The organism is Thermoanaerobaculia bacterium, from assembly GCA_035717485.1.
In the GTDB taxonomy this organism is placed as follows: Bacteria; Acidobacteriota; Thermoanaerobaculia; order UBA5066; family DATFVB01; genus DATFVB01.
Genome location: DASTIQ010000087.1, coordinates 1 through 45,552 on the forward strand (window position 1 = coordinate 1; position 45,552 = coordinate 45,552).

Annotated in this window: 37 protein-coding genes and 1 pseudogene; 13 read left to right on the forward strand and 25 right to left on the reverse strand. The window is 69.5% G+C overall.

Going from position 1 to position 45,552, the window contains the following annotated elements:
* Window positions 1-368: 368 nt before the first annotated feature.
* Window positions 369-887: pseudogene (locus tag VFS34_04505) on the forward strand (glycosyltransferase family 39 protein).
* A 1,444-nt stretch (window positions 888-2,331) separates the two neighbouring features.
* Here VFS34_04505 and VFS34_04510 read toward each other — a convergent pair.
* The 6 genes from VFS34_04510 to VFS34_04535 form a co-directional block, all read right to left on the reverse strand.
* Complete coding sequence (locus VFS34_04510; GenBank protein ID HET9793702.1) at window positions 2,332-2,883, reverse strand: DUF2062 domain-containing protein; 552 nt, start codon at window positions 2,881-2,883, stop codon at window positions 2,332-2,334.
* On the reverse strand, window positions 2,880-3,818 hold the full coding sequence (thiL, locus tag VFS34_04515; GenBank protein ID HET9793703.1) for a thiamine-phosphate kinase: 939 nt from the start codon (window positions 3,816-3,818) through the stop codon (window positions 2,880-2,882). Before thiL ends, VFS34_04510 begins: the two co-directional genes overlap by 4 nt.
* Window positions 3,815-6,262, reverse strand: a complete 2,448-nt coding sequence (gene lon / locus VFS34_04520) for an endopeptidase La (protein ID HET9793704.1) — start codon at window positions 6,260-6,262, stop codon at window positions 3,815-3,817. The genes thiL and lon overlap by 4 nt, the downstream gene beginning before the upstream one ends.
* The gene (locus VFS34_04525) at window positions 6,262-6,729 is read right to left on the reverse strand and encodes an Hsp20/alpha crystallin family protein (GenBank protein ID HET9793705.1); all 468 of its coding nucleotides are present in this window, start codon (window positions 6,727-6,729) and stop codon (window positions 6,262-6,264) included. The genes lon and VFS34_04525 overlap by 1 nt, the downstream gene beginning before the upstream one ends.
* Window positions 6,730-6,892: 163 nt before the next feature.
* Window positions 6,893-7,369: a transcriptional regulator NrdR gene (nrdR, locus tag VFS34_04530; protein HET9793706.1), complete on the reverse strand. Its 477-nt coding sequence runs from the start codon at window positions 7,367-7,369 to the stop codon at window positions 6,893-6,895.
* A 92-nt stretch (window positions 7,370-7,461) separates the two neighbouring features.
* Complete coding sequence (locus VFS34_04535) at window positions 7,462-8,502, reverse strand: lysylphosphatidylglycerol synthase transmembrane domain-containing protein (protein ID HET9793707.1); 1,041 nt, start codon at window positions 8,500-8,502, stop codon at window positions 7,462-7,464.
* A 109-nt stretch (window positions 8,503-8,611) separates the two neighbouring features.
* Here VFS34_04535 and VFS34_04540 point away from each other — a divergent pair, with 109 nt between their 5' ends.
* Window positions 8,612-10,246 (forward strand): hypothetical protein, encoded by a 1,635-nt coding sequence (locus VFS34_04540; protein HET9793708.1) that lies wholly within the window; start codon window positions 8,612-8,614, stop codon window positions 10,244-10,246.
* A gap of 324 nt (window positions 10,247-10,570) precedes the next feature.
* Here the strand turns inward: VFS34_04540 and tatC are convergent, their stop codons facing one another.
* Together tatC and VFS34_04550 are read right to left on the reverse strand one after the other, a co-directional pair.
* On the reverse strand, window positions 10,571-11,329 hold the full coding sequence (tatC, locus tag VFS34_04545; protein HET9793709.1) for a twin-arginine translocase subunit TatC: 759 nt from the start codon (window positions 11,327-11,329) through the stop codon (window positions 10,571-10,573).
* 21 nt (window positions 11,330-11,350) lie between these two features.
* Entirely contained in the window at window positions 11,351-11,605 is a 255-nt protein-coding gene (locus tag VFS34_04550; GenBank protein ID HET9793710.1) for a TatA/E family twin arginine-targeting protein translocase, read from the reverse strand.
* Between the two features lie 148 nt (window positions 11,606-11,753).
* On the opposite strand from VFS34_04550, the gene VFS34_04555 reads away from it, so the two are divergent.
* On the forward strand, window positions 11,754-13,367 hold the full coding sequence (locus VFS34_04555) for a S41 family peptidase (protein ID HET9793711.1): 1,614 nt from the start codon (window positions 11,754-11,756) through the stop codon (window positions 13,365-13,367).
* Window positions 13,368-13,491: 124 nt separating this feature from the next.
* Here the strand turns inward: VFS34_04555 and VFS34_04560 are convergent, their stop codons facing one another.
* The 8 genes from VFS34_04560 to VFS34_04595 form a co-directional block, all read right to left on the reverse strand.
* Window positions 13,492-14,481, reverse strand: coding sequence for a potassium channel protein (locus tag VFS34_04560; protein ID HET9793712.1), 990 nt, complete (start codon window positions 14,479-14,481; stop codon window positions 13,492-13,494).
* Window positions 14,482-14,547: 66 nt separating this feature from the next.
* Window positions 14,548-15,801 carry a dipeptidase gene (locus VFS34_04565; protein HET9793713.1) on the reverse strand — a complete coding sequence of 418 codons (1,254 nt, stop codon included), beginning with the start codon at window positions 15,799-15,801 and terminating at the stop codon, window positions 14,548-14,550.
* A gap of 24 nt (window positions 15,802-15,825) precedes the next feature.
* Window positions 15,826-16,305 (reverse strand): HAD hydrolase family protein, encoded by a 480-nt coding sequence (locus VFS34_04570; protein HET9793714.1) that lies wholly within the window; start codon window positions 16,303-16,305, stop codon window positions 15,826-15,828.
* The gene (locus VFS34_04575; GenBank protein ID HET9793715.1) at window positions 16,302-17,258 is read right to left on the reverse strand and encodes a KpsF/GutQ family sugar-phosphate isomerase; all 957 of its coding nucleotides are present in this window, start codon (window positions 17,256-17,258) and stop codon (window positions 16,302-16,304) included. The genes VFS34_04570 and VFS34_04575 overlap by 4 nt, the downstream gene beginning before the upstream one ends.
* 166 nt (window positions 17,259-17,424) lie before the next feature.
* On the reverse strand, window positions 17,425-17,607 hold the full coding sequence (locus tag VFS34_04580) for a hypothetical protein (GenBank protein HET9793716.1): 183 nt from the start codon (window positions 17,605-17,607) through the stop codon (window positions 17,425-17,427).
* Window positions 17,608-17,742: 135 nt separating this feature from the next.
* Complete coding sequence (locus VFS34_04585; protein HET9793717.1) at window positions 17,743-19,641, reverse strand: M12 family metallo-peptidase; 1,899 nt, start codon at window positions 19,639-19,641, stop codon at window positions 17,743-17,745.
* Window positions 19,642-19,698: 57 nt separating this feature from the next.
* Window positions 19,699-20,523 (reverse strand): 3-deoxy-8-phosphooctulonate synthase, encoded by an 825-nt coding sequence (kdsA, locus tag VFS34_04590; GenBank protein ID HET9793718.1) that lies wholly within the window; start codon window positions 20,521-20,523, stop codon window positions 19,699-19,701.
* A gap of 52 nt (window positions 20,524-20,575) precedes the next feature.
* The gene (locus tag VFS34_04595) at window positions 20,576-22,240 is read right to left on the reverse strand and encodes a CTP synthase (GenBank protein ID HET9793719.1); all 1,665 of its coding nucleotides are present in this window, start codon (window positions 22,238-22,240) and stop codon (window positions 20,576-20,578) included.
* A gap of 129 nt (window positions 22,241-22,369) precedes the next feature.
* On the opposite strand from VFS34_04595, the gene VFS34_04600 reads away from it, so the two are divergent.
* From VFS34_04600 to VFS34_04615, 4 genes are all read left to right on the forward strand, one after another.
* Complete coding sequence (locus tag VFS34_04600; protein HET9793720.1) at window positions 22,370-22,909, forward strand: hypothetical protein; 540 nt, start codon at window positions 22,370-22,372, stop codon at window positions 22,907-22,909.
* Between the two features lie 82 nt (window positions 22,910-22,991).
* A complete protein-coding gene (locus VFS34_04605; protein HET9793721.1) occupies window positions 22,992-24,104 on the forward strand; it encodes a membrane dipeptidase in 1,113 nt (370 codons plus the stop codon).
* Window positions 24,101-26,086 (forward strand): amidohydrolase family protein, encoded by a 1,986-nt coding sequence (locus tag VFS34_04610; protein HET9793722.1) that lies wholly within the window; start codon window positions 24,101-24,103, stop codon window positions 26,084-26,086. Before VFS34_04605 ends, VFS34_04610 begins: the two co-directional genes overlap by 4 nt.
* A gap of 47 nt (window positions 26,087-26,133) precedes the next feature.
* On the forward strand, window positions 26,134-28,596 hold the full coding sequence (locus VFS34_04615; protein HET9793723.1) for an ADOP family duplicated permease: 2,463 nt from the start codon (window positions 26,134-26,136) through the stop codon (window positions 28,594-28,596).
* Window positions 28,597-28,615: 19 nt separating this feature from the next.
* Here the strand turns inward: VFS34_04615 and VFS34_04620 are convergent, their stop codons facing one another.
* From VFS34_04620 to recA, 9 genes are all read right to left on the reverse strand, one after another.
* A complete protein-coding gene (locus tag VFS34_04620) occupies window positions 28,616-28,969 on the reverse strand; it encodes a hypothetical protein (GenBank protein ID HET9793724.1) in 354 nt (117 codons plus the stop codon).
* Between the two features lie 173 nt (window positions 28,970-29,142).
* Window positions 29,143-30,150, reverse strand: a complete 1,008-nt coding sequence (locus tag VFS34_04625) for a polyprenyl synthetase family protein (protein ID HET9793725.1) — start codon at window positions 30,148-30,150, stop codon at window positions 29,143-29,145.
* Between the two features lie 104 nt (window positions 30,151-30,254).
* A complete protein-coding gene (locus tag VFS34_04630; GenBank protein HET9793726.1) occupies window positions 30,255-30,752 on the reverse strand; it encodes a YajQ family cyclic di-GMP-binding protein in 498 nt (165 codons plus the stop codon).
* 37 nt (window positions 30,753-30,789) lie between these two features.
* The gene (locus tag VFS34_04635; protein ID HET9793727.1) at window positions 30,790-31,500 is read right to left on the reverse strand and encodes an outer membrane lipoprotein carrier protein LolA; all 711 of its coding nucleotides are present in this window, start codon (window positions 31,498-31,500) and stop codon (window positions 30,790-30,792) included.
* The gene (purH, locus tag VFS34_04640; protein HET9793728.1) at window positions 31,497-33,071 is read right to left on the reverse strand and encodes a bifunctional phosphoribosylaminoimidazolecarboxamide formyltransferase/IMP cyclohydrolase; all 1,575 of its coding nucleotides are present in this window, start codon (window positions 33,069-33,071) and stop codon (window positions 31,497-31,499) included. The genes VFS34_04635 and purH overlap by 4 nt, the downstream gene beginning before the upstream one ends.
* Complete coding sequence (locus VFS34_04645) at window positions 33,046-33,636, reverse strand: hypothetical protein (protein HET9793729.1); 591 nt, start codon at window positions 33,634-33,636, stop codon at window positions 33,046-33,048. Before VFS34_04645 ends, purH begins: the two co-directional genes overlap by 26 nt.
* Before the next feature lie 39 nt (window positions 33,637-33,675).
* Window positions 33,676-34,818, reverse strand: coding sequence for a saccharopine dehydrogenase C-terminal domain-containing protein (locus VFS34_04650; GenBank protein HET9793730.1), 1,143 nt, complete (start codon window positions 34,816-34,818; stop codon window positions 33,676-33,678).
* Window positions 34,819-34,891: 73 nt separating this feature from the next.
* Window positions 34,892-37,681 carry a hypothetical protein gene (locus VFS34_04655; protein HET9793731.1) on the reverse strand — a complete coding sequence of 930 codons (2,790 nt, stop codon included), beginning with the start codon at window positions 37,679-37,681 and terminating at the stop codon, window positions 34,892-34,894.
* Between the two features lie 218 nt (window positions 37,682-37,899).
* The gene (gene recA, locus VFS34_04660; GenBank protein HET9793732.1) at window positions 37,900-38,991 is read right to left on the reverse strand and encodes a recombinase RecA; all 1,092 of its coding nucleotides are present in this window, start codon (window positions 38,989-38,991) and stop codon (window positions 37,900-37,902) included.
* Between the two features lie 136 nt (window positions 38,992-39,127).
* Between recA and VFS34_04665 the strand changes: the two genes are divergently transcribed.
* The 6 genes from VFS34_04665 to VFS34_04690 form a co-directional block, all read left to right on the forward strand.
* Window positions 39,128-39,667 (forward strand): phosphatidylglycerophosphatase A, encoded by a 540-nt coding sequence (locus VFS34_04665; GenBank protein HET9793733.1) that lies wholly within the window; start codon window positions 39,128-39,130, stop codon window positions 39,665-39,667.
* Entirely contained in the window at window positions 39,664-40,560 is an 897-nt protein-coding gene (gene murB, locus VFS34_04670) for a UDP-N-acetylmuramate dehydrogenase (protein HET9793734.1), read from the forward strand. Before VFS34_04665 ends, murB begins: the two co-directional genes overlap by 4 nt.
* Window positions 40,557-41,525 carry a sugar phosphate nucleotidyltransferase gene (locus VFS34_04675; GenBank protein HET9793735.1) on the forward strand — a complete coding sequence of 323 codons (969 nt, stop codon included), beginning with the start codon at window positions 40,557-40,559 and terminating at the stop codon, window positions 41,523-41,525. The genes murB and VFS34_04675 overlap by 4 nt, the downstream gene beginning before the upstream one ends.
* The gene (locus VFS34_04680) at window positions 41,522-42,451 is read left to right on the forward strand and encodes a MoxR family ATPase (protein ID HET9793736.1); all 930 of its coding nucleotides are present in this window, start codon (window positions 41,522-41,524) and stop codon (window positions 42,449-42,451) included. The genes VFS34_04675 and VFS34_04680 overlap by 4 nt, the downstream gene beginning before the upstream one ends.
* Before the next feature lie 6 nt (window positions 42,452-42,457).
* Window positions 42,458-43,510, forward strand: coding sequence for a DUF58 domain-containing protein (locus VFS34_04685; protein ID HET9793737.1), 1,053 nt, complete (start codon window positions 42,458-42,460; stop codon window positions 43,508-43,510).
* Window positions 43,507-45,552 (forward strand): DUF3488 and transglutaminase-like domain-containing protein (locus VFS34_04690; protein ID HET9793738.1); only part of this gene is annotated, 2,046 nt, incomplete at its 3' end. The genes VFS34_04685 and VFS34_04690, both read left to right, overlap by 4 nt.

Genomic DNA, 45,552 nt, shown 5'->3' on the forward strand with positions numbered 1-45,552 from the left:
CCGGGGACGCCGTGAACCCGGGAGGAAGGTACAGGGCGTAGCTCTCGGAAGGAGAGTCGGCGCACGGGACGCGGTCGACGACGACTCCCACGGGGAAGGGAGCGGCGGCGGCGGCCGCCGCCGCGAGAACGAGGGCCGCCACGCTCCCACGCATCCGCGGATTCTACGCGGCCGCCGGGAGGGCCCGCCCGGTGCCCGGCCTCCTCGACGTATCGCCGCGCCGGCGAAGGTTGATATCGTCCGCGCGTGCTCTTCCCGCCGAAATGACGACCGTTCTCTCGCGCATCGAAAACGTCCTGCGCGCGTGGGAGAGGCGTCCGTGGCCGGGGCTCCTCCTGGCCGCCTGCCTCCTCGCGTTCGCCAACGGAATGACCGGCGACTTCACGTACGACGACAAGGCGATCGTCCGCGACGACCCGCGCATCCAGGAATGGGGGAACCTCCCGCAGATCTTCACGACGCACTATTTCGGGGGATCTCTGGCGACGGGCACGTCGTACCGGCCGGTCGATCTGCTGTCGTTCGCGGCGAACTATCTCGTTCACGGCCGGTATCTCTTCGGTTACCACGCGGTGAACGTGGCCCTCCACGTCGCGAACACCTGGCTGCTCTTCTTCCTCTTCCGCCGCCGCTTCGGCGAAACGACGGCGGGGATCGCCGCCCTCCTCTTCGCCGTCCTCCCCGTCCACGTCGAGGCGGTCACCTCGATCGTCGGCCGCGCCGAAGTGCTCGCCGCGTTCTTCCTCCTGCTCGCGTTCTTCGCGGCGGCCCGCGCGCGCCGCCGGGGCCGCCGATTCCCCGTCGCGGCCTGGACTCTGTATTTCCTCGCGATCCTGACGAAGGAGAGCGCCGTCGTCTTCCCGGGGCTGATCTTCCTCTACGATCTCGCGGCCGACGAGGGATCGTTCGCGCGCCGCTTCGCCGCGCGGCTTCGCCGGCACGCGCTGTTCTACGCGGGGTTCGCGGCGCCGCTCGCGGCGACGTTCGCGATCCGCATCGCGGTCCTCCACGGCTTCCTGATCTCGAAGCAGGCGGGATTCTTCGAGCTGGAGAACCCTCTCGTCTCTCTCCCGACGCTTTCGCGCCTCGCCAACGCCGGCGCGGTCATGCTGCGGAACCTCGGCAGGATCGTCTTCCCGGCGCACCTCTCGGCCGACGAATCGGCATGGCAGCTGCCGATCGCGAAGCCGGGAGACGCGCTCTTCTGGGCGGCGCTCCTCGCGGTCGGCCTCCTCGCCGGATCCGGAATCGCGCTCTTCCGGAGGCGTCCCGCCGCGGGATTCGGGATCCTCTTCTTCTTCGTGGCGGCGCTCCCGACCTCGAATTTCCTCTTCGCGACCGGAACGATCATGGCCGAGCGGCTGATGTATCTCCCTTCGGCCGGAATCGCGGTCGCGCTGGCGGCATTCCTGCCGGGCGACGCCGCGGCGCTTTCGCGCCGGCCGGTGCGGGCGGCGGCCCTGGCGGCCGCGATTCTCCTCCTCCTCTTCCGGACGATTTCGCGGAACCCGGTCTGGGAGAGCGACGAGACGCTCTTTCGGAACCTGATTCTCACGTCGCCGAACAGCGCGAAGGCTCACTACGACTTCGCCTATGCGGAGGCGGACCGGCGCCGGCATCGCACCGCCTACGATCAGTACGCGGTCGCGACGGCGATCTACGCCCGCTACTACGACGCGTGGGCGGGCCGCGGGAGGATGGCGGGGGAGCTCGGCGACCTCGCGGAGTCGGTCGAAGACGGACGGAGATCGGTCGCGATCTTCCCCCCGTACGAGAACGGGTGGTTCACGATCGGCGATTCCGCGGAGCGGCGGGGCGATTTCGCGGCGGCCGACGCCGCGTACGCCGAGGGTCTCCGGAAGTGCCCGACCTCGTTTCCCCTCGCGTACCACCGCGCCGCATTCCTTTTCCGCCGAGGCCGGCTCGACGAGGCGGTGGAGGCCTACCGGCTGGCGATCTTTCTCAGCCCCGACATGGCGCTGAATCACGAGGACCTCGGGCGCGTCTTCTTCGCGAAGGGGTGGACCGAGAAGGCGGAGGTCGAGTGGGAAGCGGCGCTGGACGATTTCCCGACCGACGGCGTGGCGCTCTCGGGGCTCGCGCGGATCGCCGAGGAGCGGGAGGACTTCGACGAAGCCGCCGAACTGCGGGTGACGCTCTTCGACGCGAGCCGCGACCGGTCGGACCTGCTGGCGCTCCTCGTCGATCTGCCGCGCGCGCCCGAGACGTCGCGCGACGTCTCCCGGCGATGGGCGGCGTGGAGCCGGCGGCAGCCCTCGCTCTTCGCGGAACCGGCGATCGCCTCCCGGCGGCCGCCCTCCTCGTCCGCGCTCAGCGCGGTTCCGGGCCGGGCGGGGGCGGCTCCTCCGGCGCGATCGGCGTATCGGCGGAGCATCGCCGCTGGGCCGCGAGGTGAGGATGCGTCCGCTGATAGCGCAGGATCAGGCCGTGGACGAGGAAGTACGTCACGGTCGCGGCGAGCGCCGACGCGACGACGGAGCCGACGGTGAGCGCCGCGAGGTAATTCCACCCGCTCCCCCGCAGCGTGTGCCAGAACTTCTTGTGGAGGATCTCCCGCCACGGGAGGCGGGGAGCGAGCGACGGGGAGAGGCGGAGAATCTTCTTTCCGAGGAACTCCTCGAACGTGATCACCGGCACGACCGTCCACGGATTGACGACGAAGGTCCCCATCACGACGTCCACCTTCGAGAGGCCGAGCAGGAAGGCGAGACCGAGGGCGATCAGCGTGTGGAATCCGGTCAGCGGCGTGAAGAAGCTGATGGCGACGCCGAGGGCGAAGGCCGCGGCGATCCGCTCGGGCGGGTCCTCCTTCCCCATCAGATGGAGGATGAAGCGCTGCCATCGCCCCGAGAAGATGCTCATGCGAGGTGGTCGTATCCGCGCTCCGGCACCGGGCGGCGGCGGCCGCGCTCCTCGGCGAACACTCCCCGCCCCCGCTCGACGCGCCCGACTTCGGAGACCGGAGTCGCGAGACGGCGGCCGAGCGCGACGATCGCCGGGGCGCGGCGCGGGGACGCCGTGAAGAGGAGCTCGAAATCGTCGCTCGCCGCCGTGAGGACCCCCGAAGGGATCCCGGAGAAGACGAGCTTCACCCGGGACGCGCGCGCGAGCCGGTGCGCGTCCTTTCCGAGCCCGTCGGAGACGTCGATCATGGCGGTCGCCCAGCGCCGCCGCGCGAGGTCCCGCGCGAACGCGATCCGCGGTTCCGGATCGAGGTGGGGCTTCTCGCGCCGCGCCGGGGCTTTCCCCGCCCTTCGTTTCCGGAAGCCGAGCGCTTCGGCCGCCGCGCCCGCCGTCCCGGTCGTGAACAGGCGGTCGCCGGGAACGGCGCCCGAGCGGAGGACCGGCCGCTTCGCCCTTCCGACGAGGCAGATCGTGACGAACGTCGCCGGGGCGCGGGAGAGATCGCCTCCCCACAGGGCGGCCCCGAACGGGCGCATCTTCGCGAGAACGCCTTCCGCGATGCGTTCGGCGTACGAGGCGACCCGGCCCGGCCCGAGGCCGATCGTGAGGAGGTATCCCTCGGGGTCCGCTCCCATCGCCGCGAGATCGGAGAGGTTGGCCGCCGCGGCCCGGCGGCCGATCGCGCGCGGACGCTCGCCCCGCAGGAAATCGATCTCCTCGACGAGGGTGTCGGTCGTGATCGCGTAGCGGCCGCGCGCCGCGTCGATCACCGCGGCGTCGTCGCCGATTCCGACGGCGAGCCGGATTCCCTTTTCGCGCCGCCGCGGAGCCAGGCGCCGCGCGGCCGCGGCGAGCCGGGCCGTGAGCGCATCCTCCCCGCGAAGGGGGCTCATGCGGAGGGACGCGGGGGCTCGGGCGGAAGCGGGCCGCTCCGTTTCCTCGGGACGGGCGGTTCGGCCGGCGGAGCCGGCGCGGCCGGCAGGAGCGCCGCCGCGAGAACCTCGTCCACGCTCGAAACGTAGCGGATCTCGAGCCCCGCGAGAACGTGCGGCGAGATCTGCTCGACGTCGCGGCGATTGAATTTCGGCAGCAGGACGTGGCGGATCTTCGCTCGCTTGGCGGCCAGGACCTTCTCCTGGACGCCGCCGATCGGCAGCACCTCGCCGCGGAGCGTGATCTCGCCCGTCATCGCGAGGTCCTTGGAAACCGGGCGCCCCGTGAAAGCGGAGATCATCGCCGTCGCCATCGTGATGCCGGCGGAAGGTCCGTCCTTCGGGATCGAGCCCTCCGGAACGTGGACGTGGAGGTCGTGGTTCTCGAAGTACTCGTCGGGAATCGAGAGCTCCTGCGCGTGCGCCTTGGCGTAGGTCAGGGCCGCCTGGGCGGATTCCTTCATCACGGCGCCGAGCATTCCGGTCAGCAGGATGCCTCCCTTCCCCTTGACGACGCTCGCCTCGATGAAGAGCACGTCGCCGCCGACGGGGGTCCACGCCAGCCCCGTCGCGACGCCGACCTCGTCCTTCTTCAGGCGCTCCTCGGAGAAGAACTTCGTCGGTCCGAGCATCCGCGCGGCGACCGCGGGCGTGATCCGGAACTTCGTCTTCTTCCCGCGGGCGACCGCGACGGCGACCTTCCGGGCGACGGACCCGATCTCGCGCTCCAGGTTCCGCAGCCCCGCTTCGCGCGTGTACCCCTCGATGATGTGCCGCAGGCCGGCGGTCGTGAACTCGATCGCGTGCTCGGTCACCCCGTTCTCGTCGAGCTGCTTCGGGATGAGGTGCTGGCGCGCGATCTGGAGCTTTTCCCCTTCCGTGTATCCCGACAGCGAGATCACTTCCATCCGGTCGAGGAACGCCGGCTGGATCGGGTCGAGCATGTTGGCGGTCGCGACGAAGAGGACGCGAGACAGATCGTACGGGACGCCCAGATAGTGGTCGCGGAAGGTCGAGTTCTGCTCGGGATCGAGCACCTCGAGGAGGGCCGAGGAAGGATCGCCGCGGTAGTCGGCCCCGAGCTTGTCGATCTCGTCGAGCATGAAGACGGGGTTCGAGGTTCCGGCCTGCGAGATTCCCTGGATGATCCTTCCCGGCAGCGCGCCGACGTAGGTGCGGCGGTGCCCGCGGATCTCCGCCTCGTCCCGCACGCCCCCGAGCGACAACCGGATGAACTTGCGGTCGAGAGCGCGCGCGATCGAGCGGCCGAGCGACGTCTTGCCGACCCCCGGCGGTCCGACGAAGCAGAGGATCGGCCCCTTCATCGTCTTTTTCAGCGTCTTGACCGCCAGGAACTCGATGATGCGCGCCTTGATCTTCTCGAGGTCGTAATGATCCTCGTCCAGGATCCGGCGCGCGCGGTCGAGGTCCGACGCGTCCGTCGAGTAGGTTCCCCACGGGAGGCCGGTCATCCAGTCGAGGTACGTCCGGATGATCGCCGTCTCGGCGGAGTCGGGATGGCTTCGTTCGAGGCGCTTGATCTGCTTGCCGACTTCCGCGGCCGCCTCCTCGGAGAGCTTCTTCTCGCCGACGAGACGGCGGTAATGCTCGATCTCCTCCGAGAGCTCTTCTCCTTCGCCCAGCTCCTGCTGGATCGCCTTGAGCTGCTGGCGCAGGAAGTACTCGCGCTGCGACTTGTCCATCTCGCCGCGCGCCTGCGACGTGATCTCCTGCTGCATCGTGAGGACGTTGATCTCCTTGAGGATCTCTTCGTTGACGAGGCGCAGGCGCGGGATCGCGTCGACGGTCTCGAGGACGCGCTGGGATTGCTCGGCCTTGAGCTCCATGTTGGAAGCCGCGAGATCGGCGAGACGAGCGGTGTCCTCGAGGTTGGCGGCGATGAGCATGACCTCGGGCGAGATGTTCTTGCCGAGCGTGACGCTCCGCTCGAGGTTCTGCTTCACCCCGCGGACGAGGGCTTCCTCCTCCGGAGCCAGACGCTTCGACGGCTCCGGCTCCGGAACGCGCGTCACCTTCGCGCGGAAGTAGGGATCCTGCTGGAGGAACGAGTTGACGCGCGCCCGGGAGACTCCCTGGACGAGGAGGCGGATCCGGCCGTCGGGGAGCTTCAGCATGCGCATGATGGCGGCGAGCGTGCCGACGTCGTGGAGGTCGCCGGGAGCGGGGTTCTCGTTTTCGCTGTTCTTCTGGAGGGCCAGCATGATCACCCGCTGCTCCGCGAGGGCCGCGTCGACGGCGTTGATCGACTTCTCGCGGGAGACGGAGAGCGGCACGATGATGTAGGGGAAGACGACCATGTCCTTCAGGGGCAGAACGGGAACGATGTCGGGGATCGGGATCTCTCCGACGGACTCCGCCGGTTTTTCGAATTCCCTGTCGGGCATCACGAGTTTCCTTCCGAGATCCGGATCTGGATCTCGACGAACCGCCGGCGCTCCGTGGCCACTCTCGGAAGAGCGACCGTCAGGAGACCGTCGCGGAGCGTCGCGGAGGCCTGTTTGAGATTCACGGGGTAGGGGATCGGGACGATCTTTTCGAAGTCGCCGAAGAAGCGCTCCATGCAGAGGAACTTCGCGCCCTCCCCCTCCTGGGGTTCGGCGCGCTTGACGCCGCGGATCCGCACGCGGTTGCCCTGGGCCGCGACGGAGAGGTCCTCGGCGGAGAGTCCGGGAACCTCCACGATGATGCGGACCTCGTCGGCGTCTTCGAGGACGTCCGCGTTGGGGTCCCACGCCGCGGCCGTGGCGAGCGCCGCACGCTGGTTCTCGAGGATCCCGGAGAAGAGGCGGTTGAGCTCCGACTGGAGGCGCGTGATTTCCATGAGCGGCCCGAACAGGCCGGCGCGTCTCAAGAAGGGCTCTCCGTCGCCCGGGTGTTCCCGGCTCCCGCGTCGGGCTCCAGGCGCGGGGAGACGCGAGCGAGACGGGATGCGGGCCCGGCTGCCGCGTCCCGAGGCGTACCGGCGGCGCACGTCGGACGCGCGCCCGTATTCACTCGATGGATCGCCGCGCCCACTATCTTGCTCCCTTGGGCTGGCGGCGGCCGCTCAGCAGCGTCTTCAGCTCGTCCAGGAACTCTCCGACGTCCTCGAACTGCCGGTAGACGGACGCGAAGCGTACGTAGGCGACTTCGTCGAGTTCCTTGAGGCGTTCCATGACCAGAGAGCCGATCTCGCGCGTCGTCATTTCGCGATCGGCGCTCTCGTGGAGCCGGTTCTCGGCCTCGTCGGCGATCGCGTCGAGGCGGGCCGAGGGGATGGGCCGTTTCTCGCAGGCGCGTGAAAGGCCCGCCCGGAGCTTCTTGCGGTCGAACGGCTCGCGCCGCCCGTCGTTCTTCACGACCATGTAAGGGATGTCCTCGATCGTCTCGTAGGAGGTGAATCGGCGGTTGCAGACGGTGCACTCGCGGCGGCGGCGGATGAATTCGCCGTCACGCCCTTCGCGGGAATCGACCACCCGGTCTTCCAGCCCTCCGCAAAAAGGGCACTTCATCCGGCTAATCTATCCGATTCGCAGTTTCCCGCCGCGGTCGGCCGGCGGGAGCGCAGAAATCCGCCCGTTCGCGGGAGCGGGCCGTTTCGGGATCAGCGCGGCTCGTCGGCGGCGGTTTCGGCGAGGGCCGCGAGAGACTCGCGTTTCCGGCGCGGTCCCGCCGCGAAGAGCCAGAATCCCAGGACCGTCACCGGCGTGAAAGCGATGAACCAGTAGACGATCGCCAGCCCGGTCGCGGCGTCGACGTCGATTCCGTAGAAGAGCGTGAGCGCGACCTGGCAGAGCTTGTGGAAGCCTCCCACCCCTCCGGGCGTGGGGATCGCGAGACCGATCAGCGTCGCGACGACGATCAGGATCGACGCCGCGGGCGCGAGCGGCAGCCGGAACGCCCGGAAGAGGAACGCGACCTGTCCGCACACGATCGTCCAGAGCAGAACGGAGAGGAGCGCGGTCGCGGCGAGCGTCGGCCCGTGACGAACCGGGCGCATGCCGTCGAGAAACGACGAGAACGCGTCTTCGGCCGGCTTGCGGAGCCGGGCGGGAAGCCACCGGGTCATCCGCGACACGAGCTTTCGGGCGCCCTGCCGGCGTCCCGTCGCGACGAACGCGATCGCGAAGAAGACGGCCGCGCCGGCGCCCGAGACCAGAGCGAGCGCCCGCATGCTCGAAAAAACGGCGGCCGCGTGGCCCGAGAACGCCGGGTGGAGGCCGGGCCAGAGACCGTAGACGAGAAAGAGGGCGAGGACGGTCGTGAGGTCGAAGACCCGCTCGAAGAGGACCGACGCCACGCAGGCCGAGAGCGGCACTCGGGTCCGCCGGGCGAGAACGACCGGACGGACGACCTCGCCCGCCCGGGCCGGGAGGACGGTCGAAGCCGCGAACCCGATGCACGTGGCGGCGAAGGTCGGCCCGAAATCGACCTCGCCGACCGGCCGGAGCAGCACCTGCCAGCGCCAGGCCCGCAGCGGAATCGCCGTGAGAGCGCACGCCAGGGAGAGGAAGAAGGGAATCGGGGCGACCTGGGCGATCCGGCGGGCGACGTCGTGGAGATCGACCCGGGCGAGGAAGAAAACGAGCAGCGCGACCGCGAGCGCGACCGAGGCGACGACCTTCCCCCGGTGCGCGTTCCCCATGCCGCCTTCTACCATGAACGACCGTGTTTTCCCTTGACTTTCTTGGACTTCGCCCCGAAAATGACTCCAGCTTTATCGGTCGAAACGAGCTCAACTGCGGAGGGTGAAAATGCGTCGATTGGCTCTCGGGCTCCTCGTTGCTGTTTGCCTCGCGGCGTCTTCCGCGCCTTCGAGGGCGGCGACGCTGTTCGGAAATATCGACAACCCGCCGTCCGGGCCTTCGATCGTCGACGGGGCCAACTCCGCCTTCCTCGTGCAGGGGTGGGTGGTCGGAAGCGACGGAGTCGGTCGCGTGGACGTGCTCGTCGACGGCCAGATCGTGACGAGCACCAACGCGTTCGGCCAGAGGCCGGACGTCAACGCGGCGTATCCGGCGCTCCCGAACTCGCTCAACTCCGGCTGGTCCGTCTACATCGACTCGACCGCGCTCCTCAACGGGATGCACACGATTTCCGCCGTCGCCGTCGGGCTCTCCGACGGCAGCTCGGCGCCCGACACGGCCGACCTCGGCAGCCGGCAGGTGCAGGTCGACAACGCCAGCCTGAACCTCCATCCGTTCGGCGAGCTCCAGTATCCGGTCGACGAGTCCACGATGCGATCCATCTGCGGGAGCGCCGCCCCGTCGGGACCGACCGGCTGCGAGTTCTCGCCGTGTCCCCCGGGCGGGGGACCTCCCCCCACGGGAACGATCAAACGCGCCGATCTGAACATCGTGACCGGCTGGGTCCTCGACACCGGCGCCCGCTCCGATGCCGGCCAGACCGGTTACGTGCAGCTCCTGATCGACGGCGTGATCATCGCCGACACGCGCCAGGACTGCGTCGAGCTCTCCGGCGCCTTCACGAACTGCTACGGCCTCAACCGGCCGGACGTCGAGAGACTGTTCCCCGGGTTCGTCAACTCCGACAATGCCGGATACGTCTTCAGCTTCGCGGCCGTGGACGACGGCACGGGACATCTCGTGCTCTACACTCCGTTCGGCAGCGGGCTCGATGACCAGGACGTCAACGTCAGGAGCATCACGACGATCGTCCCCGGCAAGCACGACATTTCGATCCGCGCGGGCGACGTCGCCGAGACGGTTTCGCTGATCGGCACGCCGATCTCCGTCAATTTCACGACGGGTTGCAACGGCGTCACGTCGATCGATCAGTCGGCGTTCGGAAACATCGAGACGCCGGTGAACCAGCAGGTCCTGACCGGCACCGCCGAGATCTCCGGCTGGGCCTTCGATCCGGACGGGTACTCGTGCCACTCGACCAACTCGCTGTCCCACATCGACGTCGACGTCGACGGACGCTACACCGACATCGTCACGAAGCAGCCCTGCGGGATTCCGTGTCCGCCGGACACCAACTGTCTGGTCGTCAACCCGGACTGCCAGCCGTCGGCGCCCGGCAGCAACGACGACAACGCGCCCGCCGACTGGTGCCTCATCCGCGCCGACGTCCCGGTCCACGACATCCGGGTGCCCGCGTCGTTCCTCAGCAAGAATCCGCCGTGCAACGACACGGCGGCGTCGTGGACGGCGGGCGACGCGAAGGTGGGCTGGTCGTTCGCGCTCGACACCACCCAGCTCGCCAACACGGCGCACGACCTGAACGTCTACGCGTCGGATTGCCGCGGCTACCGGACGCTGATCGGCCGGCGGAAGTTCGTGGTCTTCAACGACCCGAGCCGCCAGAAGGTCACCGCCGCCGCGCATCCCGCGCCGGCCCCCGCGACCGTGCAGCGCCACCCGTAAACGTCGCGGGAGACGCATCGAGCCGGTCGGCGCGCGGTCTGGCCGGAGGCTGGGCGGACGTTCATCGGTAAGGTTTCGCCGATGGACGTCGACCGGCATTACGGCCGGCTCGCGCCCGGCTTCGGCGTCGACGGCCAGCCGACATTCGGCCGATCCCGGGTAGGAGCTTTTCCGTCCGGGAGCAGCGAGCGGTCGGCGCAGGGCATTGCGATTCCCATCGTCCGCTCCGCTGGGAGCATGGCGTTGCGGATCGCGGGGGCTCTCGCATCGTGAGAGCGATCGCCGAAGTCGCCGAGGCTATGACTCCGCGACGGTCGCGCCGCGCTAGCGCTTCTTGAAAGCCCAGGCGATCGCGATCCCCAGCAGATACAGCACCACCATCGGCACCGCGAAGACGCACTGGGTCATCATGTCCGGGGTCGGCGTGATGACGGCCGCGACGATGAAGATGATCAGCACGGCGTACTTGAACTTCGCGAGCAGGAACCTTTCCGTGACCAGGCCGAGGCGGGCGAGAAAGAAGACGAGGATCGGGAGCTCGAAACAGAGGCCGAGCCCGAAGATCGTCTTCGACGCGATCGACAGGTATTCGTTGATGGTGATGACCGGCATGAACCCGGTGCTCGTTCCCATCCCGACGAGGAACTCGCACACCCGCGGAAACGCCACGAAATAGCCGAACGCGCATCCCGTCAGGAAGAAGACCAGCGTGACGAGCAGGAACGGGATCGCGTACCGGCGCTCGCGGCGGTAGAGAGCCGGGGAGATGAAGAGCCAGACCTGCCAGAGGAGGAAGGGGGACGCGATGATGATCCCGCCGTAGAGCGCCACCCGGAAATACAGGATGAACGGCTCCGGCATCGTCGTGAACGCGAGATGGGTTCCCTTGGGGAGGTAGGGCTGGATCGGCCGCTCGATCCAGCGAAACAGCGTCGGCGAATAGGTCCAGGCGCCGATGAACGCGACCGCGATCGCGAGGATCGACCAGATGAGCCGGCGGCGGAGCTCTTCGAGGTGGTCGAAGAACCCCATCCGGGGGAGCTCTTCGTTCGGCTCCCGGTCGCGATTGTCGACGATCGGCAAGGACGTGGAGGCCGCGCCCGTTTATCCCGGCTTGACGGTCGGATCGACCGCCGGCGGGGGGGGAGCCGGAGCGGGGGGAGGCTCGATCTTCGCCTCTTCCTTGAGGCCGTCCACCTCCCGCTGGATGCTCTGCTTGAAGTCGTCGGAAGCTTTCTTGAACTCGGCGAGGCCTTTTCCGAGCGACTTGCCGATCTCCGGGAGCTTCTTCGGACCGAACACGATCAGCGCGACGATGAAGATCAGGATGAGCTCCGGCATTCCGATGGACCCGAGCATGGGCACCTCTTTTCGGGGGTATTCTGTCCCGGGGGGCGACGACGCGTCAATGAGGCGAATCGATCTGAACGAGCGCCTGGCGACCCCGGCCTCCGCGTGCGAGAATGAACGGACCCCTTCGCGCGTTGCGGGGGGTTGGAGGACCCGGGTGAAGCGGAAAACGTTGCTTTTCTTCGTCGGAATCGTGGCCGGAGCGACCCTGCTCGGGGGAGCGGGAGGCAGGAGAACGAGCGCCGCCGATGCGGGCGCGTCGCCGTCCCTTTCGGAGTACGCCGAGGTCGTCACGGCGGCCGGCGACTGGAGCGCCGAGAAAACCGCTCCGGACAAGCTCGTCTACGCCTCGATCCGCGGGATGCTCTCCCGGCTCGACCCCCACACGAACTTCCTCGATCCCAACGAGTTCTCGTCGATGGAAGAGAAGCAGCGCGGCTCGTTCTACGGCCTCGGGATCTCGATCCAGAAGCGGCAGGGGCACGTCACGGTGATCTCTCCGATCGAGGGAACCCCTGCCTGGAAGAAGGGCCTTCGCGCGGGCGACATCATCACGCGGATCAACGGCGAGCCGATCGACGACTGGACCTCGGACGAGGTCGTCCGCCACCTGAAGGGTCCGAAGGGAACCCAGGTGACGATCACGATCCGGCGGGCGGGTTTCCACGAGCCGATCGAAATGACGATCACCCGCGCCGAAATCCCGACGAACTCGGTCCGCTACGCGTTCATGCTCACCCCGGAAGTCGGGTACGTCCATCTGGCCGAATTCACGCACACGTCCAGCCACGAGGTGATCGCGGCGATCGACAAGCTCAAGCAGCAGGGAATGAAGAAGCTGATCTTCGACCTGCGGGGCAATCCCGGCGGCGTCCTCGACCAGGCCGTCGACATCGCGGACATCTTCCTGAAGAAGAAGGACAAGATCGTCTACACGCGCGGCCGGACGTCGTCTTCGGACCAGGATTTCTACGCTCCGGGAAACGGTCCCCACTACGAAGGTCCGCTCGTCCTGCTCGTCAATCGCGGTTCCGCGTCGGCGTCCGAGATCGTCTCCGGGGCGATCCAGGATCACGACCGCGGCCTGATCGTCGGCACGACGACGTGGGGCAAGGGGCTCGTGCAGGGCGTCTACCCGCTTCCGTATGGGGCGGGGCTCGCGCTGACGACCGCGAAGTACTACACGCCGTCCGGACGGTGGATCCAGCGCGATTACTCGAATTTCTACGACTACATCAATCCCGACGACGACGCCTCGGACAACCGGGACGCCGAGGCGAAGAAGAGCGGGAAGGTGTTCTACACGGACGCCGGGCGGCCGGTGTACGCGGCGGGCGGGATCACGCCGGACAGCATCGTGCGGTACGACAAGGCCTCCAAGTTCGTCCAGCGGCTGCAGGCGCACGGCGTCTTCTTCAACTTCGCCGTCGACTACCTCGCCGGCCACCCGAACGTGCCCGAGAACCTGCCGGTCGACGAGACGCTCCGGAACGCGTTCTTCCGGTTCGTGCAGGACCAGGGAGTCGAGGATGCGGCCTCGGTGCGGAAGGACTACGAGGCGGATCCTTCGAAGGACCTGATCGACGCGAGCATCCGCACCGAGATCCTGAATTCGAAGTACGGCCTCTCCGAGGGATGGAAGAGCGCGCTGAAGACCGACCGGCAGGCCCAGGCCGCGCTCGCGTCCTTCCCGGAGGCGCAGCGGATCGCGTCGCTGCCGAAGAAATCTCCGTCGGGGAACGAGACGCCGACGACACGCGCCTCGCGATAAAGAGTCGCCAGCGGCGCGCCGCCGCCTGGAAGCGATCGCCGGGCGTCGCTCAACGCGGCGCGGGAGACGGGACGTCGCCGGCGGGCACGCACTCCGGGTAGCCCGAGCGAGCTTCCGCCACGGTCTATCGCCGCGCCAGATCCTGCATGGCGGCGAGCCGGTCGGGATGCCCCAGACAGATCATCGTGTCTCCCTGGGCGACGACGTAGCTCGAGTCCGGGTTGAAGATCGACTCGCCGGTCGTCTTGTTGACCGCGACGACGATCACGCCGTGCTCGCGGCGGATCGGGCTGTCCGAGAAGGGGACGCCGCAGAGACTCGACGAGGGCTGCACGTGGATTTCCTGCATCTCGAGCTCGACGTTCTGCTTGCCGGTCGCGAGGTGGATGAAATCGACGACGGCGGGCATCAGCAGGTGCTGGACCATCTCCCGTCCGCCGATCTGGGTGGGCGCGATGGTCCGGTCCGCTCCGGCGCGCTTGAGCCGGGCCGAGGCGGCGTCGTCGCTCGTCCGCGCGACGATGCGGACTCCGGGGTTGGATTCGCGCGCCGTCAACGTCACGTAGAGGTTGTCGGCGTCCGACTCGAGCGCCGCGACGAGCCCCCGGGCCCGCTCGATTCCCGCCTGGGAGAGAACGCCCTCGGTCGTGGCGTCGCCGAGGATGACGTCCTCGCCCCGCTCGATCCGGTCGCGGACGGCCTCCTCGTTGCGTTCGATGACGACGAACGGGACGCCGTGCCGCCCGAGCTCCTCCGCGACGGTGCGGCCGACGCGGCCGTGGCCGCAGACGACGTAGTGTCCTTCCATCCGCGCCACGCGACGTTCCACCTTACGCCTCCAGAAGACCCGTCCCATCTCGCCTTCGAAGACGAAACGGGTCGCGATCGAAGCGGCGTAACCGACGACGCCCACGCCGCAGACGAGCAGGAACGCGTTCAGCTCGCGTCCCGCCCGGGAGAGGGGAGGCATCAGGCCGTGGCCGAGCGGCGTCACCGACAGGAGCGCCGTGTAGAAGGCGTCGAACCAGTCGAGCCGCTCGATCGAGCGGAAGAGGATCCCGCCCAGGAGGAGGACCGCGGCGAAGAGCGCGAGGGCGCGGTAGAGACGTTGCATGGGGCATGGATCTCGGAACGATTGTACCGCCGGGCGGGGAGTTCGGCGCGTTTCCTCCGCTCCCGGTCATTCGTGTATTGTTCGACCTGCCGGCGGGATCGTCGCCGCCGACGGCGGCTCCGCCGCGAGGGACCGCGACACCTCCTCGACCCTGGCGAAGAAGCGGAGGAAGTTCTCCCCGAGCACTCCGCGGACGTCCTCCTCCGGGTGCCCGCGCCGCAGGAGCTCTTCCGTGATCCGGGGCAGCTTCGAGACGTCCTCGAGGCCGTCGGGCGGATCGGGGATGCCGTCGAAGTCGCTGCCGATGCCGGCCGCGCCCGGTCCCGCGATCCGCATCACGCGTTCGATGTGGTCGACGACCTTCTCCCAGCCGGCCCGGCCCGGCGGCACGGCGTCGAAGAGCGCGTTGGACTCCTTCTCCAGCCGCAGGGGATCGGAGGCGTGTTTCGCCTTCAGGGCCTCGTACCGGGGAGCCAGGGCGGCGATCCGCGCGCGGTAGTCCGCGGCGGCGCCCGCGTCGACGAACATCGCGCTGACGTTGACCATGACGACGCCGCCGCCGGCGCCGATGCGGAGGATCTGGTCGTCCGTGAGATTCCGGGGAATCGGGGAGAGCGCGCGGCAGGAGGAATGGGACGCGAAGACGGGCGCGCGGGATGCCGCGAGCACGGCGTCGAGCGTTTCGTCCGAGACGTGCGAGACGTCGACCATCATTCCGAGGCGGTTCATCTCCCGCACGACCGCGCGTCCGAAATCCGTCAATCCGCCGTGGACGCGAGCCTTCTTCGGATCGAAGTCGGGAGAGGTGAACGACCCCGAGGAGTCGGCCCAATGGTTCGTGTTCGTGTGCGTGAGCGTCATGTAGCGGACGCCGAGCCGGTGGAAATCGCGCAGGGCGCCGAGCGAATCCTCGATCGCGTGGCCGCCTTCGATCCCCGTCAGGATCGCGATCTTCCCCTCGGTCTTGATCCGCCGGACGTCCCTCGCAGACGCGGCGAAGGCGAGCTCGGCGGGATGCGCGTCGACGACCCGGTGGACGAGATCGACGAGCTCGAGCGCTTTCTTCGCCGCGCCCCCCGCTTCCGCGTAAACCGCCGGGACGTAGGCGGCGAAGAACGCCGCGGACAGGCCCCCGGCCTTCGCGCGCGGGATGTCGAAGTGGCGCGTCGCGCCGGGGACGGCGATGTCGGCCCATTTTTCGTCGAGCTCCCACGGGACGTCTTCGTGCGTGTCCACGACGATCGCCTCGCGGTGGAGGCGGGCGGCCCGGAGGGCGGTGTCGTCGGCGTCGGCCGGAACCGGGGAAACGGCCGCGATCACCGCCGCCGAGATCCTTTCCGCACGTCATCCTCCCGCGGCATCGTTCCTCCGAAGGATTTCCTCGACGAACTCGCGAACGGCGCCGTGTCCGCCGGGCCGTTCGAGCACGAGGTCGACCCGGCCGCGGACCTCCGCCGGAGCGTCCGCGGGGCAGGCGGAGAACCCGCAGGCGTCGAAGAGGGGGAGGTCGGGGAGATCGTCACCGCAGGCGGCCGCTTCCGCCCGCTCGATCTTCCACCGCGCGAGGTAGTCGCGGACCGCGGCGCCCTTGTCGCGGACTCCCTGCTTCAGGGCGCGCACGCCGAGGTCCCGGGCCCGGACGACCGTCGCTCCCGAGACGCGGCCGGAGATCCACGCGACCTTCAGACCCGCTTCGATCGCCATCTTGATCCCGTGTCCGTCCTTCGTGTCGAAGACCTTCATTTCGCGGGCGCGATCGTCGATGTACAGGCGCCCGTCGGTCAGGACGCCGTCCACGTCGAAGAAGAGGGCGCGGATCTTCAAAACAGGCCGACGCCCCACAGGTCGTGCAGGTGGAGCGCGCCGATCAGGCGCCCGGCGCCGTCCACGACGAAGAGCGAGGTGATCTTCGCCTCTTCCATCCGGCGGAGGGCCGCCGAAGCGAATTCCTCCTCCGCGATGGTCCTGGGATTCGGATGCGCGCATTCCCCGGCCGTCTTCGCCAGGAGCCGGTCGTCGGACTGGAGGAGCCGGCGGAGGTCGCCGTCGGAAATCGCGCCGCAGAGCGTGCCGTCGTTTCGGACCACCGCCGTGATTCCCATCAACTTCGCCGACATCTCGTGGACCGCGTCGGTCATCCGCGTTTCGGGCGCGACGCGCGGGATGCGGTCGCCGCGCCGCATCAGGTCGCGCACCCGCAGGAACTTCTTTCCGAGCTTCCCTCCGGGATGGAGGGCGGCGAAGTCCTCCTCGCGGAACCCGCGCTTCTCGGAAAGCGCCATCGCGAGCGCGTCCCCCATCGCCAGCATCGCCGTCGTCGAGGCGGTCGGCGCGAGGTTCAGGGGGCAGGCTTCTCGGGAGATCGCGACCGAGATCGCATGATCCGCCGCGCGCGCGAGCGTCGATTCCGGGGTTCCGGTCATCGTGATGAGCGGGATCGCGAGGCGTTTGAGGAATTCGAGCAATCGGCAGATCTCCTCGGTCTCCCCGGAGTAGGAGAGCGCGAGAACGACGTCTCCGCGGATCACCATCCCCAGATCGCCGTGGATCGCCTCCGCCGGATGGAGGAAGAAGGCGGGTGTTCCCGTCGAGGCGAGCGTCGCCGCGATCTTCTGTCCCACGATCCCGGATTTCCCCATCCCGGTGACGACGACGCGTCCCTGGCAGGAGTGCATGGCTTCGACCGCGCTCTCGAAAGCGGGGCCGACGTTTTCGATCTGCTCGCGGACGGAGTCCGCCTCGATGCGGAGGACTTTCCTGGCGCTGTCCAGAATCACTGACCAAGTCTAGCGCGTCGATCCATCGAGTGATACGGGCACGGCAGATGAGCATTCTGGCCGCGGGTCAGACGTCCGCATCCCCGTCGGGCTCGCGTGCTCGACGGCCCCGATCGTCTCGTCATCCTGTTCCCTTTTGGCGTGGGCGGAACGGGGTCCGACGCGCTCAGTGGGCGGAGCGGGACCTGAGCGGATGCTCCGGGTTCCAGCGGCGGCGCTGCAGCTCCAGGAGGTATCGCACGATGCGGTCGGAGGGAACGAAGCCTTTCACGTCGCTTTGGATCTTCGCTCCCGGGTGCTCGCTGCGGAACCACCCGCTGACGGCCTGGAAGAGCTGACGATGCGACATGGGCGAACCTCCGGGGTCGGGAGGAATGCAAACGCCACGCCACGGGGCTTTCCCAGGGGTTGGTCCTCGATCCCGCGGGGCCGGGATTCCGCATCGTCCCCGCGGGACGAGATTCCCCGGGCCGGACCGGCACGCTCAGAGGTGGAGAGTTCTCACCAGGAACGCGGCCATCTGCTCGCGCGGCACGCTCAAGTTCGGGCAGTACATCCCGCCGCCGCAACCGAGCGTGATCGATTCGCGGGCGAGCTGCTCGATCCATGGGGCCGCGAACGCGCTCGCCGGGACGTCGGAGAACATCGTCCCGGTCGCCGCCGGAGGAACGTAGGCGCTCCCGTGCTCGGCGCGGAGGAGCAGGATCGCCATCTGGGCACGCGTGACCCCGTTCGTCGGGCAATAGGTCGTGGCGCCGCACCCGCTCGTGATCTTGCGCCGGCTGAAGTCCTCGATGAAATCGTAGGCGTAAGAGCCGGGAGGAACGTCCGAGAAGATCTGGGGCTGGCCGGGCGGCGGGACGAAGGCGTTCAGGCCGCGCTCGATGAAGACCGCCATGTCCGCGCGGGTGACGAGTCCGGCCGGACAGAACGTCGTCGCCGTGCAGCCCGGCATGATTCCCCAGGCGGCGACCGTGTAGACCGACGGGGCGAGCCCGTCCGAGGAAGAGATGTCCGTGAAGCCCCCGGCGGCCATGCAGGCGGGGGAAGAGGACGCCGCGTTGACGATCGTCGGCCGCATCTGCTCCGAGATGCACCGCGAATGGAACTTCAGGGAGATCTCGCTCCAGCCGAACAGATGGCAGTAGCTCATGATGGTCCCGACGCCGGGACCGGGGTCGACGTTCGGTCCGCTGTAGCAGCCCGGCTCGCCGCCGTAGCACTCGTCGATGGGAGGCGAGTAGCAGTGCGTGTGGACGGACCCGAAGTTGTGACCGAGCTCGTGCGCGACGGCCTCCACGTCCCACACGTCGCTCCCGGCGGGCGGGGAGTGGAAGTTCGTCATGCTCCCTTCGACGTTTCCGACGACGGCGTATCCGCCCGCCCAGTGCGCGTCGGCGGAATCCCACTGGTCGCCCTGGCAGATCGTCGAGAGCCAGGCGACTCCGCCCCCGAGGTCCTTGCCGCTCAGGAACACCACCGTCGACCGCGCCGTTCCCGAGCCGTGCGCGTGCCAGTAATCGCCGAGCTGGAAAAGGGCGGAGATCGGGCTCGTCGCCGTCCACGGGTCGCTCGCCGTGGTCCAGACCCGGAGGAACCCGATCTTCAGGCGCGTCTTCAGGTCGCGCCAGTAGATCGCCGAAACCGCGGCGAGCTCGTTCGAGACGTAGTTCCGTTCCTTCGCCGCGTTGCCGAATCGCTGAAAGAGCTCGTAGTCCGTGTCGACCGCGACCACGGCGGCGAACGGCTGGCCGGTGTCGGCGACGGCCGTGAGCAGCGCCTCCCGTGTGGCGGGGGCGGTCATCCGCTCCGCGTCGCACCGCCAGGCTCCCGCGAGGGCCGCCCATTCCTCGGGAGAAAGCCGGCGGACGACGTGGTCGGCGGTTTCCCGCTCCCAGCGGCCGCGCGGCTCGATCGCGAACGTGTCCGCGCCGCGCTGGACGATCGCGTGAACGCTCGCGCGGAACGCGGAAAGAAAGACTCGCGATTGCGGGTCTCCGGCGACCGTGCCTTCGTAGAACGCCCCGTCGGGAAGGGGAGCGTCGGTTTCGACGCCCGCCTCTCCCGCCTCGACGTTTCGGGCGGCGTCCGAGAAGAGGTCGAACCGGCGGAGCTCGAGATCGACGGATTCCGACGCGTCGAGCGGAAGGCTCCGGACCGTCACCGTTTCCTCCGCTCGGATGCTCCGAAGCTCGTTCAGGGCGTCGGAGCGGAGGAGAACTCCGAGCTCACGGGGGGTCCCCGCCGTGGCTTCGGATTTCACCGCCGGCGGCCCCGCGCGTGCCACCGGCGAATCGATCGCGCGGGCGGCGCCCGGATCGGCCGAACCGAGGAGCGAGAGCAGGAAGACGCCGGTCGCGAGCGGGAACCCGGGGCGGATCATCCGGAAACCGTAGCACCCTCGGGCGGTTTCGGCACTGTCCGGACGAACAGGTGCGGCTCAGCGAACCCGGTCGGCGATGTCGAGCACGTCCCGGATCATCCGCGGCAGGTGCCTCACGTCGAGCTGCGTCGAGGCATCGCTCCTGGCGTGTTCCGGGGCGTCGTGGATCTCGAGGAAGAAGCCGTCGACGAATCCCGTCGCGGCGGCGGCGCGCGCGAGGACCGCCGCGTATTGCTTCATGCCGCCCGTTTCCTTGCCGCCGCCCGGGAGCTGCATCGAGTGGGTGACGTCGTAGACGACGGGGACGCCGAGCGCCGACATCATCGGGAAGGCCCGGAAGTCGACGACGAGGTTGTTGTAACCGAACGTCGTGCCGCGCTCGCAGAGCATCACCTTCCGGTTGCCCGAGGCCGCGCACTTCTCGACGGCGAAGCGCATGTCCGAGGGGGCGACGAACTGGCCCTTCTTGATGTTGATCGGCCGGCCCGTCTCGGCCGCCGCGGTCAGGAGGTCGGTCTGGCGGCAGAGGAACGCGGGAATCTGAAGGACGTCGAGCACGCGGGCGGCCCTGGACGCCTGTTCGGGCGCATGGATGTCGGAGATGACGGGAAGACCGGTCTTCTCCTTCACCTCCGCGAGGATGTCGAGACCTTCCTCGAGCCCCGGGCCGCGGAAGGACGTGATCGCCGACCGGTTGGCCTTGTCGAACGACGACTTGAAGACGATCTTCGCGCCGGTCTTCTCGGAGACGGCCCGGATCTTTCGCGCCATGGCGAGCGAATGCCTGCGCGATTCGATCACGCAGGGGCCGGCGAAGAAGAGCGGGGGAGCGCCCCCGCCGATCGCGAAGCCCCGGGCGATCTCGATCCGGGAGGAAGCCATCGCCGGGGAGTCTATGCGAAAGCCGGGCGGCCTCGCGCCTCCGGCGACGCCGTCAGGTCCGGTCCGTTCGCACTCCCGCCTGCTCGGCAGCGGTCGCGTCCGCTTCCGCCTTGACCGCCGCGCGGTGCGCCTTGGCGGCCCGGATGAAATCGCGGAAGAGCGGGTGACACGCGAACGGCTTCGACTTCAGCTCCGGGTGGAACTGGCAGCCGAGGAACCACGGGTGGTCGTCGTGGATCTCGATGATCTCGACGAACTTCTTGTCGGGAGACATCCCGGTGAACGAGAGACCGTGCTGTTTGAGCTGGGGGAGGTACTCCTGGTTGACCTCGTAACGGTGCCGGTGGCGGTCCCAGACGAGGGACTCGCCGTACGCGCGGGCCGCGAAGGAGCCGGGAGCGAGCTCGGCCGGATACTTGCCGAGCCGCATCGTCCCGCCGAGCGCGTCGACGCCGATCAGGTCGCGCAGCTTGTAGATCACCTTGTGCTTCGGTTCCTCGTCGAATTCGGTCGAGTTGGCGCCCTCGAGCCCGCAGACGTTCCGCGCGAACTCGATGACCGCGCACTGGAGCCCCAGGCAGATCCCGAAGAACGGCACTTTCTTCTCGCGCGCGTAGCGGATCGCCCGCATCATCCCCTCGGTCCCGCGCTTCCCGAACCCGCCCGGGACGAGGATCGCGTCCGCGCGGAAGAGGTCCTCGGGGTAGTTCTCTCCCTCGAGCGTCTCCGCGTCGATGTAGGTGAGCTTCACCTTCACGTCGTTGGCGATCCCGCCGTGCACGAGCGCTTCGTTCAGGGACTTGTAGGAATCGCCGTAGTCGACGTACTTGCCCACGACCCCGATCTCGACCTCGCCGTGGGGCGACTTGATGCGGTTGACGAGGCTCTCCCACTTCCCGAGATCGCGCTCGTAGTGCGGCAGGTTCAGGAGATCGAGGATCTGCGTGTCGAGGTTCTCGGACGCGAACGCGAGGGGCACCTCGTAGATCGAGGGGACGTCGCGCGCCGTGATGACCGCTTCGACCGGCACGTTGCAGAAGAGCGCGATCTTGCGCTTGATGTCGAGCGGCAGCGGGCGGTCCGTCCGGCAGAGGAGGATGTCCGGCTGGATCCCGATCGACAGCAGCTCCTTGACCGAATGCTGCGTCGGCTTCGTCTTCAGCTCGTCGGAGGCCTTGATGTAGGGGACGAGCGTCAGGTGGACGTTCCCGGCGTTTCCGCGCCCGACGTCGAGCCGGAACTGCCGCATCGCTTCCAGGAACGGCAGGGATTCGATGTCGCCCACCGTTCCGCCGATCTCGATGATGACGACGTCGGCGTCGGAGGAAACCGAGCGCATCGCTTCCTTGATCTCGTCGGTGATGTGAGGGATCACCTGGACGGTCTTGCCCAGATAGTCGCCGCGCCGCTCCTTGTCGATGACCGCCTTGTAGATCCTCCCGGTCGTCGTGTTGTTCAGGCGGGATCCCGTCATCGACGTGAACCGCTCGTAGTGGCCCAGATCGAGATCGGTCTCGGCGCCGTCGTCGGTGACGAACACTTCGCCGTGCTGGAACGGCGACATCGTTCCCGGGTCGACGTTCAGGTACGGATCGAGCTTCGCGAGGGCGACGGTGAAACCGCGCGCCTCGAGAAGAGCGCCGATCGAGGAGGCCGCGATGCCCTTGCCCAGCGAGGACACGACGCCGCCCGTGACGAACAGATATTTGGTGCTCATCGAGGCCTCCTTCGTTCGATCGAGTTCGGGTTTTCGAGGGGGTGAGACGCCGTTTCCGAGGTGTTCGGACAGACGAGTCCGGGAAGAGGAGCGATCCCGTTCATGCGTGCATTCTTGTTAATATTAATCGTGCGTTCCCTTCCCGTCAAGAGAAGCGCCGTCGCCGTATGGCTCGCCGTCGCCGCCGCGTCGGCCGCGGCGGTCCGCGCGGTCGACCTCCGGTGGCGGCGAATGGAATCTTCCGTCACGGGCGACGCGCGCTGGATCTGGTCCACCGACGACGTCAAGTCCCCGGCGCCGACGCGTTTCACGGCGATCCGTTCGATCGCCCTCGAGGAAGGGGCGCCCGGCGCGCGCGTGAAGATCTTCGTGGATCGTGCGTATCGCCTCCTGCTCGACGGCGTTCCGGTCGGTTCCGGCGCCATGAAACCGGGAGACCCGATGGACGTGTGGGATCTCGCGGGCCGGCTGACGCCCGGGACTCACGTCTTCGCAATCGAAGCGGCGAGCCCGACGGGAATCGGCGGGATCCTTTTCGCGCTCGACATGCCGGGGCGCGGGCGCGGCGCGCTCGTTTCCGACGCGTCGTGGCGGATCGGCGGGCGTCCGGCGTTCGTGTGGGGCTCGCCGCCGATGTACCCGTGGGGCTTTCCCGCGCCTCGACGATGAGGCGCGCGAAGCGGGCCGCGACGGGCCGTGCGGACGGCCGGCCGCCTCGAGCTGCCGGGATCAGGCGCCGGGAGCGTCATCCATGAACCGCCGGGAGCTGTTCGGCCTCGCCGCGGCGACCGGCGCCGCGCTCTCGTGGCCGGCGTCGGGCGCGGGCGACCCCGCCGCGCCTCCGGCGGCGAAACGGCGGATGCGGATCGACGGCTGCGGAGAGGCGTTCGATCCGGACGGCCCCTGGCCGCTCGGCGGCGCCGCGCTCGCCTCCCTCGCGGCGGCCGGGCTCACCGCCGTCAACTTCACGGTGGTCGGTCCCGGAGCGGACTTCGAGAAGACCGTTCGCGCGGTGGCGTTCGTCCAGGGCACGGCCGACCGTTTTCCGGATCGGCTGATCGTCGTCCGCCGGGCCGCGGATCTCGATCGCGCGGCGGACGAGGGGCGGACCGGTCTCGTGATGGGGTTCCAGACGACCGGGATGCTCGGCGAGGACCTCGATCGAATCGACGTGTTCGGCCGTCTCGGCGTCCGGATCATGCAGCTCACGTACAACGACCGGAGCCTCTACGGCGACGGATGCCTCGAGCCCTCCGACGCGGGCCTCTCGCGGCTCGGGCGGCGCGCCGTCGAGCGGATGAACGCGTCCGGGATCACCATCGACGTCAGCCACTCGGGCGACCGGACGACTCGGGAAGCGATCGAAGCCTCCCGGAAACCGATCGTGATCTCGCACGCCGGATGCCGCGCCGTCTTCCCGCATCCCCGCAACAAGGAGGACGCGGCGCTCAAGGCGCTCGCCGATCGCGGCGGCGTCGTCGGCATCTACCTGATGCCGTTCCTCTCCGCCGGCCCCGGACCGATCACGCCCGAGGACCTCCACCGGCACGTCGCGCACGCGGTCGAGGTCTGCGGCGAGGATCACGTGGGCATCGGGACCGATCAGGGCGTCTCTCCCGTCGAGGACACCCCCGAGTATCGGAAGAACCTCGCGGCGGAAGTCGAGGCGCGCCGCAAGGCGGGCGTGAGCGCGCCGGGAGAAAGCGCGGACCGCCCGCCGTTCATTCCGGAATTCAACCGGGCGGACCGGTTCGCGAGGCTGGCGGAGGACTTCGGGCGCCGGGGAATGGCGCCGGCTGTGATCGACAAGGTCCTCGGCGGGAATTTCGAGCGGGTGTTCCGGGAAACGTGGGAGGAGAAGTGAGAGTCGCCATCGCCCTGATGTTCGCGGCGGCCGCGGCGGCGGGCGCCGCGGAGCCGGATCGGTACACGGTCCTCCTGTCGGGCAATCGAGCGGGAGAGGAGACCGTGCTCCGCCTTCCCTCGGGAGAGCTCCGGATCCATTTCGAATTCAACGACCGCGGGCGCGGGCCGAAGATCGACGAACGCATCGATCTCGACGGTCGGGGATGGCCCTCGGCGATCGAGATCACGGGAGTCGACTATTTCAAGGGCGCCGTCGAGGAGCGATTCCGGCGCGAGGGGAGAAGGGCGACCTGGAAGAGCGACGTCGAGCACGGGGAAGCCGCCGACGGCGGGTTCTACCTGGCGTTCAACGGGGCGCCCGTGGAAGTGGGCCTGCTCGCCGCGGCGCTCCTTCGCGCCCCGGATCACGGCGTCGCGCTCCTGCCGGAAGGGCGGGCGGCGATCGAGGAAGCGGGGGAGCGGACCGTCCGGAAGGGCGGCGCGAGCCGCGTCGTCCGCCAGTACCTCGTGACGGGCCTCGACTTCGCTCCTTCCCGCGTCTGGCTGGACCGGGACGGGGGCTTCTTCGCTTCCGTCAGCCCGTGGCTGACCGTCGTCCGGGGAGGATGGGAAGGCGCGGCGGCAGATCTCGCGGCCGCGCAGGACGAATCGGCGGCGCAACGGCAGAAAGCGCTCGCGGCGCGGCTGGCCCACCGCGCGCCCGCGATCGCCTTCACGCATGCCGCGCTCTTCGACTCCGAGAAAGCCTCGATCGTTCCCGCGACGACCGTCGTGGTCTCGGGCGGGCGGATCGCGGCGGTCGGGCGCGACGGCGCCGTCGCGATCCCGTCCGGCGCGACCGTGATCGACGCCGCGGGAAAGACCCTTCTTCCGGGGCTGTGGGACATGCACGTCCACCTCTCCTCCGCGGCGGACGGCCTCCTCGACATCGCCAACGGGATCACGACGGTCCGCGACATGGGCAACGACCCCGATGCGCTCCTCGGGTGGAAGAAGCAGTTCGACGAGGGAACGGCGGTCGGCCCCCGCGTGGAGCTCGCGGGCCTGGTCGACGGCAGCGGCCCGTACAGCGGCCCGATCAAGATCAAGGTCGACGACGAGGCGGGGGCGAAGGCCGCCGTCGACGATTACTTCCGCCGGGGATACGCCCAGATCAAGATCTACAGCTCGATCAAGCCTGAGCTGATGCCGGTGATCGCCCGCCTGGCGCATGCCCACGGGATGCGCGTGTCGGGGCACGTGCCCGCGTTCATGACCGCCGATCAGTTCGTGCGGGAAGGCTCCGACGAGATCCAGCACGTCAATTTCCTCTTCCTGAATTTCCTGTTCGACAGGGTCAAGGACACCCGGACGCCGGCGCGGTTCACCGAGGTCGCGGAGCACGGCGCCGAGATCGATCCGTCGCAGGATCGGGTGAAGGCGTTCCTCGACCTCCTCGCCGCGCATCGGACGGTCGTCGATCCCACACTCGTCGCCTTCGAGACGATGTTCGTCGGAAAGAAGGGGACCGTTTCACCGTCGTACACGGAGATCGCGGATCGGATGCCCGCGCAGATCCGCCGCGGCTTCCTCTCCGGGAGCCTCCCGATCCCCGCCGGGAAGGAAACGCGCTACCGGGATTCCTACCGGTCGATGCTGAGGATGGTGAAGGCGCTCTACGACCGCGGCATTCCGATCGTGGCGGGAACCGACGACCTCGCCGGGTTCTCGCTCGCGCGGGAGCTCGAGCTCTACGTCGAAGCGGGGATTCCGCCCGCGGACGTGCTGCGGATCGCGACCCTCGGCGGCGCGCGCGTGATGCGCCGCGATGCGGAGCGCGGATCGATCGCTCCCGGCAAGGCGGCCGATCTGGCGCTCGTCGCCGGCGACCCGAGCGCGCGGATCTCCGACATCCGGCGAGTCGAGATCGTCGTCAAGGACGGCGTTCTCTACCGTCCGTCGGAGATCGACGCGGTGATCGGGGTCGAGCCGCTCTCCTGACAGGGAACATTCTCCGCGGGCCGCCGTACAGCTCTCCAGGAGGAGCCATGCTCGCATCCGTTCTCCAGGACCTGCGCTACGCGTTCCGCATTTCCCGTCGAAATCCGGTCGTCATCGCGACGGCCGTTCTCTCCCTCGCGATCGGGATCGGAGCGGGAACGACGATCTTCAGCGTCGCCGATGGCCTCCTCTTCCGCGCGCCGTCCGGCGTCGCCGACCCGGACCGCCTCGTCGACGTCGGCCGGAGCCAGAATGGCGCCGGCTTCGACACGAACTCCTATCCGAACTTTCGCGACGTCCGGGAGAGGGCGACCGCCTTCTCGGGGGTGTACGCGTACCCGATCGAACCGGAGCCGATCACGATCCGGACGCCCCGGGGAGACGCGGTTCTCGTCCACGGGAGCGCCGTCAGCGCGGATTTCTTTCGCATCCTCGGCGCGCGGCCCGCGCTCGGTCGTTTCTTCACGGCCGCCGACGGCGAGAAGGGGGGAGAGACCGGGCTCGTGGTCCTGAGCGACCGCCTGTGGAAGGAGCAGTTCGGATCGAACCCCGCGATCGTCGGAGTGACGGTGACCCTCAACGGCGTCGCCTTTTCCGTCGCCGGCGTCGCCCGGAGGAACTTCCAGGGGACGACCCTCCTCGTCCCCGACCTCTGGTACCCGCTGACGATGGCGCCGCGGGTGACGCCGCGCCTCGGGTCCGGCATCCTGGAGAGCCGCGCCTCGGCGTGGCTCCTCATGGGGGCGCGTCTGAAGCCCGGCGTCACCCTCGCCCGCGCCCGCGCCGAGCTCCGGACGATCGGGAAGACGCTCGCCCGCGAGTACCCGGCCGACAACGCCGGACGGGGCCTCGTCGCCGAGAAGAGCACCCGGTTTCCCGGCAACACGGCCCCGCTGGCTCGCTTCGTCGCGCTCCTCGCCGCGATCGTGGGAGCGGTCCTCGCCGTCGCGTGCGCGAACGTCGGCGGCGTGCTCCTGGCGCGCGCCGCGGCGCGACGGCGGGAGATCGCGGTGCGGCTGGCGATCGGCGCGGGCCGCGGCCGCCTCGTCCGGCAGTTCCTCACGGAGTCGGTTCTCCTGTTCGGCGCCGGCGGCGCGGGCGGGCTGCTGGTCGCCAGAACGCTTCTCCTGCTGCTGGAGCGGCTCCTTCCCGCGCTCCCCGTCCCCGTCGGGGTGCCTCTCCGGATCGATCCGCGGGTGATCGGCTTCGCGGCCGCCCTGTCGCTCGGATCGTCGATCGTCGCCGGGCTCGCTCCCGCCTTCCACGCCTCCCGGGGCGACGTGGCCGGCGCGCTGAAGTCGGACGGGGGAGGATCGCCGCGACTCCGCCTCCGCGACGCGTTCGTGGTGGGACAGGTCGCGCTCTCGCTCCTCCTGGTCGTCGGGGCCGGCCTCTTTCTGCGCGCCCTCCGGCGCGCGGCGTCGGTCGATCCCGGGTTCGAAGCCGCGGGCGTCGATCTGGGGTCGTTCGATCTTTCGACCGCCTCCGGCGGCGAAACGGGCGCACGCGCCGCCGGGGAGCGAATCCTCGAGGCGGTGCGCGAATCCGCCGGGGTCGAGTCGGCGAGCCTGACGGCGGTCGTTCCCCTCTCGGGCACGGGTCTGGGACTCGGACGCCTCACGGCGCCCGGAGGGACCGCTTCCGGCGACGGCGGGATCGCGGCCGACTGGGACGTGGTCGAACCGGGCTACTTCCGGACCCTCCGGATTCCGTTGGCCCGGGGCAGGGAGTTCACGGAAGCCGACCGCGCCGGCGCGCCCGACGTGGCGATCGTCAACGAGACGGCCGCGCGACGGATCTGGCCGGGAGGCGACGCGCTGGGAAAGACTCTCGTCCAGGATGACGCCCCTCCCGGCGCTCCGCCGCGGCTCCGGACGCTCACGATCGTCGGCGTCGCCCGGGACGGGAAGTACCGGTCGCTGGACGAGCCTTCCCGCCCGTTCGTCTGGGTCCCTTTCCGGCAGCAGTACGTGCCGCGCGTGACCGTCGTCGTTCGGGGGCGCGGCGGGCGCCGGGCCGGCGGCGTTCTGCGCGCCGTCGCGGCGGCCGCGGTCCCGGGCGTTCCGCTCCTTCGCGTCGAGCGGCTCGAGGACGCCGCGGCGACGGGGCTCCTTCCGCAGCGCGTCGCCGGGGCCGCGTCCGGCGCGCTCGGGGCCGTCGGGCTCCTGCTCGCGGCGATCGGCGTCTACGGCGTGACCGCCTACGCGGTCGCGCGGCGGACCCGCGAGATCGCGATCCGCGTCGCCGTCGGCGCGGCCCCCCGCGGGATCGTCCGGATGATCCTCGGGAAGTCGCTCGCGCTCGCCGCCGCCGGAATCGGCATCGGCCTCGCGCTCGCGGCGGCCGCGGGAGGCCTCGTGAAAGCGCTCCTCTTCGGGATTCCGCCTCTCGATCCGGCGACGTTCGGAGGCGCCGCGGCGCTCTTCCTCCTCGTCTCCGCCGCCGCGGCGCTCGGGCCGGCGGCGCGAGCGGCCGGAATCCAGCCGCTGGAGGCCCTGCGGAGCGAGTGACGCGGCCGGGAAGGCGAGCTCAGTCGGCGCGGGGCGACGTCGCGAGGCCGGCGAGAGCTTCCCGGGCGGCGGCGCAGAAGGGGTTCGCGCCGTCGTACCCGGCTTTCGCGATGATCTTCTGGTAGAGCGCGATCGCCGTGTCGCCGTCGGAGTACCCGATCTCGCAGATCTGGGCGAGCGTGAAGAGGACGTCGAGGCTCTCGGGCTCGATCGAGCGCGCCTTCTCGCAGAAGACGCGCGCGACGTCGAAGCGCTCTTCGTCGGCCGCGAGTCGGGCGCGTTTCAGGTACAGATCGACCTCGGCCGAGCGCTCGACGCGCGGCGCGTGGATCCTGAGGCTCGTGAGCTTCCCCGGAGGAGGTGTCGTTTTCATGGGCTCCCGTCCGAAATCGTCGTTCCGGGCCGCCGCGGCGCCAACGGCGCGCCGCCGTCCGGCCTGCCGATTTTCAGTGTAGGGCAATATTGCCGAACGTCAAGATTTTTCGTGCATTTCGCCGAGAATGGACGGTTCGTCGCCCGATCGGCTCGAGGCGTCGCCGCGCCGGCCTAGGAGATGCGTTCGACGAGGCCTTCCGCGGCGAGCATCAGCGCCTCTTTCGCTTCGGAGGCGGGAAACGGCGAGAGCGCCTCGCGCGCCGCGCGCGCGTTCTCGAGGGCGAGGGCGCGCGTGCGGGCGACTCCCTGGTGGCGCTCGACGATCGAGAGGATCTCGAAGGGGGACACGCTGTCGAATTTCCGCTCCTTGAGAACGCGAGCGACCTTCGCGCGTTCCGCGGGAGCCGCATCGGGGAGGGAAAGGATGAGCGGCATCGTGAGTTTCCCCTCCCGCAGATCGGAGAGCACGGGCTTGCCCACGACCGATTCCCGGGCCGTATAGTCGAGCAGGTCGTCGATCAGCTGGAAAGAGATGCCGAGCCGCCGCCCGTAGAGGGCGAGGCGCTCGGAGGCCGCCTCGCTGCCGTTCGGCGCGAAGTGGGCGGGGATCCGGCACGCGGCCGAGAAGAGCTCGGCGGTCTTGCGCCGGACGATTCCGAGCGCCCCCTCCGCATCGAGCTCGACGTCCCCCTCCCGCTCCAGACCGATGATCTCCCCCTCGATCATCGCGAGGGTCGTCTGGGAAAGGATCTTCAGGATGGTGAGGTCCCCCTCCTCGAGCGCGACGCCCATCGACTTCGTGTAGAGGTAATCGCCGAAGAGGACCGTCAGGTTGTTTCCCCAGAGGGAGTTGACCGATTCCCGGCCGCGGCGGAGCTTCGCCTCGTCGATGATGTCGTCGTGCACGAGGGTCGCCGCGTGGATGAACTCCACGACCGCCGCGTAGCGGACGTCGGTCGATCCGCTCTCGTACCCCAGGAGCTTGGCCGACAGCAGCAGGAGGGCGGGGCGGATCCGCTTCCCGCCGCCGCTTCGGAGGTAGTCGCCGATCTTCGAGATCGTGGCGACGGGGGAGTCGCAGAGGCGGATCAGCTCCCGTTCGACTTCGGCGAGCTTCGGCGCGATGAGGTCGTAGGAGCGCCGGAGCTCCTCTTCGCGGGGACGCGCGGCGCTCTTCATCTCCGGGGAATCTTACATCGGCCGCGCCGGCCCAAGATCGGCTATTCCACAAGGCGAGTACTGTCGGGATTGGAGCGCGGCGATGCATCGCCGCGCTTCTCTCTCTATCTGTAGTTGAGGAACTGGAGAGGCAGCCCGAAATCCTCCCCCCGCAGCAGCGCGATGACCGCCTGGAGGTCGTCCCGGCTCTTGCCCGTCACCCGGACCTGGTCCGCCTGGATCGAGGCCTGGACCTTGATCTTCGAGTCCTTGATCGTCTTCACGATCGCCTTCGCCTTCTCGGTCGGGATTCCCTGCTGGATCTTCACCGCCTGGCGAACCGTCGCGCCGGCCGCGGGCTCGACCTTCTGGAAGTCGAGGGATTTCACCGCGATCCCCCGCTTGACGAGCTTCGTTTCGAGGATGTCGACCACGCTCTTCAACTTGTGCTCGTCGTCGGAGGAGAGGGTCAGCTGGAGCTCCTTCTCGTTCCACTCGATCTTCGACTTGCTCCCGCGGAAATCGAAACGCGTCGCGATCTCCTTCGAGGCCTGCTGGACGGCGTTCAATACTTCCTGGAGATCCACCTTGGAAACGACGTCGAACGAATTGTCCTGGGCCATGGGGATCCTTTCCGACCCGGCGGCGATCCGCCCCGGGTCACGGCTCGTTTTCGATGATGCGCGTGCCCGCGGGCGGATGGATCGCGAACGCCGACGCGTCGAGCGGGGGTTCCGTCCGGAAGCCCTGGAACCGGAACTCCGTGCGGTCGCCCGCGGACGACTGGAACGACAGCGCCGCGGGAGACCCGTCCGGCGAAAGCGCGAGACGGATCCAGGAAACTTCCGACCCGCTCTGCTTCGGGGTGACGAGGATCGACGCTCCTTCGGGCCGCTCCTCGAGATCCAGGGTGTTGCGCTTGCGCAGGTCGTCGGCCGTCTCGAGGAAGATCAGGGGAAGCTGGGCCCGATCCTCTTCGGACAGCGCCCGGACGGTCATCTGCCGCTCGGAGGGGGAGTAGAAGCGCGCGACCTTGCCGTCGAACGTGAAGGTCTTCTTCGGCGATTCGTAGTCGAACCGGAGGTTCTCCGGCGCCTGCACGACGATCTCGCCGCTTTCGCGGCGGCCCTTCGAGAACCCGGCGGGGGTGAAGGTCTGGACGAACGAGGCCCGGTGGGCCTTGCCGTCCCGGAAGTAGCGCGCCGCCCGCGCGAGTTCTCCGGCGGGATCCGCGGCGCCGGCCGCCGCGGCGAAGAGGAGCGCCGCCCCGGCCGCCGTCCACCGCGCGCGTGCGGTGAACGCGGCGTTTCTCGCGCGCCCGTCGGGTCCTGGTCTCGCGCGCCCGTCGGGCGCGACGGCCGCGTCTCTCAATGCCGGAAGTGCCGCCGGGGGGCGAGGAGGAAGGCGAGCTTCCTCTCGTCGGCGGCCGCGAAGATGTCCGCGTCGCGGATCGACCCGCCCGGCGCGACCACGGCCGTCACGCCGGCGTCGGCGAGGAGATCGAGCCCGTCGCGGAACGGGAAGAACGCGTCGGACGCGGCGCTCGTGCCGTTGACCGGGAGGTTCGCCTTCATCACCGCGAGGCGGCAGGAATCGACCCGGCTCATCTGGCCGGCGCCGATCCCGACCGTCTGCCGGGCATTGGCGATCACGATCGCGTTCGACTTGACCCGGCGCGCGACGGTCCACGCGAGCTCGCAGGCGGCGCGCTCGATCGCGAGGGGCTTGCGCTCGGAGACCACCCGCCAGGCGGACGGATCGTCCGGCTCGTTGTCCTGTTCCTGCAGCAGCAGCCCTCCGCCGATCCGCTTCCAGTCGACGCCTCCATCCGGCGCCCGGCTGACGGGGAGCTGGAGGAGCCGGATGTTCGGTTTCTTCGCGAACGCGACCTTCGCCTCCTCCGTGAAAGCGTCGGCGGCGACCGCCTCGACGAAGTGCTGGAGCACGAGCGCGGCGACCGCGCCGTCGACGGTTCCCCGGATCGCGATGATCCCGCCGAAGGCGGCGAGCGGGTCGCACGCGAACGCGCGTCCGAACGCCTCGAGCGGGTTGTCCCCGACCGCGGCCCCGCAGGGATTGTTGTGCTTGACGATCACGGCGGCGCTCCCGCGGAGGTCGCGGGCGAGGCGCACGGCGGAGTCGACGTCGAGCAGGTTGTTGAACGAGAGCTCCTTTCCCTGGAGCTGCTGGAAACCGATGAGCTCGTCGGCGGCGGAGGCCCGATCCCGGTAGAGGGCGGCTTTCTGGTGCGGATTCTCGCCGTACCGGAGCGACGCCTGCTTCTCGAATCCGAAGAGGAGCGTCTGGGGAAACGGATCTCCTCCCGAGACCTCCCGCGAGAAGAAGTTCGCGATCGCGGAGTCGTAGACCGCGGTGCGGGCGAACGCCTTCGCCGCGAGCCGTTCGCGGGTCGCGGCCGACGTCCCGCCCGTCTCCCGGATCTCGGCGAGGACCGAGGAATAGTCGGCGGGATCGACGAGCACCGCGACGTGGGCGTGGTTCTTCGCGGCCGCGCGGATCATCGCGGGACCGCCGACGTCGATCTTCTCGATCGCGGCCTTTCCGCGCGCCCCGTCCGCGACCGCCTTCTCGAACGGGTACAGGTTCACCGCGACGAGCTCGAACGGACGGATCTTCTGGTCGGCGAAATCCCGGGCGTGCCCCGGATCCCCCGGATCGCCGAGGATCCCTCCGAAGATCTTCGGATGGAGGGTCTTCACTCGCCCGCCGAAGATCTCCGGGAACTCCGTGATCTCCTCCGCGCGGGTCGCCGCGACGCCCTCGCCGCCGAGGTGCGCGGCCGTGCCCCCGGTCGACACGATCTCGACGCCGAGCGCCTGCAGCGCGCGGGCGAAGTCCGCGAGCCCCGTCCGGTCGGAGACCGACAGGAGCGCGCGGCGGACGCGCACGGGAGCGCTAGCGGGGGGCGCCGTCGACGACATAGGGTCCGTTTCGTTCATCGAGCTTCTTCGCCGGCCGGGCGTCTCCGCCGGCGCCCGTCCAGATCGCCCAGAGGAGGTTGGTCTCGTCGGCGACGATCCGCGCCGCCGCCGCATCCGCCGGGGCCGCCGCGAGATCCGCCCGCGCGGACCGGATGGACCGGGCGGCCGGACCCGGGTCGCCGGACGCGGAGGCGGCGGACACGCCCGGAATCCGGTACGGACCCGCGCTCGCCGACTCGAACGCCGCCTCGCTTCCGCGCGCGTCGGACAGCTCCGCGGAAAGCACGCCTCCGACGGCCGCGCCGATTCGGGCGATCGCCTCCGAGAACGGCGCCCGGGCCAGGATCGAGCGCGAGATCGCCCGCGCCTCGCGCTCGAAGTCGGCCGGCGGCGGGCGGCGCGCCGCTTCCCGAACGGCCGCGAGGAATTCCTTCCGATATTTCACGATCATCGCCGACAGATCGGGAGGGGCCAGGCGCGTCCCGGCGATCGCGAGCTGGAGCGCGGCGCGATCCGATCCCGAGAAGGATGCCGCAGCGAGGAGCAGCGAGGCCGCGAGTCGCATCGGGCCGGCATTCTATCCCGGAGGCGCGTACGTCCCGGCTCACGGGAGCTCGACGATGCGTTCCCGCAGCTCGACGCCGCGCTCGCGAAGCGCCGAGAGCAGCTTCGCCGCGGCGGTCTCGTCGCGGCCGACGTGTTCGAGCGCGCGCACCCCCGGATCCGCGTAATCTCCGGCGGCGAGCATGCGCGCGACGATCGCGCACGGAAAGCCGGTCGTCCGCGCCATCGAGGTCGTGCCGGTCTCGCGGTCCGTCCGGTCCGTGAGCTCGAAGACGTGGCGGCGGCGCGCGCCTCCACGGGTTCCGTCGACGACGACCCGGAGGACCGTCAGCTCTTCGGCGCCCGCCGGGAGCTTCCACGCCGCGAAGAGGAGCCGCTCGGTCAGGTCGCGCGGCGAGACGGGAACGCCCCGGACGGAAACGGGCTTCTCGTCGAAGAAACCGGTCTCGCGAAAGACCCGCATCAGCTCGGCATGACCCGGATAGCGCATCGTCTTTTCCTTCATGTCGCGCGCCGGGATCGTCGAGAGCACGGTCCGGAGACCGTCGGTGAGGAACGCCTCGAGCGTCCCGACCCCTTCGAAATCGAGCTTTTCGATCTCCGAGAGCGCCGGCTTCACGACCAGGCGGCCGTTCTCGACGACGCGCGCGGGACGCGTGTATTCCTCGATCACGTCGGTCGCCGAGAAGACGATCGCGTATTCGTACGGCCAGCGCCGCACCGCCGGGAGGCCGCCGACGTAGATGACGAGGCTCTCGATCTCGTCGAGCTGCGCGTCGGCCCGGCCGGCGGCGAAGTTGGAAAGTCCCGGGGACACGCCGCAGTCGACGACCGCGGTGACGCCCTTCGCCCGGGCCTCCTCGTCGAGATCGAGGGGGTCTTCCGGCGCGAACGAGATGTCGGCGATCGGCTTGCCGGCGGCGATCACCGCGCGGAGCATGTTCCGCCCGAGGAATCCGGGAACGGCGCCCACGACGACGTCGGCCCCCGCGACGACTCGGCCGATCTCCTCCGCGGACGAGAGGTCCGCGGCGCGCGTCGAGAGGCGGGCGGAGGCCCGGAGCCGCCCGAGGGCCTCTTCCGAACGGTCGAAGACCGACACGGCGAATTCCGGATCCGCTGCGAGATCGCGCGCGATGACGCTCCCGACGAGCCCGCATCCGAGGACGGCGGCTTTCTTCATGCGCCGGGGATTCTACGCCGCAATTCTCCATCCCTGGGTCGGGCGGATTTCGGAGGACTCGCGTTCCGGCGGCTCAGAACAATTTCAGGATCAGCGCCGAAGCCGACACGCCGTGGATCCCGTGCGACACGACCGGGACGCCGACGTCGAAGCGGATCAGCGAATTGTTCCAGGGGCCGTTCAGCTGCCCCGAGATCCCCGCGCCCGAGTAGTACGCGTGGTGGAAGCCGGAGTACGCGTCGTTCAGGATCGCCTGGTCGTAGAGCGCCTCGAGCCGGATGATGTTCTCGATGTTCAGGCCGTAGGAGAGGTTCATCACCCACGCCTGCCGCGTGCGGAGCGCGCCGCTCTGGTAGCCGCGGATCGGGTTCCCCGAAAACGCGCCGAACTCGTAGCGCGAGAACCGGTCGAGGTCGTTGCCGGAGAGATACGTCAGCCCCGCGTGGATCTTGCGGAAGCCGGTGAAGTAGTAATCCTTCGCGATCGAGGCCGAATACTTCTCGTAGTCGCGCTGGGCGGGGGTGAACTCGGAAGCCCCCGGGATTCCCCAGAACGCCCACTCGTTGCGGCGGAAGCGCGAATAGTCCAGCACTCCGTTGAAGCCGCTGACGTTGGCGGTCAGCTTCACCTCGTAGCCGAACGTGAACGTGTCGACCGGCGTGACGAATTCGTGCGCGGTGTCCGGGTCGCGCTGGTAGTCGTCCCATTTCGCGAAGAAGCCCGCGGACGCCTTGAGATACGGCCCGAGCGGATGGCCGACGTTGACCTGGAAGAGGGCCGGCACGTGCTTCAGGCGCTCGTCCTTGACCTCCTTCCCGTCCCGGTAGGAGGCGTCTCCGAACGGAATCGCGAAACCGACCACGTCGGCCCCGAGATCGAACCGGGAGCCGAGGAACGCCGGATCGGTGTAGTTGGTCGTCAGCACCGCGCCCGCGAAGAACGTCGAGATCTGCTTTCCCTTGTGGAAGAGATCGAAATCGAAGTACTGGACGCCGAGGAGCGGGATCGGATAGCCGAGCGAGCCGTCGTAGAAGAATCCCGCGACTCCGAAGAGACTCTTCTTCGAGACGTACTCCTCGACGACGCGCCCGCCCGGGCTGGCGGGATCCGGCACGAGGTACTTCAGGCCGTGATCGGTGTCGCGGACCATCTGCTTCTCGGACGCGTAGACCTCGGAGCGCCGGGCCGAGAAATCGGGAGGGTTGATCCGGACGTTCTTCAGGAGGACCGAGCGCTCGATCGCCGTCGTGCGTCCCGCCGTCGAGAAGACCTCCTCGCCCTTGATTTCGAGCGGGAGCACCGCGGAGGTCCCGGGGACGGGCCGGTAGAATTCGGTTTCGACGTTCGAGAGCGTCTCGCCCGTCAGGTTGACCTGCACCGAACGGCGGCGGAGCAGCGCGAACGTCCTCGCGTCGATCCATGCCCGGCCCCGGTAGAGCGCTTTCTTCCCCGCCGAGGCCTTCGGCGTGAAGTCGACCTCCCAGGCGGGACGCCCCTCGACCGTCGCCCGTCCCGCGAGGGAGTAGACGTAGTCCTCGCCGAGCTCGATTTCGAGCGGAAGCGTCGTGACCTTCTCGGGCTGGAGAATCGGGATCTTCGGGAGGGTCTTGCCCTTCCACTTGATGCCGTTGACGTAGAACGTGCTCCAGGCCCAGTCGAAGTCCTTCCCCCGTTCCTTGAAGAGGGGGCCCTCGATCGTGAGGTCGAACGTCTCGTTGACCTCGGCGACCCGGAACCGGAGCGACGTCGTGAGGTCGGCCGTGTAGGACCGGACGAGGTCGTCCTGCGTGGCCTTCCACGCGCGCTCGTGGGCGACGATCTCCTCCGCCGTCAGCGCGCGAACGCTCCCGACCGAGACCTGCGCCTGGACCTCCCCGGGCTTCCTTTCCGGTACGAGACGGACGGCCGCCGGGCCGGACGCGAGATCGAGGTCGAGGAACTTCGCGCCGGCACCGAGCGCGAACGAGCGTTTGGCTCCGGAGGCGAGGTTCTCGACCTGCGCTTCCCGGTACGGGCCGCCGCCGGAGACGTCGACGCGGGTATTCCCCGGGCCCGAGGCTTCGACGAAGAGGATCGGCGCGACCGCCTTCGCGTCGAAGAAGCGCGCCTCGTGCGCGGGCGACGGCGGCGGCTGGGGAGACACGTCGGGCCCGAGGTACGCCTGCGCGCGGACGAGCTCCGCCGGGAACGACGGATCCGGAGAGGAGCCGAAGAAGACGCGCTCCGCGCGGCGGGCGGCGAGATCGGCGAGGCCGGCGACCAGGGTCGTCCCGGATCCTCCGACGGGCGACAGATCGAGCCAGAGCTCCGGGGAGCCGGGCAGCGGATGATCGCGGACCTCCGCGGCCGACGCGTCGGCCAGGAGCACCGCGTCGATTTCCGGGACGAGCGTCGGATCCTCGAGGAGGAGCCGGACGCGGTCGAGATCGCCCGGGGCGAGCCCGGCGGAGAGGGCGATGCGGACCTCGGGGCGAAGCCCGCGGACCGTCGCGGCCAGCCGTTTCACCTCGAAGCGCAGGCGGTCGAGCGCGGCGCCTTCGGGAGCCGGACCCGTGCCGGAGGGGAAGATGATCGACTCGACGTTCGGATGCGATTTGAGAGTCGCGGCGAGCTCGTCCGGATCGCCCCCGGCGTCGCGCACGAGGGCGGCCGGGATTCCCGCGAGCGAATCGAGGAGCGCCGCATCACCCGTCCGATAGACGGGCGAGGAAGCCGCCGGGGCTTTCGGCGGCGTCGCGCCGGGCGCCGCGTCGGTTCCGAGGCGGATGCCCTCCGCGGACGCGCCGCCCGCGGCGAGAAGGAGGGCGAACGCTCCGGAGAGCATCCGCCGCCGGCCGGCCCGCGCCGCGACGCCGGTCCTCAAGAGACGGGAATCCCGTCCGGTCCGGTCCGGAGTGAGGAGTCGGGCCCGGAGGGCGGGCCCGGGAACCGAAGGAGCGCCGTCATTCCGTCATGCCGCGAAGCAACCTTCTTGCCGGGCGGCCGCCCGGAAAAAGAAAATGCCCGCGACCTTCCGGCCGCGGGCACCCAGAGAGGAGGATCTCATCGGGTTTGTACGGAGGTCCCCCCGCTCGCGTTGGATCAAGCCTTCTTCTTGGCCGCGTCACGCTCCGGGGCGGGTTCCGGCGCGGGAGCGAGAGCGGGGGACAATCCCAGGTGCTCCCGGATCTTCCGTTCGATCTCCGCGGCCAACTCGGGGTTCTCCTTGAGGAACTGCTTCGCGTTCTCGCGCCCCTGGCCGATCCGCATGTCGCCGTACGAGAGCCACGAGCCGGACTTCTCGATCAGCTTGGCCTCCGTCCCGAGGTCGAGCAGCTCGCCGCCGCGGGAGATCCCCTCGCCGTAGTTGATGTCGAATTCGGCCTGGCGGAAAGGGGAAGCGACCTTGTTCTTGACGATCTTCACCTTCGTCCGCGAGCCGACGACCGTCTCGCCGTCCTTGATCGAGGCGATCCTCCGGATGTCGATCCGGACGGAAGAATAGAACTTGAGCGCGCGGCCGCCCGTCGTCGTCTCGGGGTTGCCGAACATCACGCCGATCTTTTCGCGGATCTGGTTGATGAAGATGAGGCACGTGTTCGACTTCGACACGATCGCGGTGAGCTTCCGGAGGGCCTGGGACATCAGGCGCGCCTGGAGGCCCATCTGCGCCTCGCCCATCTCGCCTTCGAGCTCGGCCTTCGGCACGAGGGCCGCGACCGAGTCGACGACGACGACGTCGATCGCGCCGGAGCGGATCAGCATCTCCGCGATCTCGAGCGCCTGTTCACCCGAGTCGGGCTGCGAGACGAGCAGGTTGTCGGTGTCGACGCCGAGCTTCTTCGCGTACTCGGCGTCCATGGCGTGCTCGGCGTCGATGAACGCGGCGATCCCGCCCTTCTTCTGCGCCTGGGCGATGATCTGGAGCGAGAGGGTCGTCTTGCCCGACGACTCGGGACCGAAGATCTCGATGACGCGGCCCCGGGGAACGCCGCCGACTCCGAGCGCGGCGTCCACGGCGATCGAGCCGGTCGGGATCGAGGAGATCAGGACCGGCGGATGGTCGCCGAGGCGCATGATCGCGCCCTTTCCGTACTGGCGATCGATCTGGCTGAGCGCGGTCTCGACGGCGCGCATCTTTTCGGCGAGGACGGGGTTGGCGGGGGCGCCGGGAACGGGTTTGATCTGAGGCATGCTCGAATTCTCCTTCACGTATTCGCCGGGCATTATAGACCGGCGGCGGGCGTCCGGCGCCTCGCGGCGTCGCGCTCGCGGCGACTTATGATGATGAGGAGATGAGGACGGCTTTTTCTACGCCCCGCTCCCGCTGATGTCAAGGGCGAGCCTGCGGCGGGCGTGGAAGGAACGCCGGATATCGACCCTCCTCGCGACCGGGTTCGGCATCGGCATGATCCCGTTTGCCCCGGGGACCTGGGGGAGCCTGGAAGGGCTCGCGGTCGGCTTCGTCGGCCTCGCCGTCTTCGCCCCCCGTCTCTCGCCGTCGGGAGGCATGATCTTTTCGTGTATTGTCGGCGCCGCGATCGCGGCGGCCGGCGTCGTCGTCTCGTCGCGCACCGAAGCCCTCGCCGACGCGCGCGATCCCGGGGCGATCGTCATCGACGAGGTGGCCGGGCAGATCCTGGCGTTCGCGCCGGCGAGCTTCATGATGGCGGGCCTCGCGAGCGGCCGCACGCCGTGGTGGATCGTCTTCGGCGCTCCGTTCCTCCTGTTCCGCCTCTTCGACATCTGGAAGCCGGGCCTCATCGGCCGGCTGCAGGACCTCCCGGGGGGATGGGGAATCGTGGCCGACGACGTGGCCGCGGGAATCCTCGCGGGCGCGATCACGTACGGCATCGCGAGGGTGTGGTGACGTTCGCGCTTTCCCCCGCCGACGGAGACGTCCGGGCGAACGAGCCGCTCGAGCGGCACACGACCCTCCGGATCGGGGGACCCGCGGAGACCTTCGTGGTCGCGCGCTCGATCGAGGCGCTCGCGGCGGCGCTTCGCGCCGCCCGGGAGGAGCGAAAACCGCTCCGCATCCTCGGCAAGGGCTCGAACGTCCTCGTCGCCGACGACGGCGTTCCCGGGTTCGTCGTCGTGCTCGAGGGAGAGTTCCAGCGGGTGGAGATCGACGGGGAGCGCATCGCCGCCGGCGCCGGCGCTTCCCTCGGCGGCGTGTGCGCGCGGGCGGCGCGCGCGGGACTCTCCGGGATCGAGGCGATCTCCGGGATTCCGTCGTCGATCGGCGGCGCGGTCCGCATCAACGCGGGCGCGTACGGCGGCGAGATGTTCGACGTGCTCGAGAGCGTGACCCTCGTCTCCCCGGACGGCGCGCTCGAGGAGCGACCCGCCTCGGCGATCCCGCACGGGTATCGATGGACCTCTCTCGTGGGCTCGGCGGAGATCGTCTGCCGGGCCCTCCTGCACCTGCGTTCCTCGCCGCCGGAGGCGATCGAGGCGCGAATGCGTGAGGTGACGGAGAAGCGCCGGGGGGCGCTTCCCGCGCAGCCGAATGCCGGCAGCATTTTCAAGAACCCGTCCGGACGGTTCGCGGGTAAACTCCTCGAAGACTGCGGCTTGAAGGGCGTCGTGCGAGGGGGGGCGGAGATCTCGGACCGTCACGCCAACGTCATCGTGAACCGGGGGTCGGCGCGCGCCGCCGACGTCCTGGAGCTGATGCGTCTGATGCGCCGGAGCGTTCTCGAACGATTCGGAATCGAGCTCGAGCCGGAGGTCGAGCTCGTCGGCGTGCCGTGGCCGTGACGTTCCGCGCGGTGCTGCTCGCCGGGGGCGCCGGGACGCGGCTCTGGCCGCTTTCGACCGAGGCGGAGCCGAAGCCATTTCTCCGGCTGCGGGGAGAGCGGAGCCTGCTCCAGGACGCCTGGGCGCGGGTCGCTCCGGTCGCGTCGCGGGTCTGCGTCGCGACCTCCGAGCGCTACGCGGCGCGCACGCGGACGGAACTCCCGCATCTCTCTGCCGGGGATCTCTTCCTCGAGCCGTCGCGGCGCGACACGGCGCCGGCGATCGTCGCGGCGGCCCTGGCCCTCGCCGCCGAAGGCGACGAGCCGGTCGTCTTCCTGCCCGCGGACCAGACGGTGGGCGATCCGGCGGCGTTCTCGCGGTGCCTGGCGGAGGCCGCCGGGGCCGCCGCGCGGGAGCCGGCCGTCGTTCTCCTCGGAATCCGGCCCACGCGTGCCGAGACCGAATTCGGGTACGTCGAGGTCGAAACGGGCCCCCGGCCGGCGCGGGTTCGCCGGTTCGTCGAGAAGCCTTCCCGGGAGAGGGCGGAGGAATACGTTCGCGCGGGCAATTTCCTCTGGAACGGCGGGATCTTCGCGTTCCGCCCGTCCTCGCTCGTGGGCGTGCTCGAACGGGCGGCGCCGGAATTGCTCGCGGCCTGCCGCGGTTATCTCGATCGCCCCTCGCCCGAGGCCTGGGAGCGGATTCCGGCGATTTCCTTCGATCATGCGGTGATGGAGAAGACGAAAAACGCGATCTGTGTTCCCTGCGAAGCGGGGTGGAACGACGTGGGATCGTACCGGGCGCTCAAAGAGCTCAAAGGGACCGACGCGTCCGGCAACCTGGTCCTTTCGGACCGTCCGGTCGTCGTCGAGGGGGTGCGGGACTCGATCGTGGCGGTTTCGGAGGCGGGCGCCCTCGTCCTGCCCTTCGCGCGCGAAGGGGAGCTGCGCGAGCGCGTCGCGCGATTGTCGGGGGAGGGAGAGTGACCGTCGGTCTCGACCGGCTGCGCGAGACCGTCGGATCCGTGTTCCGCGGCAATTCCGGGGCGATCGACCTCGTCCTGATCGCGATCCTCTCGCGGGGCCACGTGCTGATCGAGGACGTCCCGGGCGTCGGGAAGACGACGCTCGCGCGCGCGATCGGCAAGGCGCTCGACCTCAAGTTCACCCGCATCCAGTTCACGAGCGATACGCTGCCGGCGGACGTTCTCGGGGTCTCGATCTTCGACGCGGCCGAAAAGCGGTTCGTCTTCCATCCGGGGCCGATCTTCGGCAACGTCGTCCTCGCCGACGAGATCAACCGGGCGACGCCGAAGACGCAGTCCGCGCTCCTCCAGGCGATGAACGAGGGGTGCGTCTCGACCGACGAGGGAACCCTCGAACTGCCCCGCCCTTTCGTCGTCATCGCGACGCAGAATCCGGTCGAGTACCTGGGCACCTATCCGCTCCCCGAGTCCCAGCTCGACCGCTTCTTCCTGCGCCTCTCGCTCGGATACCCCCCCGCCCGCGAGGAGAAGGACCTCCTGCAGCGCGGCGGCGCCGAGCGGACGCTCGACTCCGTGATGCCGGTGCTCCATCCGGACGATCTCGTCGCGCTCCAGGCGAAGGTCGAAGGGGTGCGCGTCTCGGAGAAACTCCTCGACTACGTCTACGCGCTGATCGAAGCGACCCGCCGGCGCTCCGACCTGCGCCTTCCCGTGTCGACCCGCGGCGCGCAGGCCTTCTATCGGGCGATCCAGGCGCGGGCGCTCGTCGCGGGACGCGACTACGCGCTGCCGGAGGACGCGCAGACCGTCGCCGGGCCGGTCCTTTCGCACCGCATCCTGTCGATCTCTTCGGACGGCTTCGGGACGGGTCCGCGCGAGCGGGAAGTGATCCGGACGATCCTGGAGCAGACGCCGGTTCCGGTATAGCCGGGAATGAGCGTCGAGTCTCGAGCCGCGAGTCGCGAGGGCCCGACGGGCCACCCGGCGCAACGTCCCCTCACCCGCCTGATTCCGCGCTGGCACCTCCGGATCACGAACTTCGGGCTCGGCTACATCCTGATGACCCTCCTCGTCGCGATCGCGGCGACGAACACGGCCAACAACGGGCTGTACACCATTCTCGCCGGGCTGCTCGCGGGCATGATCGTCTCCGGCGTCGTGTCGCGGCGGAATCTGCGGGCGGTGCGCTGCGCCGTGGAGCAGAACGGAGAGATCTTCGCGGGGCGGCCCGCGGCGATCACCGTGACCCTGAAGAACACGTCCCCCGCCATGACGGCGCAGGGGATCTGGTTCCTCCACGAGGCGCTGCCGGGGCCGCTGTACGTCGCTCCTCTCCGTCCGGGCGCGGAGCGTCGCTATTCGCTGGAAGCGGTTTTCCCGAGGCGCGGGGTGTTCTCCGGGGGCGACTCCGGCCTGATGAGCCGGTTCCCGGTGGGACTCTTCCGGAAGTATCGGGACGCCGCGTGGCCGCGTCCGATCGTCGTCTATCCCGATCCGGTCCGGAGCGCGCGCCGTGACGACGCCGGAGATTCGCCGATGGGCGCGGCGTCGTCTCTGCGGCGCCGCGGGTTCGGTCCCGAGGTCCGGACGCTCCGGGAGTTCGTGTCGGGAGACGACGTCCGCGACCTGCACTGGAAACAGTCCGCGCGGCTCCAGAAATGGATCGTCCGGGAGCGGCATGACGCGCGGTCGCGGCGCGTCGTGTTCGAGGTGGAGAACGCGGTCGCCGATCCGCTCGATCCGGTGGAGATCGCGGCCGTCGAGCGCGCGATCGCGGTCACCGCGGGCGAGGCGCTCGCGCTGATCGAGGCCGGAGGAGAGGCGGGCCTCGCGGCGCGCGGCGTGTCGGTCCCCCCGGGGGGCGGGGCGGGCCAGCGGCGACGCATTCTCGACGCCCTCGCGAGTCTCGAGATCCATGCCGCCGCCTCGGCGCCACCCTTTCCGCCGCCGCGGCCCGGGGAGAGCCGCCGCGAGGCCGCCGCATGAGCGAGCCGTACGCCGATCCGCTTCGCGCCGAGCACCAGCGGGCGCTCCTGCCGCTCGCCGCGGTCGCTCCGGCGGCCCTGCCCTGGACGGGCGCCGCCTCCTACGCCGCCCTCGCGGTCTACGAAGCGCTCCTGGCGGCGGTCTGGATCCGCGCGCGCCGCGGCCGGCCGCTCTCGATCTCGAACGCGGCCTTGAACGTGCTCGCGCTCGCCTACGTCGCGTGGTTCTTCCTCGCGGCGCGCGCGCTCCACGCGGGGCTCGTGCGGACCGCGTCGAATCTCCTCCTGTTCACCGCCGCCGCCAAGCTCGTCTCGATGAAGAACCGCCGGGAGGAGAACCTGACGCTCCTCCTCTGCTTCTTCCTCGCGCTCGATTCCGCGTCGACGTCGACGCACGTTCTCTCCCTGGTTTTCCTCGCGATCCTCGGCGTCGTGGGGTTCCGGACTCTCGCCCGGATCTCCGTGCTCGCGGACTTCGACCGGGCGCCTCCCGCAGGAGCGCTCGGCCGCGTCCCGAGCTGGGGAATCGCATCGGCGTCCGTCGCCGCGACGGCGATCGTCGCGGTGCCGCTCTTCATGGCCTTCCCGCGACTCCAGAGCCCGTTCGCGGTCGCGCCGTTTCCGAAACAGTCGGTCGACGGCTCCTTCTTCACGTCGGACCGCGTCGACCTCGAGACGTTCTCCTCGACCAAGCACAGCGACCGGATCCTGCTTCGCGTCCAGATTCCGGAGGGCGAGCTCCCGGACGCGCTGCGGCTCCGGGAGGCGACCTTCAACCGCTATCTCCACGGCCACTGGATCCGCGAGGGGATGGTGTCGTCCCGCCTCCGGGAGAGCGCCGACGGCAGGATCGAGATTCCGCCGCAGTACGCGACGGCGGTTCCGGCGCCTCGGCCCCGTCCCGAGCGGAAGATCTCCGTCGAGACCTCTTCCTTCACCCCCGGCTTCCTCTTCGTTCCGTACGGGACCCGGGCGATCACGGCCGGAGGCACGCCGCTTTCGATCGCCTCCGACGCGACGATCGCGTACTCGGGTCCGCCGAGCGACCGGGGCTATTCCGCCGAATACACGCTCCAGACCGACGGCGCGGGGCCGGGGCGGACTTCCGTGCCTCCGCACGACGTCCCGCCCGAGGTCGCGAGCCTCGCCCGCCGGATCGTCGCCGGGGCCGCGACTCCGGAGGAGAAGGCGCGGCGTCTCCTCGCCTACCTCGGGAGGGGATTCACGTACCGCGTCGACGTCCCGGAGGCGGTCGGCGACCCCGTGGTCGATTTCCTGACGCGCACGCGGGCCGGGCACTGCGAGTACTTCGCGAGCGCGCTCGCCCTCATGATGCGCGCCGCGGGAATTCCGGCCCGGCTGGCGACCGGGTCGCTCGGGGGCGAGATGGGGCCGCTCACCTCCGAGATCCTCGTTCGCGGCGGGAACCTCCACGCGTGGGTGGAGGCGAGTCTCGACGGCGAGACCTTCCGTATGTTCGATCCCACGCCGGCCGAGGGGCGCCCGCGAATCGTCTCGGTTTCGCTGTGGCGCCGGATCGCGGAGATCGGAAACGAGATCGAGTTCTTCTACGACCGGAACATCCTCGGCTTCAGCACGCTCGAGCAGGTCCAGCTCGTCGAGGCCGCCCGCCAGGCTTTCGCCGGCCTCGAGAGGGCGGGCGCGCGCGTCGGCGCCGTCGCCCGCGAGTGGCGGGGACGGGCCGCGGCGATCGCCGGCCTCCTGCTCCTGGCGGCGGCCGCGGCGGCTCTGGCGAGGAGGAGACGCCGGGTCCCGCCCGCGACCCGCGCGTACCTGCGCCTGCGCCGCCTGCATGCGAGGCGGATCGGGCCGCTCCCCGATTCCGCGCCCTCCGGCGCCGTGATCCGCGGTTTCGCCCGGGCCGGACGGGAAGCGGGTGTCGCGGCGAGGAAAGTCGTGGAGATCTACCGGGCGGAGGCGTTCGGGGGAGCGACCGCCGATCCGGAAACCCTCCGCGAAATCCGCCGGCTCGTCCGCGCCCTGCGGAAGACGGCCGCGGCGGCGGCGGTCCTCCTCGCGCTC

Excerpts from the sequence above, each read along its gene's own strand:
- VFS34_04510 (HET9793702.1), bottom strand. The coding sequence starts at position 2,883 with ATGAGCATCTTCTCGGGGCGATGGCAGCGCTTCATCCTCCATCTGATG.
- thiL (HET9793703.1), bottom strand. The coding sequence starts at position 3,818 with ATGAGCCCCCTTCGCGGGGAGGATGCGCTCACGGCCCGGCTCGCCGCG.
- lon (HET9793704.1), bottom strand. The coding sequence starts at position 6,262 with ATGCCCGACAGGGAATTCGAAAAACCGGCGGAGTCCGTCGGAGAGATC.
- nrdR (HET9793706.1), bottom strand. The coding sequence starts at position 7,369 with ATGAAGTGCCCTTTTTGCGGAGGGCTGGAAGACCGGGTGGTCGATTCC.
- VFS34_04535 (HET9793707.1), bottom strand. The coding sequence starts at position 8,502 with ATGGGGAACGCGCACCGGGGGAAGGTCGTCGCCTCGGTCGCGCTCGCG.
- VFS34_04540 (HET9793708.1), top strand. The coding sequence starts at position 8,612 with ATGCGTCGATTGGCTCTCGGGCTCCTCGTTGCTGTTTGCCTCGCGGCG.
- VFS34_04550 (HET9793710.1), bottom strand. The coding sequence starts at position 11,605 with ATGCTCGGGTCCATCGGAATGCCGGAGCTCATCCTGATCTTCATCGTC.
- VFS34_04560 (HET9793712.1), bottom strand. The coding sequence starts at position 14,481 with ATGCAACGTCTCTACCGCGCCCTCGCGCTCTTCGCCGCGGTCCTCCTC.
- VFS34_04580 (HET9793716.1), bottom strand. The coding sequence starts at position 17,607 with ATGTCGCATCGTCAGCTCTTCCAGGCCGTCAGCGGGTGGTTCCGCAGC.
- VFS34_04585 (HET9793717.1), bottom strand. The coding sequence starts at position 19,641 with ATGATCCGCCCCGGGTTCCCGCTCGCGACCGGCGTCTTCCTGCTCTCG.
- kdsA (HET9793718.1), bottom strand. The coding sequence starts at position 20,523 with ATGGCTTCCTCCCGGATCGAGATCGCCCGGGGCTTCGCGATCGGCGGG.
- VFS34_04595 (HET9793719.1), bottom strand. The coding sequence starts at position 22,240 with ATGAGCACCAAATATCTGTTCGTCACGGGCGGCGTCGTGTCCTCGCTG.
- VFS34_04605 (HET9793721.1), top strand. The coding sequence starts at position 22,992 with ATGAACCGCCGGGAGCTGTTCGGCCTCGCCGCGGCGACCGGCGCCGCG.
- VFS34_04615 (HET9793723.1), top strand. The coding sequence starts at position 26,134 with ATGCTCGCATCCGTTCTCCAGGACCTGCGCTACGCGTTCCGCATTTCC.
- VFS34_04620 (HET9793724.1), bottom strand. The coding sequence starts at position 28,969 with ATGAAAACGACACCTCCTCCGGGGAAGCTCACGAGCCTCAGGATCCAC.
- VFS34_04625 (HET9793725.1), bottom strand. The coding sequence starts at position 30,150 with ATGAAGAGCGCCGCGCGTCCCCGCGAAGAGGAGCTCCGGCGCTCCTAC.
- VFS34_04630 (HET9793726.1), bottom strand. The coding sequence starts at position 30,752 with ATGGCCCAGGACAATTCGTTCGACGTCGTTTCCAAGGTGGATCTCCAG.
- purH (HET9793728.1), bottom strand. The coding sequence starts at position 33,071 with ATGTCGTCGACGGCGCCCCCCGCTAGCGCTCCCGTGCGCGTCCGCCGC.
- VFS34_04645 (HET9793729.1), bottom strand. The coding sequence starts at position 33,636 with ATGCGACTCGCGGCCTCGCTGCTCCTCGCTGCGGCATCCTTCTCGGGA.
- VFS34_04650 (HET9793730.1), bottom strand. The coding sequence starts at position 34,818 with ATGAAGAAAGCCGCCGTCCTCGGATGCGGGCTCGTCGGGAGCGTCATC.
- recA (HET9793732.1), bottom strand. The coding sequence starts at position 38,991 with ATGCCTCAGATCAAACCCGTTCCCGGCGCCCCCGCCAACCCCGTCCTC.
- VFS34_04665 (HET9793733.1), top strand. The coding sequence starts at position 39,128 with ATGTCAAGGGCGAGCCTGCGGCGGGCGTGGAAGGAACGCCGGATATCG.
- VFS34_04685 (HET9793737.1), top strand. The coding sequence starts at position 42,458 with ATGAGCGTCGAGTCTCGAGCCGCGAGTCGCGAGGGCCCGACGGGCCAC.